Annotated in this window: 45 protein-coding genes and 1 tRNA gene; 14 read left to right on the forward strand and 32 right to left on the reverse strand. The window is 58.5% G+C overall.

Going from position 1 to position 57,671, the window contains the following annotated elements; genetic code table 11:
- The first annotated feature begins 172 nt into the window (after window positions 1-172).
- The gene (locus AAEZ03_RS10580) at window positions 173-1,951 is read left to right on the forward strand and encodes an acyl-CoA dehydrogenase C-terminal domain-containing protein (protein WP_350578351.1); all 1,779 of its coding nucleotides are present in this window, start codon (window positions 173-175) and stop codon (window positions 1,949-1,951) included.
- 347 nt (window positions 1,952-2,298) lie between these two features.
- Here AAEZ03_RS10580 and AAEZ03_RS10585 read toward each other — a convergent pair whose 3' ends face one another.
- The gene (locus tag AAEZ03_RS10585; RefSeq protein ID WP_262124206.1) at window positions 2,299-3,198 is read right to left on the reverse strand and encodes a LysR family transcriptional regulator; all 900 of its coding nucleotides are present in this window, start codon (window positions 3,196-3,198) and stop codon (window positions 2,299-2,301) included.
- A gap of 228 nt (window positions 3,199-3,426) precedes the next feature.
- On the opposite strand from AAEZ03_RS10585, the gene AAEZ03_RS10590 reads away from it, so the two are divergent.
- Both AAEZ03_RS10590 and AAEZ03_RS10595 read left to right on the forward strand, forming a co-directional pair.
- The gene (locus AAEZ03_RS10590) at window positions 3,427-4,710 is read left to right on the forward strand and encodes an aspartate aminotransferase family protein (protein ID WP_153336727.1); all 1,284 of its coding nucleotides are present in this window, start codon (window positions 3,427-3,429) and stop codon (window positions 4,708-4,710) included.
- 170 nt (window positions 4,711-4,880) lie between these two features.
- Complete coding sequence (locus tag AAEZ03_RS10595; protein ID WP_350578354.1) at window positions 4,881-5,042, forward strand: YqaE/Pmp3 family membrane protein; 162 nt, start codon at window positions 4,881-4,883, stop codon at window positions 5,040-5,042.
- A 123-nt stretch (window positions 5,043-5,165) separates the two neighbouring features.
- Here AAEZ03_RS10595 and AAEZ03_RS10600 read toward each other — a convergent pair whose 3' ends face one another.
- From AAEZ03_RS10600 to AAEZ03_RS10645, 10 genes are all read right to left on the reverse strand, one after another.
- Complete coding sequence (locus AAEZ03_RS10600) at window positions 5,166-6,992, reverse strand: S9 family peptidase (protein WP_350578357.1); 1,827 nt, start codon at window positions 6,990-6,992, stop codon at window positions 5,166-5,168.
- Window positions 6,958-8,130: a pyrroloquinoline quinone biosynthesis protein PqqE gene (gene pqqE, locus AAEZ03_RS10605; RefSeq protein ID WP_048372269.1), complete on the reverse strand. Its 1,173-nt coding sequence runs from the start codon at window positions 8,128-8,130 to the stop codon at window positions 6,958-6,960. Before pqqE ends, AAEZ03_RS10600 begins: the two co-directional genes overlap by 35 nt.
- Entirely contained in the window at window positions 8,102-8,377 is a 276-nt protein-coding gene (gene pqqD / locus AAEZ03_RS10610) for a pyrroloquinoline quinone biosynthesis peptide chaperone PqqD (RefSeq protein WP_048372268.1), read from the reverse strand. The genes pqqE and pqqD overlap by 29 nt, the downstream gene beginning before the upstream one ends.
- Complete coding sequence (pqqC, locus tag AAEZ03_RS10615; RefSeq protein ID WP_048372266.1) at window positions 8,374-9,126, reverse strand: pyrroloquinoline-quinone synthase PqqC; 753 nt, start codon at window positions 9,124-9,126, stop codon at window positions 8,374-8,376. Before pqqC ends, pqqD begins: the two co-directional genes overlap by 4 nt.
- A 129-nt stretch (window positions 9,127-9,255) precedes the next feature.
- Window positions 9,256-10,167 (reverse strand): pyrroloquinoline quinone biosynthesis protein PqqB, encoded by a 912-nt coding sequence (gene pqqB / locus AAEZ03_RS10620; RefSeq protein WP_048372265.1) that lies wholly within the window; start codon window positions 10,165-10,167, stop codon window positions 9,256-9,258.
- Between the two features lie 97 nt (window positions 10,168-10,264).
- Entirely contained in the window at window positions 10,265-10,339 is a 75-nt protein-coding gene (gene pqqA / locus AAEZ03_RS10625; protein WP_003422658.1) for a pyrroloquinoline quinone precursor peptide PqqA, read from the reverse strand.
- 150 nt (window positions 10,340-10,489) lie between these two features.
- Entirely contained in the window at window positions 10,490-12,928 is a 2,439-nt protein-coding gene (gene pqqF / locus AAEZ03_RS10630; RefSeq protein WP_350578361.1) for a pyrroloquinoline quinone biosynthesis protein PqqF, read from the reverse strand.
- A 48-nt stretch (window positions 12,929-12,976) separates the two neighbouring features.
- Window positions 12,977-13,771 carry a carbon-nitrogen hydrolase family protein gene (locus AAEZ03_RS10635; protein WP_350578364.1) on the reverse strand — a complete coding sequence of 265 codons (795 nt, stop codon included), beginning with the start codon at window positions 13,769-13,771 and terminating at the stop codon, window positions 12,977-12,979.
- Between the two features lie 130 nt (window positions 13,772-13,901).
- Window positions 13,902-15,584 (reverse strand): flavin monoamine oxidase family protein, encoded by a 1,683-nt coding sequence (locus AAEZ03_RS10640; RefSeq protein WP_153334265.1) that lies wholly within the window; start codon window positions 15,582-15,584, stop codon window positions 13,902-13,904.
- Between the two features lie 171 nt (window positions 15,585-15,755).
- Window positions 15,756-16,208: an Lrp/AsnC family transcriptional regulator gene (locus AAEZ03_RS10645; protein WP_281852772.1), complete on the reverse strand. Its 453-nt coding sequence runs from the start codon at window positions 16,206-16,208 to the stop codon at window positions 15,756-15,758.
- A 451-nt stretch (window positions 16,209-16,659) separates the two neighbouring features.
- Between AAEZ03_RS10645 and AAEZ03_RS10650 the strand changes: the two genes are divergently transcribed.
- From AAEZ03_RS10650 to AAEZ03_RS10660, 3 genes are all read left to right on the forward strand, one after another.
- Window positions 16,660-19,284: a plasma-membrane proton-efflux P-type ATPase gene (locus AAEZ03_RS10650; protein WP_350578369.1), complete on the forward strand. Its 2,625-nt coding sequence runs from the start codon at window positions 16,660-16,662 to the stop codon at window positions 19,282-19,284.
- Window positions 19,285-19,309: 25 nt separating this feature from the next.
- Window positions 19,310-20,137 (forward strand): polyphosphate kinase 2 family protein, encoded by an 828-nt coding sequence (locus tag AAEZ03_RS10655; protein ID WP_218576904.1) that lies wholly within the window; start codon window positions 19,310-19,312, stop codon window positions 20,135-20,137.
- A 208-nt stretch (window positions 20,138-20,345) separates the two neighbouring features.
- Window positions 20,346-21,530 carry an ArsB/NhaD family transporter gene (locus tag AAEZ03_RS10660; protein ID WP_278941595.1) on the forward strand — a complete coding sequence of 395 codons (1,185 nt, stop codon included), beginning with the start codon at window positions 20,346-20,348 and terminating at the stop codon, window positions 21,528-21,530.
- 173 nt (window positions 21,531-21,703) lie between these two features.
- Here AAEZ03_RS10660 and AAEZ03_RS10665 read toward each other — a convergent pair whose 3' ends face one another.
- From AAEZ03_RS10665 to rpsU, 8 genes are all read right to left on the reverse strand, one after another.
- A complete protein-coding gene (locus tag AAEZ03_RS10665) occupies window positions 21,704-22,675 on the reverse strand; it encodes an IS110 family RNA-guided transposase (RefSeq protein WP_350578372.1) in 972 nt (323 codons plus the stop codon).
- Between the two features lie 731 nt (window positions 22,676-23,406).
- Window positions 23,407-25,185, reverse strand: coding sequence for a hypothetical protein (locus AAEZ03_RS10670; protein WP_350578375.1), 1,779 nt, complete (start codon window positions 25,183-25,185; stop codon window positions 23,407-23,409).
- Window positions 25,182-26,096 (reverse strand): hypothetical protein, encoded by a 915-nt coding sequence (locus AAEZ03_RS10675; RefSeq protein ID WP_350578378.1) that lies wholly within the window; start codon window positions 26,094-26,096, stop codon window positions 25,182-25,184. The genes AAEZ03_RS10670 and AAEZ03_RS10675 overlap by 4 nt, the downstream gene beginning before the upstream one ends.
- A gap of 1 nt (window position 26,097) precedes the next feature.
- Window positions 26,098-28,719, reverse strand: coding sequence for an antiviral RADAR system adenosine triphosphatase RdrA (gene rdrA, locus AAEZ03_RS10680; RefSeq protein ID WP_350578381.1), 2,622 nt, complete (start codon window positions 28,717-28,719; stop codon window positions 26,098-26,100).
- A gap of 482 nt (window positions 28,720-29,201) precedes the next feature.
- Window positions 29,202-29,278, reverse strand: a tRNA-Ile gene (locus AAEZ03_RS10685).
- A gap of 164 nt (window positions 29,279-29,442) precedes the next feature.
- On the reverse strand, window positions 29,443-31,290 hold the full coding sequence (gene rpoD / locus AAEZ03_RS10690; protein WP_350578384.1) for an RNA polymerase sigma factor RpoD: 1,848 nt from the start codon (window positions 31,288-31,290) through the stop codon (window positions 29,443-29,445).
- A 67-nt stretch (window positions 31,291-31,357) separates the two neighbouring features.
- Window positions 31,358-33,313 carry a DNA primase gene (gene dnaG / locus AAEZ03_RS10695; protein WP_350578387.1) on the reverse strand — a complete coding sequence of 652 codons (1,956 nt, stop codon included), beginning with the start codon at window positions 33,311-33,313 and terminating at the stop codon, window positions 31,358-31,360.
- Between the two features lie 473 nt (window positions 33,314-33,786).
- Entirely contained in the window at window positions 33,787-34,002 is a 216-nt protein-coding gene (gene rpsU / locus AAEZ03_RS10700; protein WP_002551877.1) for a 30S ribosomal protein S21, read from the reverse strand.
- Window positions 34,003-34,200: 198 nt separating this feature from the next.
- On the opposite strand from rpsU, the gene tsaD reads away from it, so the two are divergent.
- The gene (tsaD, locus tag AAEZ03_RS10705) at window positions 34,201-35,226 is read left to right on the forward strand and encodes a tRNA (adenosine(37)-N6)-threonylcarbamoyltransferase complex transferase subunit TsaD (RefSeq protein WP_350578390.1); all 1,026 of its coding nucleotides are present in this window, start codon (window positions 34,201-34,203) and stop codon (window positions 35,224-35,226) included.
- A 4-nt stretch (window positions 35,227-35,230) separates the two neighbouring features.
- Here the strand turns inward: tsaD and plsY are convergent, their stop codons facing one another.
- Window positions 35,231-35,800 carry a glycerol-3-phosphate 1-O-acyltransferase PlsY gene (plsY, locus tag AAEZ03_RS10710; protein ID WP_048372243.1) on the reverse strand — a complete coding sequence of 190 codons (570 nt, stop codon included), beginning with the start codon at window positions 35,798-35,800 and terminating at the stop codon, window positions 35,231-35,233.
- Between the two features lie 74 nt (window positions 35,801-35,874).
- Between plsY and folB the strand changes: the two genes are divergently transcribed.
- Window positions 35,875-36,228: a dihydroneopterin aldolase gene (folB, locus tag AAEZ03_RS10715; RefSeq protein WP_048372241.1), complete on the forward strand. Its 354-nt coding sequence runs from the start codon at window positions 35,875-35,877 to the stop codon at window positions 36,226-36,228.
- Window positions 36,219-36,737: a 2-amino-4-hydroxy-6-hydroxymethyldihydropteridine diphosphokinase gene (gene folK, locus AAEZ03_RS10720; protein WP_123750901.1), complete on the forward strand. Its 519-nt coding sequence runs from the start codon at window positions 36,219-36,221 to the stop codon at window positions 36,735-36,737. Before folB ends, folK begins: the two co-directional genes overlap by 10 nt.
- A gap of 89 nt (window positions 36,738-36,826) precedes the next feature.
- Here folK and AAEZ03_RS10725 read toward each other — a convergent pair whose 3' ends face one another.
- From AAEZ03_RS10725 to AAEZ03_RS10775, 11 genes are all read right to left on the reverse strand, one after another.
- A complete protein-coding gene (locus AAEZ03_RS10725) occupies window positions 36,827-38,056 on the reverse strand; it encodes a multifunctional CCA addition/repair protein (protein WP_350578395.1) in 1,230 nt (409 codons plus the stop codon).
- A gap of 61 nt (window positions 38,057-38,117) precedes the next feature.
- Window positions 38,118-39,680, reverse strand: coding sequence for a SpoVR family protein (locus tag AAEZ03_RS10730; protein ID WP_048372235.1), 1,563 nt, complete (start codon window positions 39,678-39,680; stop codon window positions 38,118-38,120).
- Window positions 39,677-40,951, reverse strand: a complete 1,275-nt coding sequence (locus tag AAEZ03_RS10735; protein ID WP_123750903.1) for a YeaH/YhbH family protein — start codon at window positions 40,949-40,951, stop codon at window positions 39,677-39,679. The genes AAEZ03_RS10730 and AAEZ03_RS10735 overlap by 4 nt, the downstream gene beginning before the upstream one ends.
- 102 nt (window positions 40,952-41,053) lie before the next feature.
- Complete coding sequence (locus AAEZ03_RS10740; RefSeq protein ID WP_048372233.1) at window positions 41,054-42,976, reverse strand: PrkA family serine protein kinase; 1,923 nt, start codon at window positions 42,974-42,976, stop codon at window positions 41,054-41,056.
- Window positions 42,977-43,287: 311 nt separating this feature from the next.
- On the reverse strand, window positions 43,288-43,605 hold the full coding sequence (gene glpE, locus AAEZ03_RS10745; protein ID WP_278941919.1) for a thiosulfate sulfurtransferase GlpE: 318 nt from the start codon (window positions 43,603-43,605) through the stop codon (window positions 43,288-43,290).
- A 33-nt stretch (window positions 43,606-43,638) separates the two neighbouring features.
- On the reverse strand, window positions 43,639-44,520 hold the full coding sequence (locus AAEZ03_RS10750) for a symmetrical bis(5'-nucleosyl)-tetraphosphatase (RefSeq protein WP_350578400.1): 882 nt from the start codon (window positions 44,518-44,520) through the stop codon (window positions 43,639-43,641).
- A complete protein-coding gene (gene apaG / locus AAEZ03_RS10755) occupies window positions 44,520-44,900 on the reverse strand; it encodes a Co2+/Mg2+ efflux facilitator ApaG/CorD (RefSeq protein ID WP_048372227.1) in 381 nt (126 codons plus the stop codon). Before apaG ends, AAEZ03_RS10750 begins: the two co-directional genes overlap by 1 nt.
- A 123-nt stretch (window positions 44,901-45,023) precedes the next feature.
- Window positions 45,024-45,842, reverse strand: a complete 819-nt coding sequence (gene rsmA / locus AAEZ03_RS10760) for a 16S rRNA (adenine(1518)-N(6)/adenine(1519)-N(6))-dimethyltransferase RsmA (protein ID WP_048372225.1) — start codon at window positions 45,840-45,842, stop codon at window positions 45,024-45,026.
- Window positions 45,839-46,828, reverse strand: a complete 990-nt coding sequence (gene pdxA / locus AAEZ03_RS10765; protein WP_048372223.1) for a 4-hydroxythreonine-4-phosphate dehydrogenase PdxA — start codon at window positions 46,826-46,828, stop codon at window positions 45,839-45,841. The genes rsmA and pdxA overlap by 4 nt, the downstream gene beginning before the upstream one ends.
- A complete protein-coding gene (gene surA / locus AAEZ03_RS10770; RefSeq protein ID WP_278941932.1) occupies window positions 46,825-48,162 on the reverse strand; it encodes a peptidylprolyl isomerase SurA in 1,338 nt (445 codons plus the stop codon). Before surA ends, pdxA begins: the two co-directional genes overlap by 4 nt.
- Window positions 48,143-50,893: an LPS-assembly protein LptD gene (locus tag AAEZ03_RS10775; RefSeq protein ID WP_278941935.1), complete on the reverse strand. Its 2,751-nt coding sequence runs from the start codon at window positions 50,891-50,893 to the stop codon at window positions 48,143-48,145. Before AAEZ03_RS10775 ends, surA begins: the two co-directional genes overlap by 20 nt.
- 132 nt (window positions 50,894-51,025) lie before the next feature.
- Here AAEZ03_RS10775 and AAEZ03_RS10780 point away from each other — a divergent pair, with 132 nt between their 5' ends.
- Genes AAEZ03_RS10780 through AAEZ03_RS10790 form a run of 3 tightly spaced genes read left to right on the forward strand, consistent with a single transcriptional unit; the run spans window position 51,026 to window position 53,488 of the window.
- On the forward strand, window positions 51,026-52,051 hold the full coding sequence (locus AAEZ03_RS10780; RefSeq protein ID WP_350578406.1) for an aminoglycoside phosphotransferase family protein: 1,026 nt from the start codon (window positions 51,026-51,028) through the stop codon (window positions 52,049-52,051).
- Entirely contained in the window at window positions 52,048-52,719 is a 672-nt protein-coding gene (murU, locus tag AAEZ03_RS10785; RefSeq protein ID WP_350578409.1) for an N-acetylmuramate alpha-1-phosphate uridylyltransferase MurU, read from the forward strand. The genes AAEZ03_RS10780 and murU overlap by 4 nt, the downstream gene beginning before the upstream one ends.
- 1 nt (window position 52,720) lies before the next feature.
- The gene (locus AAEZ03_RS10790) at window positions 52,721-53,488 is read left to right on the forward strand and encodes a TerB family tellurite resistance protein (RefSeq protein ID WP_350578412.1); all 768 of its coding nucleotides are present in this window, start codon (window positions 52,721-52,723) and stop codon (window positions 53,486-53,488) included.
- On the opposite strand, the gene AAEZ03_RS10795 is transcribed toward AAEZ03_RS10790, so the two are convergent.
- The gene (locus tag AAEZ03_RS10795) at window positions 53,485-54,477 is read right to left on the reverse strand and encodes an alpha/beta hydrolase family protein (protein ID WP_048372214.1); all 993 of its coding nucleotides are present in this window, start codon (window positions 54,475-54,477) and stop codon (window positions 53,485-53,487) included. The two genes, AAEZ03_RS10790 and AAEZ03_RS10795, sit on opposite strands and share 4 nt — an antisense overlap.
- Before the next feature lie 54 nt (window positions 54,478-54,531).
- On the opposite strand from AAEZ03_RS10795, the gene AAEZ03_RS10800 reads away from it, so the two are divergent.
- A complete protein-coding gene (locus AAEZ03_RS10800) occupies window positions 54,532-56,943 on the forward strand; it encodes a PAS domain-containing sensor histidine kinase (RefSeq protein WP_350578415.1) in 2,412 nt (803 codons plus the stop codon).
- Between the two features lie 10 nt (window positions 56,944-56,953).
- Window positions 56,954-57,583: a response regulator gene (locus AAEZ03_RS10805; protein WP_350578418.1), complete on the forward strand. Its 630-nt coding sequence runs from the start codon at window positions 56,954-56,956 to the stop codon at window positions 57,581-57,583.
- Window positions 57,584-57,671: the final 88 nt, after the last annotated feature.

Below are 57,671 nucleotides of genomic sequence, written 5' to 3' on the forward strand. Positions count from 1 at the left end.
AGCGAGCTTGCTCGCGATCTTTTAAAAGATCAAAAGATCGCGAGCAAGCTCGCTCCTACAGAATGTGACCATATGTTTATTATTGGTCACTGCTTGACCCTATGTATCGCTCGCGTCGTTAAGCTAGACTGCGTCCCACATTAATCGTCGTTTACAGATTACGAGGTTTGCCATGGCTGATTACAAAGCGCCGCTGCGTGATATGCGCTTCGTCCTCAATGAAGTGTTCGAAGTTGCGACTCTCTGGGCGCAACTGCCTGCATTGGCCGAGTCCGTTGATGCTGAAACGGTCGAAGCCATTCTCGAAGAAGCCGGCAAGGTGACCGCCAAGAGCGTCGCCCCGTTGAGCCGCGAGGCTGACGAGGAAGGCTGCCACTGGAGTGACTCCGTGGTGACCACGCCGGCCGGTTTTGTCGATGCCTATAAAACCTACGCTGAAGGCGGTTGGGTAGGCGTGGGTGGCAATCCCGATTTCGGCGGCATGGGCATGCCCAAGGCGGTATCGGCCCAGGTCGAAGAAATGATCAACTCCTCCAGCCTGGCCTTTGGCCTGTACCCGATGCTCACCTCTGGCGCCTGCGTGTCGATCAACGCTCACGCCAGCGAAGAACTCAAAGCCACTTACCTGCCCAATATGTACTCGGGCGAGTGGGCCGGTTCCATGTGCTTGACCGAGCCCCACGCCGGGACCGACCTGGGGATGATCCGCACCAAGGCCGAGCCGCAAGCTGACGGTTCGTTCAAGGTCAGCGGGACCAAGATTTTTATCACCGGTGGTGAACACGACCTCACCGAAAACATCATTCATTTAGTACTGGCCAAGCTACCGGACGCACCGGCGGGGCCTAAAGGCATTTCGCTGTTCCTGGTGCCCAAGGTGCTGGTCAACGCCGATGGCAGCCTGGGTGAGCGCAACCCGGTGTTCTGCGGCTCGATCGAACACAAGATGGGCATCAAGGCGTCGTCGACCTGCGTGATGAACTTCGATGAGGCCGTGGGTTATCTGGTGGGTGAGCCTAACCGTGGTCTGGCGGCGATGTTCACCATGATGAACTACGAGCGTCTGGGCGTGGGTATCCAGGGCCTGGCCTCGGGTGAGCGCTCGTATCAGAACGCCGTGGAATATGCCCGTGACCGCCTGCAAGGGCGCGCGGCAACCGGCGCACAGGCCAAAGACAAAGCGGCAGACCCGATCATCGTGCACGCCGACGTTCGCCGCATGCTGCTGACCATGAAGGCGTCCAACGAAGGGGGCCGTGCGTTCTCGACTTACGTGGCCAATCAGTTGGACATCGCCAAGTTCAGCGAAGATCCGACCGCCCGCGCTCGCGCTGATGGTTTGGTGGCGTTGCTGACGCCAGTCGCCAAGGCCTTCCTGACTGACTTGGGGCTGGAGACCACGGTGCACGGCCAGCAAGTGTTTGGCGGCCATGGCTACATTCGCGAGTGGGGCCAGGAGCAGTTGGTGCGTGATGTGCGCATTACGCAGATCTACGAAGGCACCAACGGCATTCAGGCGCTGGACCTGATGGGGCGCAAAATCGTCGGCAATCGCGGGGCTGACTACCGTGTATTTGCTGACGAGATCCGCCAGTTCATCGCGCAGGCCCCGGCTGACCTCAACGAGTTCACCCAGCCGTTGGCTGCTGCGCTGGACACCCTTGACCAGTTGACCGCCTGGGTACTCGACCGCGCACAACACAACCCGAATGAAATCGGCGCGGCGTCGGTTGAGTACCTGCACGTGTTCGGCTACACCGCGTATGCCTACATGTGGGCGTTGATGGCCCGTGCGGCGCAGGGTAAAGAGGCGGATGACGCGTTCTATGCCAGCAAGCTGGGCACTGCGCGCTTTTATTTCGCGCGTTTATTGCCGCGTATCCATTCGTTGAGTGCTTCGGTCAAGGCGGGCAGTGAGTCGCTGTATTTGCTGGATGAGGCCCAGTTTTAAGGTGTTTAGTCCTGTGTAAGCTTTTGCTTACATTACGTGCTGCCAATCGCCCATATCGCCAAATTGGATCCATGGGTAATCTTGGTTTCAAGGACGTAGAGCAGGAAGCTCAAAGTAACAACACGGACACGTAGGATTCCGCCAGGATGGTGGAGCGAAAAGGATGTCAGGGAAACAGTCTGCAAAACCCCGCTTAGGCGGGGTTTTCTTTTTTGTGCGCCTGAAATTTCTGTAGCCGCTGCCGAAGGCTGCGATAAGGGCCGAAGGACCTTCGCTCTTGGTTCAATGCAGGGCCGCTACGCAGCCCATCGCAGCCTGCGGCAGCGGCTACAGGGAATCGTGCAGCCTTACAGCGGCGCCTCCTGGTGTTGAATCACGTCTTCAAGCAGGCTGCGCAGTAGCCCCAGGGTGGCTTGCTGGCGCTGGACGTCGCGGCACACCAGGCCGACCTTCAGCGGTACACGGGGTTCGCTCAGGGGTTTCCAGAGCAGCGCCTGATGGTCGTTTTCATGGCGCGAGCGCCCCGGCAGCACGGTCGCCAACTTGGTGTGCAGCAAGCTGTCGAGTATCCCGGCCATGGTGTTCAACTCGGCCTGCACCTGCGGGCGACGGCCCAGGCTGGCCAGTTGGTTTTGCCAGATCTGGCGTACCTGAAACTCTTCCCCGAGCAACAACATCGGCAACTCGGCGGCCTGTGTCAGTGACACCTTCTTGAATTCACGCAACGGATGATCCGCCGGGATGACCAGTTGCAGTTCATCTTCGTACAACGGCGTGCCATGCAACCCCGGCTGGCGCGGCGGCAAATAGCTGATGCCGATGTCCAGTGAGCCATTGAGCAGGCGCCGCTCGATTTCCATGCCGGTCAATTCGTAAATCTGTACCACCAAATGCGGCTGCGCCTGGCGCACGCGCTCGAGCATTTGCGGCACCAGGCTGGTGTGCACGGTTTGCAGCACGCCAATGGCAATGGTGCGCAGCGCATGGCCCTGAAAGTTACTCAACGCTTCACGCGCACGCTGCAAGCCGTCGAGCAGCGGCAAGGCGTGGTTGTACAGCGTGTGGGCGGCCAGGGTGGGCAGCAGGCGTTTACTGCTGCGCTCGAAGAGGGTCACGTCGAGGTTGTGTTCGAGCTGGCGGATCTGCTGTGACAGCGCCGGTTGGGAGATCGACAGACGCTCGGCAGCGCGGCCCACATGGCCTTCTTCGTACACCGCGACGAAATAACGCAGTTGCTTGAAATCCATAAGTAATACTTATCGAAAATGCTTAAAAAACGAAATAGCTCAAAGGCTTGTGGGCGCCTAGTCTACGCCCGTTCCACTGGGGCTATCGAGCAAAAACGCGCGATAAACCGTACCGGTGGCGCGCTTATTTACATAGGCAAGGCTAAAAACCCGTCAGAGGTTTTAGCGCCCGGGCCGTGCCGGGGCGGTTGCAAATCGAATCTGCTTATGAACACAAGGCCTGCGTGCATGAACCTGTTTAACTTGCGTCGCCCCCAAGCCCATCTTGCTCAACCCGTGGCGGAGCCTGCCCCCGCGCACGAGAGCACCCCCGAAGCCCGCTTTTGCCTGATGCCCAGCGTAGAACGCCCGGCGCAGGTGTTTGTGCGTGGCCAGGGTTCCTGGATGTGGGACAGCGAGAGCCGTGCGTACCTCGACTTCACCCAGGGGGGGGCCGTGAACAGCCTGGGCCACAGCCCGGCGGTGCTGGTCAAGGCCATGACGGAACAAGCCCAGTCATTGATGAACCCTGGCGCAGGTTTTTATAACCGCGCCATGCTGACCCTGGCCGAGCGCTTGTGCCACAGCACGGGCAGCGATCAGGTGCACTTTTTAAACACCGGGGCCGAGGCCAACGAAGGCGCGATCAAGCTGGCGCGCAAGTGGGGCCAACTGCACCGTAACGGCGCCCACCGGATCATCACTGCAACGCGCAGCTGCCACGGTCGCAGCTTCGGCGCGATGTCGGCTTCGGGCAGCGGCACCTTCGACAACCGCTTTGAGCCGCAACTGCCAGGCTTTATCAACGTACCGTTTAACGACTTGCCTGCGCTGCACGCGGCGGTGGATGCGCAGACCGTGGCCATCATGCTGGAGCCGGTGCAGAGCGATGCGGGGGTGATTCCGGCGACCGAGCATTACCTCAAGGGCGTCGAGCGCCTGTGCCGCGAGCTGGGTATTTTGCTGATTCTGGATGAAGTCCAGACCGGCATGGGCCGCTGCGGGTCGTTGCTGGCAGAGCAGAACTACGGCGTGCGCGCCGACATCGTAACCCTGGGCAAAGGCCTGGGCGGCGGCGTGCCGTTGGCCGCATTGCTGGCCCGTGGCAAGGCATGCTGCCTGGAGCCCGGCGAGTTGGGCGGCACCCACCACGGCAACGCGTTGATGACGGCGGCCGGTGTGGCGGTGCTCGACACGATTCTGGAAAAAGATTTTCTGGCGCAAGTGCGCGACGCGGGTCAGTACCTGCGCGAAGGGCTGGGGCGACTGGCCAATAGTTATGCACAGGGTGAATTGCGCGGTCAGGGTTTGTTTTGGGGCCTGACCTTGTCGGATGACTCGGCTGAGGACGTGGTTAAAGCTGCGCTGTACGAAGGGCTGTTGATCACCGCCCCGCAGCCCAACTGCCTGCGCTTTACCCCGGCGTTGTGCGTCAGCAAAGGCAACATCGACGAGATGTTGCTGCGTCTGGCCCGGGCCTTTGCCCGCGTGCGTACGGCGCAGTTGCACTGCCGTCGTGCGGTTGCGACGTAACGCCTTCTAAAGAACCGTCTCGCGGTATAACGCGTCGCCCTGTGCCTGTTTCGTTCGGCGCGGGGCGTTTTTTTGTCTGTGGATAAGTCTGCGCTGAACCTTTTGTCGGGCCGATGAGTCGATTAAGGGTAAGGGCCGTGTGAGCCCGTTAAGGACTGGGAGCCTAGCGTATGGAATTTCTGAAGATCATCATTGCCATTTTGCTGCCGCCATTGGGCGTGTTCATGCAGGTGGGGTTTGGCGGGGCATTCTGGTTGAACATCTTGCTGACCCTGTGCGGCTACATCCCGGGGATCGTGCACGCGGTGTACATCATCGCCAAGCGTTCATAGTCCCCAACCTGTAGCCGCTGCCGCAGGCTGCGATAAGGGCCGCAGGACCTTCGCTTTCTATTCAAATGCAGGGCCGCTACGCAGCCCATCGCAGCCTGCGGCAGCGGCTACAGGGTTGCACGGTTATTGGTTTAGCAGTTCGTTGTAGAACAGCCATTCGTGCTCGAGCGCGTGGGCCTGGTTGCTGGCTTTGCGAAAGCCGTGGCGTTCTTGCGGGTAGTAATACGCTTTGGCCGGGATGCCGTTGTCTTCCAGGGCCTTGAGCATGTCGCGGGTTTGCTGTGGCACAACCACGGCGTCCAGTTCACCTTGAAAGAAGATCACCGGCACGCGGATTTGCCCGGCGTGCAGTAACGGTGTGCGCGCTGCGTAACGCTCGGCATCGCGCACAGGGTCGCCGATCAGCCAGTCGAGGTAGTCGCCTTCAAACTTGTGGGTGCTGCGCGTCAGTGCAATCGGGTCGCTGACGCCATACAGGCTGGCACCGCCACGGAATACGTCTTTGAACGCCAGCGCACACAGGGTGGTGTAGCCCCCCGCGCTGCCGCCGCGAATAAAGGCTTTTTCGCCATCAATCAGCCCTTGCCCGGCCAGGTAGCTGACCACCGCGCAGGCATCTTCAACGTCCACTTCGCCCCATTTCAGGTGCAAGGCTTGCCGATAGTCGCGGCCATAGCCGGTGCTGCCCCGGTAGTTGAGGTCGGCCACGGCAAAGCCGCGCTGGGTCCAGTACTGAATGCGCGGGTCGAGCATTGGGTAGCAGGCGGATGTCGGGCCGCCGTGCACGAAAACCACCAAGGGCGGTTTAACCTCGCCGTGCATCGCCGGGTAGAAGAAGCCGTGGGCTTCGCCGTTGCCGGACGGGTAACGCAAGGTCTGCGGGCGGCTGATCTGTGCGGCGGGCAACGGTGCCACGCCACCGGCCAGCACGCGGACCTGTTTGTCGCTGCGGCGAATGCGCAGGATCGCCGACGGGCTGACGGGGGAGGCGGCGATGCAATAGAGATAGGCATTATCCAGCGCCAGGCAGCGAAACCGGCTGTAGTCGCCGGTGAAGTCTTCGACGCTGCCGTCAGCCGCGTGAATGCCCAAGCGTCCGAAACCGGCCTCGGTCCAGGTCGCCAAGTAGCTCTGTTCGCCCAGCGGCAGCCAGGTCCGGCCGCCCAGTTGCCAAGGTGCAGGGGCGTGGTCGGCCGCTGCGCTTTGCGCGGGCACCAGGCCTTCGCCCGACTCGGACCACGGCTGCCAGAAGCCGCCGCGATCGGTCAGGCAGTACAGGCGGTTGTGTTCGTCAAAGCGCGGCTGTTGCAGAGACTCTTCGCTCAGGTCCCCGGCAATGCAGTGCGCGGGGTTCCACTGGCCTTGGTGATGGCCTTCGGCGAGCATCAGGCGGGTTGAGGTCCAGGGTTGATGCGGGCGGCTCCACTCAATCCAGGCCAGGCGCTGGCCGTCCGGGCTGAGGGTGGGGGCGGCGTAAAAGTCGGCGCCTTCGGCCAGCACCTGGCGCTGGCGGGTGGCCAGGTCGATGCTGACCAGCCGGTGCTGCGCGGCGTCTTCTTCTACCGCCCAAATGCGGCCGTGGGCAAACTGCACGTCGCCGTAGCGGCAAGTGCCGTGGGTCAGCGCGTGCGGTGCGCTGCCGTCCAGGGCCTGTTGGTACAGTTGCTGATCGGTTTCGTTGACGAACACCACGCCGTCATCGCTAAGGCAAAAAGCCCCCCCGCCGTATTCATACACCCGGCTGCTTACGCTGAAGGTGGCGGGAGTCAGGCAATGCGCCTGCTCATCGCGCCAGTGCCAAATGCGGCAGGTGCCTTCTTGTGGGCGGTATTCGTTCCAGAACAGGCCGTGGGGGCCGACCCGCAGTTCGGCGAAATCGACACCGGCGGCAACGGCGAGGGCGGCGCTGAAAGGTTCAGCCTTTTGCGATGAGGCGTGAGTTTCGTTCATTTCTGAAGGCCAATTGTTCGATGGTCTGGGTGGCGTGCTCGGCTTCTTCGCGCGCCTTGAGAATCAGGTCGTGTTGCGGCGATTTACTGCACACCGGGTCCGCGTTGCTGGCGTCTCCGGTGAGCATAAAGGCTTGGCAACGGCAGCCGCCGAAGTCCTTTTCTTTCTCGTCGCACGAGCGGCAAGGCTCGGGCATCCAGTCATAGCCTCGAAAACGATTGAAGCCGAACGAGTCGTACCAGATGTGTTGCATGCTGTGGTCACGCACGTTAGGGAACTCGACCGGCATTTGTCTAGCTCCGTGGCACGGCAAGGCGGTGCCGTCCGGGGTCACGGTGAGGAAGATGCTGCCCCAGCCGTTCATGCAGGCTTTTGGCCGCTCTTCGTAGTAGTCCGGGGTGACGAAGATCAGCTTGCACGGGTGGCCTTGTGCTTCGAGTTTGGCGCGGTATTCGTTGGTGATGCGCTCGGCGCGTACCAATTGCTCTTTGGTCGGCAGCAGGCCGACCCTGTTGAGCTGCGCCCAGCCGTAGAACTGGCAGGTCGCCAGCTCGACAAAGTCGGCTTCGAGGGCGATGCACAGCTCGATGATGCGGTCGATTTTGTCGATGTTGTGCCGATGGGTGACGAAGTTCAGCACCATCGGGTAGCCGTGGGCTTTGACCGCGCGGGCCATTTCGAGCTTTTGCGCGAAGGCCTTTTTCGAGCCCGCGAGCAGGTTGTTCACTTGCTCGTCGCTGGCCTGGAAGCTGATCTGGATATGGTCCAGCCCGGCCTTTTTGAAGTCGCTGATTTTTTGCTCAGTGAGACCGATGCCGGAGGTGATCAGGTTGGTGTAAAAACCCAGTTTGCGGGCCTCGCCGATCAGCTCGGCCAAGTCCTGACGCACCAGCGGCTCGCCGCCTGAAAACCCCAATTGCGCCGCACCCATTTCCCGCGCTTCACGAAACACTTTGACCCATTGCTCGGTGCTCAGCTCTTTGCCTTGCTGGGCGAAGTCCAGCGGGTTGGAGCAATACGGGCATTGCAGCGGGCAGCGATACGTCAGCTCGGCGAGCAGCCACAGCGGCAGGCCGACCTCGGGTTTGGGCGGCAGCGCCAGCGGTCTGTCAGACAAGTTCGATCCAGTGCTGTGCACGTGCGACCTCCATAAATTGCTCGATGTCATCACCCAGCTCCGGCACGCCGGGGAACTGCGCGTCCAGTGCGGCGATGATCGCCGCCACGTCGCGCTCGCCGTCGATCAGGCCACCGATCAGGGCCGCACTCTCGTTGAGTTTGATCATGCCTTCGGGGTAGAGCAGCACATGGCCTTTTTGCGCGGGTTCGTACTGAAAACGATAGCCCTGGCGCCAGGTCGGGGTTTTGCTGCGATCGAAACTCATAGGGCGATTCCTTTGTGCCAGACACGTTGGTCGGTCACGCTGTGATAGGGCGGGCGGTCCAGCTCGTAGGCCATGGTCATGGCGTCGAGCATGCTCCACAAAATGTCCAGTTTGAACTGGAGAATCTCAAGCATGCGTTGCTGACCCGCGTAGGTGGTGTAGTGCTGCAAGGTGATCGCCAGGCCATGCTCAACGTCGCGGCGGGCCTGGCCCAGGCGGGTGCGGAAGTATTCATAACCGGCCGGGTCGATCCACGGGTAATGCTGCGGCCAGCTGTCGAGGCGTGACTGGTGGATCTGTGGGGCAAACATTTCGGTCAGCGAGCTGCTGGCGGCTTCTTCCCACGTGGCGCGACGTGCGAAGTTGACGTAGGCGTCGACCGCAAAGCGCACGCCGGGCAGCACCAGTTCCTGGGAACGCAGTTGGTCCGGGTCCAGACCCACGGCCTGGCCCAGGCGCAGCCAGGCTTCGATGCCACCGTCTTCGCCGGGGGCGCCGTCGTGGTCGAGCAGGCGCTGGATCCACTCGCGGCGGACTTCGCGGTCCGGGCAGTTGGCCAGGATGGCGGCGTCTTTGAGCGGGATGTTGACCTGGTAATAGAAGCGGTTGGCGACCCAGCCCTGGATCTGTTCGCGGGTCGCGCGCCCTTCATACATCGCCACCTGATACGGGTGATAGATGTGGTAATACGCGCCTTTGGCCCGCAGCGCGGCTTCGAACTCGGCAGTGGAGAGTGGGGCTTGGGTCATGGTGCCTCCAGATAAATTGTTTTTGTAGCCGCTGCCGCAGGCTGCGATAAGGGCCGAAGGCCCTTCATAAAAGCGGGGCCGCTGCGCAGCCCATCGCAGCCTGCGGCAGCGGCTACAGAGTTTTGCCTTTTACAACTCGATGCTCATGCCGTCAAAGGCCACTTCAACGCCCCGGCGGGCCAGTTCGGCGCGCTCGGCGGAGTCTTCGTCGAGGATCGGGTTGGTGTTGTTGATGTGGATCAGCACCTTGCGCTGCTCGGGCAATTGCTCCAGCACTTCGAGCATGCCGCCGGGGCCGTTTTGTGCCAGATGGCCCATTTCACGGCCGGTGCGGGTGCCCACGCCACGGCGTTGCATTTCGTCGTCGTCCCACATCGTGCCGTCCACCAGCAGGCAATCGCTGCCCGCCATGATGTCCAGCAACGGCGCGTCGACCTTGCCCAGCCCCGGCGCGTAGAACAGCTTGCCGCCGGTGCGCAGGTCTTCAACGATCAGGCCGATGTTGTCACCCGGATGTGGGTCGAAGCGGTGCGGCGAGTAAGGCGGCGCAGCACTGCGCAACGGCAGCGGGCTGAAACGCAGGTTCGGGCAGGCCGGGATGGTGAACGAGCCGTGCAACTCGATGCGGTTCCAGTTCAGGCCGCCGTTCCAGTGCTTGAGCATGTTGAACAGCGGGAAGCCGGTGCTCAGGTCTTCGTGGACCATGTCGGTGCACCACACCTCGTGCGGGCAGCCTTCGCGCAGGCTGAGCAGGCCGGTGGTGTGGTCGATCTGGCTGTCCATCAAAATAATGGCGCTGATGCCGGTGTCACGCAGGGCGCGGCCCGGTTGCATCGGGGCGAAGCTCTGGAGTTGCGCGCGGATGTCGGGCGAGGTGTTGCACAGCACCCAGTTGACGCCATCGTCAGAGATCGCAATCGAGGATTGGGTGCGTGCTTTGGCGTTCAGGCTGCCATCGCGAAAACCCGCGCAGTTCACGCAGTTACAGTTCCACTGTGGAAAACCACCGCCGGCGGCGGAACCTAAAATCTGGACAAACATGGCGTGTTCTCTTGCAAATCTGAAAATAAAAACGCCCCGGCGAGCCGAGGCGTTGGGTTGCTCTGCTCAACTCTTGATAACCAAGAGCCGGGACAGATCAACGGCTTGCGAAGTACATGGTCACTTCAAAGCCAATACGCAGGTCGGTGTAAGCAGGTTTAGTCCACGACATAGGGTGTCTCCTTCAGCGGTTGGTGGGGTGTCTCTGGGTTAGTCCCTCTCCCGAAGGAGTGGTTCTGACAACTTGGACGGCTATGTTACTAAAATTGTCTGTTGCTGAGCGCTCTATGTCGGAGAAAGCTCATTACGCGGTTGGTAAAAATCAGCTTTGTCCGAGAAAAAACGTTTCAGTTGCGGGCTGGGTAGCCAGACACAGCCAAGCGCACTCAGGCTGATTAATCTGCTGAGCTGCCTGCAGTGTAGTCCGTGGATCCAGCCTTATAAGCGCGGTATAGAGCGCTTTCAAGTCGTCCGACGGGTGGCCCCCCATTTTTGCTTGCCACAGCAGTTCACTCGCTTGAGCCCCGCTCAATGACTCGGGCAAAAACTGCTGCGCCAAGGCATCTCTCGCCTGGATGAAGGTTGTTTCATCCAGTGTCGTGATGAGCGTCGGCAATTGAGCCAGGAATGCGCGGATGTGCTCGAAGATGTCTGCCACGGGGGCGTGAGGCGATTGCACGCCGAACAGCAGGCCGGTTTGCCCATTGAGCTGGCGCAGCCCGCTGAACACCGCGTAGCCCAATTGCTGCTCAACCCGCAGTTGTTGATAGAACGGCGTGCTTGCCAACTGGGCGAGCAAACGCCACGCGGCCTCGGCCGCCAGATCACTAGCGGGTGCCGGGCAGAACAGCAGCACGGCGTGTTCACTGGAATCGCAGGGTTCTGTGACCCAGCGCCGTTGGGTCGAGTGCGCGGCCGTTGGCAAGTGCGCGTCCGGCGTGCCGGGGGCTTTGTTCAAGGCGGCGCTGATCAAGGGCTGCGTGGCCGCAGGCAGGCCGAGCGCGAGGCCGTCCCAGCGTGAAGCCGCCCAGCCTTGGCTGGCATCGCTCAAGGTGGCGTCGGTGGCAGGCTGACTGCATTGCGGCAGGCGTTTAAGTAACTGGCGAATCGGCATCAACGGCGCCGCTGGCGAGGTGCCCGGCGGCGCGTCCGGTGTTTCAAGGGCGCGCCAAGCGTGCTCCAGAATGGCGGGCATCGGCGTGTGAAAGCCCTGCATTTTCAGCTGCCAGTCATGGCCTGAAGCACTGCATGACAGTTCGACCCCGGCCTCGCGGGCATCCTGTTGCAGCGGGCGCAGGCGGTTCTCCAGTGCGAGCAGCAAGCTGTCGGCCGGGCTGGCCGGCAAGCGCCAACGCAGGTAAACCGCAGCCTCTTGGCCGGTGGCGGGCAGGTCTGCGCTGAAGCTCATGGCCGAATGGTCGCGACGGCTGCGCAAGCGGTCTTGGGCAAAGGTGCGCAAGCCCCGGTGAGCGCTGGTCTGGCCACGGATCAATCCCGCATTGGCTGGCTTTTCGGGGGCGCTCAAAAACGGGTTGGGCGGTGGCAACTGCCAGGCGTGGCCAGCGGCCGGTTGCGCCGGGGGTAGCATCTGTTGCAGCACGCCGGCGAGCGCTGCTATGGCTTGATCTGACAACCTAGGTACACGTTGCTCACAATCAGCGCGGGCCAGTTCCAGCGCGCTGCTGACCTCCAACTGACGCTGGCGCAGCCACTGGAATTCGTTGCGCAGGGCGGGATGGTGTTGTTGCGTGCTGAAATAGGCCAGCCAGTCGTAAAACGCGTCGCGCACGGTCGTGGCGTTTTGCGTCATGTTGCCCGCCGCGCTGAAGGTGATGTGCAGCAGCGCCTGGCCCTCGAACTGGTACAGCGTCTCGGCTTTCAGGCCGGTGCACAGTTGCTGCTCGCGCAGGCAGGCGATAAGGCCTCCCGGCTTGTCGGCATTGATCCAGCGGCACAAAAAGTCCAGCGCCGTGCTGGAGGCCTCGGGCAGTTGTTCGAAGGCGAACAGCAGGTTCAGGTGTTGGTCGTCGAGTTGCTGGTACACGGTTTCGCCGTTTGGCAGCAAGGCTGGTGGGCGGGTTTGCGCCTGTGATGGGCCTGCTGCGAAGGGTTCGGTATAGCGCTCGGCCAGGGTTAGCAGTTCGTCTTCGGGCACCGGGCCGACCAGGCTCAGGCTGATGTTGCCGGCGTGATAAAACGTTCGGTAAAAATCGTGCAGGGCTTGCTGAAATGCAGGGCGCTGGATCGGCAGGCTGTAGCGATTACCGGCGTGAAAAGCCCGCAGCGGGTGAGCCGGGTTCAGCGGCTGGAGCAATTCGAACTGGCGCCGGGCCGATGGCTCACGGGCCCAGGCGATAAATTCTGCGTGCAGCACTTCACGTTCGCGCAGTTGCTCCGCCGGGTTCATGCGTGGCTGAGCGAGCATGTCGCACAAACGCGCCAGGCCGCCTTCGAAGGCGGCCACCGGCAGTTCAAAAAAGAAGTCGGTATGGCGCTCGCTGGTGCGGGCGTTGACCTGGCCGCCGTGGCGTTGCACGTAGGCCATCAGGTTATCGGCGGCGGGGTAGCGCTCGGTGCCGAGGAACAACAGGTGTTCGAGAAAGTGCGCCAGCCCGGGCCAGGCGGCTGGCACGTCGTGGCTGCCTGCGTGAACCCGTAAAAACGCCGCACAGCGCTTGAGGCGCGGCGCGTGGCGCATTGAAAGAGTCAGGCCGTCAGTGAGGGTCAAACGGCGGGCTTGGGAGGGGTTCAGCGCAGACATGGGCATTTCCGGAACAGAGATGCCCACATGCTAGCGGATTACGGGCGATCAGCGCTTGCTCAGCGGGGTGTAAAGTTCGGGGCGGCGATCAGCCAGGTAGAAGTTGCCGGTGCGGGCATCCTCCAATTGTTGGCTGTCGAGGGTGGCGGTAATCAGGGTTTCGTCCTGCTCGGCCACGGCGATTTGCTGGCCGTTGGGGGCGCTAATGCTGCTTTGCCCGCAGTAATGGACGTTGCCTTCGTGCCCGCAATAGTTGGCGTAGGCCACATAGCACTGGTTTTCGAAGGCCCGGCTACGCACGGTAACCTCGGCGATAAAGTCGTACGGCGCCATATTGGCGGTGGGGACGACGATCAGCTCGGCCCCGGCGAGGGCCAGACGGCGGGTGTTTTCGGGGAATTCGAGGTCGTAGCAAATCAGCAGGCCGAGTTGCCAGCCATTCAGTTCGAACACCGGAAAGGCGTCCGGGCCGGGGCTGAACATGTCGCGGTCGAGTTGGCCGAACAGATGGGTTTTGCGGTAGTTGCACAGGCTTTTGCCGTGGCTGTCGATCACCTGCACGCTGTTGTAGATGTGCCCGTCAAGGTCGCGCTCGGGGTAGCCGTAGGCAATCGCGATGCCGGTGTTTTGCGCCAGTTCGGCAATCTGCAGCGCGGCGTCGCCGTCAGAGGGCTGGGCCAGATCGGCCACCGCTTTGGCGCCAATGTTGTAGCCCGTGAGGAACATTTCGGGGAGGACCAGCAAGTCAATGTCCTGGGCCTGTGAAGCAACGGAAGCCAGGCGCTGGAGGTTGCCTGCCACGTCGAGTGGCAAGGGCTGGCATTGGTAAAGGGCGATGCGCATGGTGGCTCTCCTTATTCACTATCCCTGTGGGAGCGGGCTTGCTCGCGATGCAGGCGACGCGGACTAGCTCAGTGACCGCGTTGATGCCATCGCGAGCAAGCCCGCTCCCACAGTCGGATTTATGTAACGGTCAGTCCGGCAAGGCAATCGGGCCGATGTCGTGGAAGACATCGCCGGGGCCCGGGTTGTCGGCGTGGGTGCTGCCGCCGAAGTGGGTCATGATGCCCCAGACCGCGTTCAACGACGTTTGCACCGCGCCTTCAACCCAGGCCGGTGTCCATGAGACATCATCGCCGGCAATAAAAATCCCGCGCTGTTCGCCGGGCAGGTCTTGCTGCATGAAATGCGCGTACATACGCTGGTTGTATCGGTAGTGACCCGGCAGCGCACCTTTGAAGGCGCCAAGGAAATGCGGGTCGGCTTCCCACGACACGGTGATCGGGTCGCCGATGATGCGGCTGGCGATGTCGACCTTCGGGTAGATCTTTTTCAGCGAGTCGAGGGCCAGCTTGACGCGTTTTTCCACCGGGTGCGGGAGCATTTTCAGTGCATCGCTCATCCATGAGTACGACAGGCAAATCACCCCCGGCTTGTCGTCGCCGTTGTCGAACAGGTAGGTACCACGGGTCAGGCGGTCGGTGAGGGTCATGCTCATCAGGTCGCGGCCGGTGTCCGGGTCTTTGTCTTTCCAGAACGGGCGGTCGACCATGACGAAGGTTTTTGACGACTGCATGTAACGGGTACGGTCCAGCGCCATCCACACCTTTTGTGAGAACAGCGATTCTTCGCAGTCGATTTGCGTGGTCAGCAACCAGCTTTGGCACGTCACCAACACGGCTTCGTGGGTGCGGGTGACGCCGAGGTTGTCGGTGACCGAGAACTGCCCGTCGGCGGCACGGGAAATGGCTTTGACCCCGGTGCGCGGCGCGCCGCGATGCAGCGAGCGCAGGCTGGTGCCTTCAGGCCAATGGGCGCAACGCTCTGGCACATGGCTCCAGATGCCCAGCGGCACTTGCTCGACGCCGCCCACTACGAGGTGCTGGTGGTCGTCGCAGTTGGTCATCACCACGCGGAAAATTTCCAGCATCGAGTTGGGGAAGTCCGAGTCCCAGCCGCCGGTGCCAAACCCGACCTGACCAAACACTTCGCGGTGCTGGAAAGACAACTTGGCGAAGGCTTTGGAGGTGGCGACAAAGTCATAGAAGGTGCGGTCGTCCCACAACGGAACCAAGGTATTCCACAGCTCTTTCAGGCGCGGCACGTCGCGGTCGCGGATGGCTTGTTGAATATCGCCAAAGCGCGAGCCTTCCTCCAGCGCGTCTGCCCAGGCGTCAGCCACTTCCTGGAACAGGGCGGGTAGATCCGCCAGCTTTTGTGCGTAAAAGGTCTGGCCTTCGAGGTCGATGACGGTGCTGCCGGACGCGGGTGTCAGCGGGTTGGGGAACGGTTTGGTTTCCAGCCCCAGCTTGTCGACGTAATGGTAAAACGCGGTGGAAGACACCGGAAAACGCATGCCGCCCAGCTCGGCAATCACCCCTTCGCTGCCCTCGAAGGCTTGTGAACGCAGGCGCCCGCCCATCTTCGACGCTTCATAGACCACGGGCTTGAGGCCCAGCTTCATCAGCTCGTAAGCGGCCACCATGCCCGCCATCCCGGCGCCGACAATCGCCACCTCAGCGCCCAGCTTATTGGCCGGAATACTGCCCAGCCCGGCCGGGTGTTCGATCCAGTCATCAAAGGCAAAGGGGAAGTCGGGGCCGAAAATTGTGATCGGTTTTTTGCCGTCGGCAGGGTGGCGATTGTTCTTGTTCATGGCTGACCTTACTGGGCGACTCGCGTTACACGTGAGTATAGGAAAAGACAGCCGCCAGTTTAGGGAGCGCGGAACACGGTAATAAGACGCAAAGTGTCGTCGTTATGACATTTGTTTAGTCAATATGACGAATCTTGCTGACAGAGTGATGTGTGGCGCAGGCATAACGCCTTAGCCGCGGTCGACCTTGCTGCTGAGAATGATCGAGGTGGTGGTTTTTTCGACCCCGTCGACGCTGCCGATCTGATCGAGCAACTGGTCCAGTTGCTCGGGGGATTCGCTGCGCAGCCAGGCCACGTAATCGAACTCGCCACTCACGGCGCACAACTGTTGCACCTGGGCCATGCTGCTCAGACGCCGCACCACCTCTTTGCCGGAGCGCGGCTGTACGGTAATCCCGACATAGGCTTGCAGCCCGCCATCCACCAGGCGCTGGCTCAAACGCACACCATACCCGGTGATGACCTTGGTTTTCTCCAGCCGCGCCAGACGCGACGTCACCGTGGTGCGCGCAATCCCCAACTGCCGCGCCAGCATCGCCACACTCTCACGCGCATTAAGCTGCAAGGCCGCGATTAATTGGCGATCGATATCATCCAGTGCGGGCGGGTGGGTATCAGGCACAGGAAGGCTCCGGTGTGGGCAGGGTGGGGCAGGTAGGGTAAGGGACAGGCCGGGTCTTCTCAACCGCCAAAAATCTGGCCCGGCAGTGTTGAAATTGATGAACGTTGATCTACGCTTGCCCGAAGATGCGGGGCGTTACATGAAGTGTGACAATCTGACTATTATCATAAAAAATAATAGGTTTATCTAAAACACGCAAAAAACCAATCCATTTTGATACTCAGTCAAGATTGGATAAAACTTAGTTGCGCCGGTTATACGTTAATAAAGTGGTTTGATGGTCGTTATTTAAGCAGGTCAGTCGTTAATAGCAATTCTGCAGTCATGGATTATGCAGAGCGGCTTTATTACGGACCTTAGGATAGATATATGAGTGCGCAACTTTATCGGGTTGCGACACTGAAAGTTTGAGAGTGCTGAATAAGCGAGAGCCGTCTAAGAGGGTAAGGGAATGTCCGACATAACATTGGCAGGCGATGGGTCTACAAGCAGTGACCCGGTAAAAAAAGCTAGCTCGCCCAGTTCGTCCAGCTCTTCTAACGCCAAGCCGGCGCGACTGGATGCTGAGGGTATCAAGAAAGAAATAAGCCAACTCAACAGTTCGCCAGAAGGCCTTAGTTCGGCAACGGCCAAGAGCCTTCTTGAAAAGTATGGGCCGAACGCTATTGTCGCCAAAGAAGACAGTCGCTGGAAAAAACTGCTCGGTTATTTCTGGGGGCCTATTCCGTGGATGATTGAAATAGCGGCACTTATTTCGTTGGCGCGTCAGGACTGGCCAGACTTCATCGTGATTACCGGCCTGCTGCTTTACAACGCGGCTGTCGGTTTTTGGCAGGACAACAAAGCCGCCAGTGCACTGGCGGCGCTGAAGAAAGGTTTGGCACTTAAAGCCCATGCCAAGCGTGATGGGAAGTTGCAAACCATCGATGCGGCCGAACTGGTGCCGGGGGATGTGGTGACGGTGTCCGGTGGGGAGATTTTGCCCGCCGATTTGCTGTTGATCGACGGCGCTTATTTGTCGGTGGATCAGGCGGCGTTGACGGGTGAGTCTTTACCTGTATCGAAGATGGTCGGTGACAGCGGTTACTCCGGCTCTATCGCGCGGCAAGGTTCGATGACCGGTATTGTCACGTCAACCGGTAACAATACGTTCTTTGGACGCACGGCCAAGTTGGTGGCCAGTGCGGGTGCCAAGTCCCACGCCGAACAAGCGGTACTGCGTATCGGGGATTTCCTTATTATCCTCGCGGCCATTCTGGCGCTGATTCTGGTCGGCACGCAGTTATACAAAGACATTGTTGTGCAAGGGCATTGGGCGTGGTCTGAGGCCGGTGATATTGCGCAGTTTGTGTTGGTGTTGCTGATCGCTTCGGTACCGGTGGCCATGCCAGCGGTGATGTCCGTCACCATGGCGCTGGGGGCGTTGGCGTTATCCAAACAAAAGGCCATTGTTTCGCGGTTGTCGGCCATTGAGGAGCTGGCCGGGGTTGATGTGTTGTGCTCCGATAAAACCGGGACGCTGACGCAAAACCACCTGACCGTTGATAGCGCGATCCCTTTTGACCCTAAAACAACCCCCGACGAAGTGATTCTGGGCGCGGCGTTGGCGTGCCAGCCGGAAAGTACGGATGCCATTGACCAGGCTGTATTGAGTGCGCTGAAAGATAAAAAATCGCTGGATGGCTTTAAACAAGTCAGCTTCACGCCTTTTGACCCGGTCAATAAAAAGACCTTGGCGGTGGTGCAAGACGCTTCGCAAAAGCAGACGTCCTATGCCAAAGGGGCGCCGCAAGTGATCGCTACGTTGTGCGGTATCAGTGAGACCTCCAGCGATGATCCGCGCTCCAAGGCTTACTTTGGCAAAGTCAGCGAACTGGCCAGCCATGGCACGCGCGCACTCGGTGTTGCACGCTCGGATGATGGCGGCAAAACCTGGGACCTCCTGGGCTTGCTGGCGTTGCTCGATCCGCCACGCCCTGACGCTAAAGAAACCATTGCCCAGGCACGTGCGCTGGGCCTGTCGGTGAAGATGGTGACGGGCGATGACGTGGCGATTGGTTCCGAAATCTCCCGGCAACTGGGGCTTGGGACGCATCTTTTGGTTGCTGATCAGGTGTTCCCTAAAGATACGGACAACAACCATATTCCGATTGATGCGGCCCGTGCAGTTGAGGCCGCCGACGGGTTTGGGCGCGTGTTCCCGGAGAACAAATACCAGATCGTTAAAGCGCTGCAAGAGCGTAATCACATTGTTGCAATGACAGGGGATGGTGTTAACGACGCCCCGGCCTTGAAACAGGCTGAATGCGGTATTGCGGTGTCGGGTGCAACGGACGCGGCAAGATCGGCCGCCGCGCTGATTTTGACCGCCCCGGGGTTATCCACGATTGTGAATGCCATTGAAGAAGCGCGGGCTATCTTCGAGCGTATTACCTCGTATGTGTACTACCGGATTGCGATGACGATTTGCATCATGTTTGTGGTGGTGCTGTCTTATTTGGTGTTCGGCGTGCGTCCGTTGACCGCCATCATGATTGTGGTACTGGCGTTGCTGGATGATATTCCGATCATGACCATCGCCTATGACAACGTCAGAATAGCCAAGAAACCGGTGCGGTGGGATATGCACCGAATCATCATATTCTCTTCACTGATGGGGTTGATGGCACTGGCGCAGAGCTTTGGTCTTGTTCTGATCTCGATGTACTGGATGAACAACGCAGAACTGATGCATGTGTTTGCACTCGACCTGAGTCATCTACAGACCATGTTGTTCTTGCAGTTGGCAGCGGGCGGCCACTTGTTGCTGTTTGTGGTGCGTAACCGTAACAGCGTGTTCAAACCACCGTTCCCGTCGTTGCCGCTGTTGTTGGCGGTTATCGGTACGCAGATTGTCGCGGTATTTATTTGTGCCTTCGGTATTTTCGTCCCGGCTATTTCGTGGGAACTGATCGGCGTTGTCTGGGTGTACGTCCTTGTCTGGATGGTGATCATCGATATCGTGAAGTTGATCTACTTCTCCGTCGTCGACAAGCGTGAAAAACAAAGCGAAAACCTGACTAAAGCCATCGCATGATTAGGGAAGCCAGACTATGAGCCTTATGAGTAAGTTGATTGTTAAGCCAGGGTCAAAAATTCGCCTCGCTGACGTAGACCCTGATTTTCATGGTCCTTATAAATCGGAAAAGGATGCGCAAAAGCATCTTGATCAACAGTCCGCCAGCATCTCTGACCTGCAGAAGAAGCTCTATGCCGAGCGCAAACATTCCTTGCTGATTGTTTTGCAGGGCATTGATGCGGCCGGTAAAGATGGCACTTGCTGGCATGTGTTGCGATCGATGAACCCGCAAGGCACCAATGTGCATGGTTTCAAGCAGCCGACACCCGAAGAAAGCAGCCATGATTTTCTTTGGCGGGTGCATCCCCATGTACCCGCCGACGGCAACGTGGCTATCTTTAACCGTTCGCACTATGAAGACGTGCTTGTGCAGCGCGTGCACAAAATGGCGCCCGGCAAGGTTATTGAAAAGCGCTACGACCTGATCAATGCGTTTGAAAGCACCGTGCATTCGAATAACACGACGATCTTGAAGTTCTTCTTGTACATCTCGCCTGAAGAGCAACTCAGACGCTTTGAAGAGCGTCTGGATGATCCAATGCGACAGTGGAAAATCAGCGAGGGTGACTATTCAGAGCGCGCCCTGTGGGACGACTACATCAAGGCGTATGAGGCGATGTTGAACAAATGTTCGACTGATCATGCGCCCTGGTATGTCATCCCGGCCAACCACAAGTGGTTCCGCAACCTGGCTGTCGGGAGCATTGTTGAGAAGACGCTCAAAGACATGAAGATGCAGTTGCCCAAACCTACGGTTGATCTCAAAGAAATCAGAAGGAAGTACCACCAGGCCAAGAAAGAAAAGCTCTAAATCATTAGAGCGCCGCCCTGAAGGTTTTGAACGTTCAGGGCGGCGATGGCCAGGTCTGACATCTCATGGCGTTTCCTGTTGGTTGATCAGAGCAGGAAGCGCTATTGGCATTTAGCGGTTCACCTTATATCGGCCTGTGACGGGCTTCATTGCATTAGGCGTCGTTATGTACACAACCCTGCTCATTTTCTTCATGGTTTATTTGGTAATGGGTGTCGGTAAGCTGCCGGCATTTAACGTGGACAGAACGGGCGCTGCAGTCGTTGGCGCCCTGGCCATGATCGTAGCAGGAAGCCTTAGCCCGCAAGCCGCGTGGGATGCCATCGACTACCGCACCCTTGGGCTGTTGTTTGGCTTGATGGTGGTGTCGGGGGCGTTCACGGTCTCGGGGTTTTATGCCTGGGCTGCGGAGAAAGTCGCAACGCTGAAAATTACTCCGGTCGCGCTGTTAGCAGTGTTTATTGCCGTCAGTGCCGGACTTTCCTCATTGCTGACCAATGACGTGGTGGTGTTGTCGATGACGCCGCTGCTGGTCAGCGTGGCGCTGGCGCGGGGGCTTAACCCGGTGCCGTTTCTGCTGGCATTTTGTTTTGCAGCCAACGCCGGTGCCGCGGGCACCCTGATCGGCAGCCCGCAAAACATGATTGCGGCGCAAGCGCTTGATCTCTCGTTTAACGAGTTCATGATTGCCGCAGGGGTGCCGGCGCTTTTATCGCTGCCCATCATCTGGTGCATCATCGCGTGGCAATACCGTGGCAAATGGACGCTTGAGCGTAAGACCGATAAAGCGGTCGTTCACCCTCCCGTACAGCTCGATAAAGTCGAAACGACCAAGGCCATCATCGTCGCCAGCGCCGTGATCATCGCTTTGGTGGCCGACATATGGCCGCGAGAACTGGTGGCCTTGGCCGGCGCGGGCATCCTGCTGGTCAACCGCAGCCTGGCTTCCAAAGACGTGCTCAAGCAAGTTGACGGCAACCTGCTGCTGCTGATTATCGGCTTGTTCATTTGCAACCAGGCACTTGCCAACACCGGCTTGCCGCAATCGCTGTTTGACTGGTTACGCCATGTGGGCATCGACGTTAACGACCCTATTTCGCTGTTTGTGGCCGGTTCATTGCTCAGTGATGTGGTCGGCAACAACCCGGCGGTCATGCTGTTGTCCCCTTATTTGCACCCTGACGGCAATGCACAGTCGTTAGGTGCTGCGATAGCGTTGGGTACCGGGTTTTCGAGCAACCTTATTATTTTCGGCAGCCTGGCCGGGATCATCGTCGTGGAACAGGCTGCGGGGTGCGGTATCAAGATCTCGTTCGGGTCATTCGCAAAGTCCGGGGTGCCGGTGACCTTGGTGACCCTGCTGATGGCGGGGTTGTGGATTGCGTTTTTGTGAGGGGAGGGCTCGGCAGCGGCTACAGGGGTTTAGTGTTCGCTGGCTGTAGGAGCGAGCTTGTCTCGCGATCTTTTCAGCATGGTTTACGGCTGCTACGCACCCGGACGTAGCCTCGCAAGGCTCGTCAACTGCTACGGGGGAGCGTGAGCTCTGTGTAGATACCGTCTTAAATCTCACCGCGCAAGTGCAAGTTTCGGGTCATATGCTTGACCCGATTTGAGCACCCCGTAAATGAAATGCAGCAGCTTACGCATCGCTGCGCAGATGATCTGCATGGGGGCTTTGCCGTTGGCCTCCAGGCGGTCTTTCATCGCTTTTATCGCTTCATTGTGTTTCAGCGCCACCATGCCGGGCATATACAGGCCCGCCCGCAGGCGTGCCGAACCAATTTTCGAGATTAGCGTATGGCCCTTGAACTTCCCTGACTCCTGCAGCTTTGGGTTTAATCCGGCAGCAGCGACCAATTGGCGAGGATCAGTGTATTTGCGCAGATCACCCAGCTCAGCCAGCAGCCGCTCAAGTGTTTTCTGCCCGATACCGTCGATGGTCACGATCAGGTCCCGCATCTGGCGCATGTCCGGGTCGTCATCGATGTGTTTTTTGATAGCTTTATGCGTTTCAGCGATCTCTTTTTCGATATGGCTTAGAACAGAGTTGATCGAGTCTTTGACCTTTTCGTCAGATACGTCCAGGCGGTTGCGCTCCATTTGCTCCATTTCCTGAAGGTCATCCAGGCGGCTCACCATTGCTTTCAACTGGCGATATTTCAAAGGCTCAGGTGCCCATGAGTGAAGCTTTTCATTCTTTTCGCGAGCAAAATCGGCGAGCAGTTTGGCATCGCTTTTATCAGTCTTGATCCGGCGCAGTTCACTGCCAGCGAACGCACTGGTCGTAGCCGGATTCGCTACACATACCCTGTAACCTTTGTTGTAGACGAATTCAGCGAGCGCCAGGTGATAGACGCTTGTGGCCTCCATCACGATCAGGGCTGAAGGTTCGACGTGCTTGTCCAGCCAGGCTTCAAACTCTTTGAAACCCTTTGGATCATTGGCTAGCTTGGCCTTGGTTTTGTGCTTGCCATTGGGCAAGTGTGTAGCGATATCAAACGTGTTCTTTGCGATGTCGACGCCTACGAAACTGGACATAATCGTCTCTCCACTGGATCTCGTTTTCGATCATCACTGCACTCTGTCCAACCTTGCGAATGCGGGCTCTAGCCAGAGGCGGGCCCAAGATACCGTTCGAACTATACGAGTGAGTATGGAGGGTTGGAGCCCATCTACGTTGCAGGCAAGAAGCCTAAGGAGCTGTACGGCTTCCAGATCCCTCCCTCGATGATCAGTCGAGAACTATCGCTCCTGACGGAGCGATAGTCGAGATACAAGGAGCTGCCGAAGGCTGCGATCTTTTGACGGTATTTTGGTGGGCACAAAAAAGCCGCGCATTGAGCGGCTTTTAATGTGGTGGGCCCAGCAGGACTCGAACCTGCGACCAAGGGATTATGAGTTGCTGGGCGAACGAGTATGCCTAGAGAAAGCGTTCGTAGGTGAACGTAGGTTGGCATAGCTGGAGGTCCCGTAGTTACAGGTGCTTAGCGTAATTTTGAGAAGGTTGCTCAAGCTGGGGACTGTACCGTGGTGGTACTGATTTTGCACCGAGGTTCTGCCCCGTACGGTGATCGCCCTGATGCGGGCGTTTGGCCGGCAGGTGATCCCGAGAGTGTGGAGACGATCGAGCACGGGGAATTGCTGATGGGACTTGGCTGCGAGGTGGCGCAGGGCTACGGTATTGTCCGGCCGATAGTCGGGTTGGTCTAGATGTATCTATACCCGCATCAACGGGTAGTGCAGCGCTAGACGTACCCGTATCGGCCCGGCTAGCGGTCCCGGAATACTGGTTGGTGTGTGCGGTGGAACTGATCGTTTGCATGCACTCGTAGCCGCTCCAGCCACTCCTCGGCACACGTGCGCGAGACACCCAGCGCACGGGCGGCCTCCAGCAACAGGGCGTACTCAGTGCGCAAGGTGGTCGGAATTACGCCAGGATCGTCGGTGTTCACAGTTACCCGTATCGGTCCCCGACGCAGCCCGAACCGATTGTGCCGTGCGCCCTTTTCAAGCACGCTTTCGTCAGGCGGGTTCCAGCGGAAAATCGGATGGTCCTCGTAGCGGCGTATCCGCGCGATATACACGTTGGAGCTGGGGTTGGTCTCGAATATCACACCGCGCTGGTCGTACTCGTCGATCAGCCAGTCCTGAAGGGCCTCCATCAGTTCAAGGTCGTCTTCGGTTTCGTAGTCCAGCAGTAGCTGTAGATGGGCGTCATGGCGCGGTAGCAGATAATCGGTCGTCGCATGGGGGCGCACACTGACCCGCACGGTCAGTGGCTTGTCATTGCCTTGCTTGATGTGTGTCGAACGGCGCCAGTAGAGCCGCTCGGGGGTGGGATCGGCATGGCTACCATTGAGCTTGTCGAAATCAATGGCTGATAGCCGCGTCAGATCCGGAACTGCGGCAAGCACCTTGGCATCTTTCATACAGTTGCTGCGGTAGCCTTCCAGCATGTGGAAGCAGTTGCGCCTCAGGCTCCAGGCGTCGTGCAAGGTATGCGGACTGATAAAACGGGCCGTTGCGGTGGTGACGGGAGTTTTCTTGTCCGTGTCGGGATAGAACGCATTCAGGTAGTTTGTGCCAACCCACGGAACATGGGCTGCGAACTGTGCAATGCGACGCTCCAGGCGTGGCAAGACCTTGTTGGCCAGTGGCAGGCGCGGCGCCAGTAATGTCGCGTTGTGCCAGAGCCATACCAGGTTGTCCAGGTGCTCATCGACCGGCAACAACATGTCGCCCTGGTTTTCACACCAGATATGCGGGGATACACCCAGTGCCAAGGCGTGACCGATGCGATCACCGTGGCGCATTTCGCAGAAGCGAACGGTTTCATCGATATGGCGCATGCCCGACAGTGGGTGGGCATAGTCTTCACCGGCATGGATGCTCAAATGAAAGCCATTGTGTGCGCCAGCTTTGCGCGCGTTGGGTTGCAAGCCCGAACGAAGCCAGCGCAGCATGGGGGCGTAGATTTCATTGCGGGTCTTGTTTTCATCACCCGCAACATCGAAGCCACGAACCCAGGCATCAGGTTCGAAGTGAAAATGCGGGCTTAGATACCCATCTAGAAACGTGGGATCAGACCAGCCGGTTTGTTGGCTGAGTTTCTGAAAAAGGTTTTCACCCTCGAGCCAGAGTTGACTGCGATTCTTCAGGTGTTCGGTGCGGCGCAGGAAATGCACACAGAAATGCCAGCACTCCATCTGTGCCTTGAAGCGGGCGGCTTGTTTTGCATTGACCTGCTTCAGAAACGGCACACTGCCTTGGCCGTGATGGCGATTGATCGCCAGCGCCCAGCCACGAATACTATCGGGGCTGAACACTTTCTCGCTGATCTTGATTTCTGCGACGTCGGCGGCACCTTGAAACAGTTTTCGCACGCTGCCTTGTGCAAAGGCGCTACGTTGTTTCGGGGTGTGTGATTTCGAGCCGGAGGCCGAGGCAAATTTCCCGTATATGCCGGAGAACCGCGAGAGGCCCTGGCCGTCCATGATCAGTTGGCGACGCTTGCTCATCAACGCCGATATCAGAAAGAAGATGCTCATCCGCAGCATGGGGGGGCGGCGTCAGACTGGTACTGAGTCCAGAGCCATACCAGCAGCCAGAGCCATGCCTTGTCCAGGTCGCCGAGGGTGACCGCAAGGGCAATCTGGCGCTTGAGCCAGTTCGGTTTGCGGATGTCGTCTTCGCAACCCTGCAGATGGGCTAGGCTAGACCAATCGAGGATTGTCACTGGGTCCGTCATATGCCGGTCGCCCAAGGCGCGACTACAGAGGTCCAGTATATGAATCTGCCGGGGTTTGCCGACTGCTTCTCGGGACGGCCATTCACGCAGCAAGGCATGGGTGAGCCGATGTAGTGGGGCAAAGTCCTCCATACCTGGTTCGTTGGCCAGCTGGTTCATCAGGATTATGCCGTCGAAATGAATGCCGCCCAGATGGACATGGCCTTCGGCAAACGGCTTGTTGCTGATCGGAGGAGGGCTGAACAACGGTTGCTGGGCTTGCACGATACGGCAGATATCGTCAGAGTGAAGCCCAGCAGATTTTTTGAACTGCTTTGCCAGGTGCCAGGCCACTACTACGCTGGGGTCCAGTTTGGCACACATGCTGGCATAGTCCCGTAGCCGCTCCGGGCGGTAGTGGATGTAGTCGCCATTGCACAGAAACAAGTCGTCGAACAGGGCATCCAGCGGCTTGATGTCCGGTGTGCGGAGCAGCGTTGCGGGCCACGCGTGCGCCGCCGCGCTGTTCAGGTCGTTCAGGCGGTAGCGGCCATGGTGACGCTGGTCAATTTCGTGCGCCAGACGTTGCAGGTAAACCTTGTGGCGCTTATCGAATTCACCGAGTCGCTCGGCAGCTTGCGGCGACAGCAGGTCGGCCCGCAGCTGGTCGACCAGACTCTGGCTTGACAGCAGGCTTGTAACTGTCAGCTCTAGCAGGGATTGCTCGAGCATGTCAGTTGTCCTCTTTACTCACGTGAGTGTTGAGGTAGTCGAAATGCGGGTTGCTGAGGAATGTTTCTTCCCCGATATGGTATCCCTTGGCCATTTCGACGATGTTGTTGATATCGAGTTTTCGAATCTCGAGGTTCTGAAGCGCGTCTTTGATCGGGCCTTTGATCTTGAAGTACTTCTTTATAATAGTGGTCAGCTGGCGGCTTTTATTTTCATCGACATTGATCAGTTCAATGAACTCATCGTCGAGCTCAAGGGTCGTTCCCGCACTCTGATAGGTGGCCTCAACCAACATGTGTAGCGGATGTGTGGCCAGCGCGTGAGTGTAAGACCGTATTTCCCTTCCGAATGAACGATTACCGGAGCGGTGCATGAAAGGCGATATATTTTGCAGATAGAGACCGCTATTCTCGAAGTTTTCCCCTTCGCCCACATTCACGTCTGCAATGATGTAGGGCATTCCGAACACCTCACCTTTTTCCAGGCTCGCAAATGCGCTCCAGAGGCTGCGATAGGCCCGTCTGGCAACGTCTGCCAAATGATGGAGACTTTCCTTGGCTGGGTTCTGGTTGATTTTCAGCGGTTGATTGAACAGCCATGCCTGACTGAAGTATCGGTTCAATACATTGAACACCAGCCAGCCTGAAAGCAGTTGCTGGTCGATGCGTTCGGTCTTGCGCCACTCATTGATCTGTTGAGTAAGGTCGGCGATTGCAGAGTCGTAGACGGTATCCACTGCCCCTTCATCCGGGGGTGTCTCCAGCTCGCTGCTGACCATTCCGGTGATGGCAGGGAGGGAGTAGAACGGCGCACGCGCGATGATGGTGGTGATGTCCCGAGGTTCCAGGTCACGCACCAGACTCGCGATAACCAATTCGAAAAGCCGGCCGCAGTAGATCAGGTTGGCTTTCTTGCTCTCGTTATAGAAGCTGCGGTGAAGCATTAGGTCGATAAGGAGTTGGGTCTGTTCGTTGAGGGCAATTGAATTCTTCGTTTTGGTAGCATAACCGGCCTCAGGGTACGTATACGGGAAATCGCCATTGAAGGGCAGCGAATGAACCCAGGTGGAAGGCGCTCGATGGTACAACTCATCGCCGATGAATTGGCGGTGCATTTTTGGGAATGATTTAATTGTTTCAAACGATAAATGTTGAGGTTTGAACAGCGGCGTCTCGAATAGATCTGACAGTTTCGCTGTCGGCGTTTTCATCAGGTTAGCAAAGTGCTGGTCTGCCATCAGTGATAGGTACATTGCATTTTCGCTGAGCTCATGGCGCAGGTGGCGGAGCAGTACCGACTTGGACTCAAGTATCAGGTTCTGCCACTGCTGGAGATCCGCTCCGTCAACGTCCTGAAGCTGGTTGAAGAAATCTGCATAGGCTCGATTTCGCGCCGTTTCCCGCTGGCTTTTCCCCGTCAGGTTCTGAGCTTTCTGATAGTCCTCGGAGAACTGTGCCATACGCTGCGCGGCACTGGCAGGCATGAACATCAGGCGGTGTAATGCATAGTCATCCAATGCGTTGGTCCGAAGCCCCATCAGGACCGCATGCAGCTTGGGGATCTCGTGTCTCATGGCGAAGATCAACTGAGCGAGCTCGCGTACCGTCTCTACCGATATCGTGAGGCGCCGCCCTTCGCTGGTGTTTATCCTTTCATTGAGAAGGGCATCTACCCAGCGCCAGAATGTGTGAAGTGAAAAGTAATCGTTGGCACCGTTACACAGCACAATGTCTTTGCGCTCGAGATAGCTGCCGGCAGAGGGCATTTCCCGACGAAGTTGCAGGGGCATGACCTTGCGTTGGTATTCTGTTGCAAGATCCTTGGCCTTTTGAATGACGTCTTCGGCCCTGATATCACTGTCGTCGGTGATTCGCGCATGAAAACCCCTCCACGTGACTTCGTGGTACAGAGACAGGTCGCCGCTGATGATAGGTTGCGCATAGGGGGAGGTGAGGTAACGCCTAACCACTTCCAGGTTTTCGAAAGCGCGGTTCATCGAAGTGTCGACATCGTCGATCGGCAATACCAGCAACTTCTTGCCGATCAGGTCCAGCGCTTTCTTGAACAGAATATGAACCTGCTGCATCAGGTCATGGCTGCCCATGAATGCCCGCAGTTTATCCAGGCCGTACTTTTCCCGCTGTGACTGCAGATTTTCCAGTGTGTTGCCCAATACTTGAAGCTGATGATGGAACGCTTCTGCCTTGTGGTCGGCGCAGCTGAGCGCACGTGCAATAGTTTTGTCGCGAATTATGGCTGCGACAATCACGTTCAAAAACAGGTCATCAGTGTCTTCGAGCAGGGTTGGGTCGACCGGTTTGAGGATATGGACCTGATTTTCCAGTTCCGGGTGCTCACATTCGAGATACAGCTTCAGGTTGACCAAGACCGAACTCTTGCCGGCGCCGCGCTTGCCATCAATCAGGATTGCGCTGTGAGAACGATACAGGTCGACATCGTCATCGTTATCCGGCTGGTTGTTCAGGCTGTCGGCCAGCAGGGTGGCCAGATCCTGGTAAATCTCGCGCGCCAGCAGTGTGCTCGCATCCTTTTGAACGGCCTGTTCCTTCTGTTCGATGGGGAGACGTATGATCGATCTATCTGCGCTTCGTGCTTTGAACACCGGTACATTCCTGGTAAGGCGCCGAATGCCTGGATCAAGTGATCAGGGCGCGTGTCGTCCGCAGGGAACGGGCGGCGCGTGTATTCAGGCATGCTACTGGTGCCCTAAGCTGCCCGCAACAGATCAATAGGGTCAGTAGTAACTACTTTTGCGCGCTAAAGGGCTCGTTTTGTCTGGCACAATCTGCCACCTCTGCACGTACGAATGTCATCCGGCTAAATGCTCTGAATGTGATTCGTTCCTTGACCAGGACCAGAGCAAATATGGTTCGTTATGCAACGGATGCGAGGAAGCGGTTCACCAGATGCGAGAGTACGAGCTTGCGGTAAGGGCGAGCGGCAATACCGATGGAGATGAGGTCTAGCGGGTAAAAAGGCCAGGTGACGTTATGCAGGGTTTTGCAAGTGGCACGCAAAACGGCACGCAATGCGTGCCGTTTTTTGTGTATCAACAGCCAGTGAGGCTGATGTACCTGGTTTATATGGTGGGCCCAGCAGGACTCGAACCTGCGACCAAGGGATTATGAGTCCCCTGCTCTAACCAACTGAGCTATAGGCCCTTAGTAAGCCGGGGATTATAACGATGGTTTCTTACGAGTGCTATCCGAAAAGTCTTAATTAGAGGTACGAAGAATTCTGCGTGCGAATTCTGTCGCATTTAAAGGCGTGCAGGCGCTGTATTGCCCACAAAGCAAAACCCCCGGCAGGGCCGGGGGTTTTGGGATCACTCGTCGAGGAAGGAGCGTAAGTGCTCGCTTCTCGTCGGGTGGCGCAGCTTACGCAGCGCTTTGGCTTCGATTTGACGAATCCGCTCACGGGTAACGTCGAACTGCTTACCAACCTCCTCAAGGGTGTGGTCGGTATTCATGTCGATACCGAAACGCATGCGCAGTACTTTGGCTTCACGTGCCGTCAGGCCGCCGAGTACGTCGCGTGTCGCTTCTTTAAGGCTCTCAACGGTGGCTACATCGATTGGCGACTGCATGGTCGAGTCTTCGATGAAGTCGCCCAGATGGGAGTCTTCGTCATCACCGATCGGGGTTTCCATGGAGATCGGTTCTTTAGCGATCTTCAATACCTTGCGGATTTTGTCCTCAGGCATTTCCATGCGTTCGCCCAGCTCTTCCGGGGTCGGTTCACGACCCATTTCCTGCAGCATCTGGCGGGAAATACGGTTGAGCTTGTTGATCGTCTCGATCATGTGCACCGGAATACGGATGGTGCGGGCCTGGTCGGCGATCGAGCGAGTGATCGCCTGACGGATCCACCAGGTGGCATAAGTCGAGAATTTGTAGCCACGGCGGTATTCAAACTTGTCTACCGCTTTCATCAAGCCGATGTTGCCTTCCTGGATCAGGTCGAGGAACTGCAAACCACGGTTGGTGTACTTCTTGGCGATGGAGATCACCAGACGCAAGTTCGCTTCAACCATCTCTTTCTTCGCGCGGCGGGCCTTGGCCTCACCGATCGACATGCGACGGTTGATGTCTTTGATCTCAGCAACCGTCAAGCCGGTTTCTGCTTCCAGTGCCGACAGCTTTTGCTGGCAACGAATGATATCCGGTTGCAGGCGGCCAATGGCTTCAGCGTATTTGCTTTTGCCTTTGGCCAGCGAATCGCTCCAGCTTTCGTCAACTTCGTTGCCTGGGAACAGGCGCAGGAAGTCGGCGCGTGGCATACGTGCATCACGTACACACAGCTGCATGATGGCGCGTTCTTGTGCACGCAGACGCTCCAGGGCACTGCGAACACGCTCAACCAAACCTTCGAATTGCTTCGGAACCAGTTTGATCGGCATGAACAGCTCAGCCAGGGCAATCAGTTCGATGATGGCTTGCTTGCTAGCGCGGCCGTGCTTTTTCAGCGCCTTGCGAGTGATTTCCATCTGATCAGAGACGGCACCAAAACGCTGGGCGGCAATGATCGGATCTGGACCGCTTTCAGCTTCTTCTTCATCGTCTGAAGATTCGGCGTCGTCATCCTCGCTGTCGTCGTCAGCTTTAGCAGCTTTGGCGTCGACAGGTGGCGGAACTTCGGCGGCAGGTGGCGTAATACCGTCGTCCGGGTCGATATAACCGCTCAGAACGTCGGACAGGCGGCCACCTTCGGTGGTGACGCGAGTGTACTCGGAGAGAATGTGGTCAACCGTGCCAGGGAAGTGCGCGATTGCGCTCATCACTTCACGGATGCCTTCTTCGATACGCTTGGCGATTTCAATTTCGCCTTCACGTGTCAGCAACTCTACCGTACCCATTTCACGCATATACATACGTACAGGGTCAGTCGTACGACCAATATCGGTCTCTACTGCCGCCAACGCTGCGGCTGCTTCTTCAGCAGCGGCTTCGTCGGTGTCAGCATCGGCCAACATAAGGGCGTCCGCATCCGGAGCACTCTCGTGTACGGGGATCCCCATGTCATTAATCATGCGGATGATGTCTTCCACTTGCTCCGGATCTGAAATATCTTCGGGCAGGTGGTCGTTGACCTCTGCGTAAGTCAGATACTTCTGCTCACGGCCGAGGGTGATCAACTCTTTGATACGAGACTGCTGTTGCGCTTTTCCGGACATAACACCCTATCCACTGAAGGTCTTGGCGGGCAAAAAACAAGCCGAGGATTATACCTTAGCTGTGACCTCACGCGCCAGTTGAGGTCGGGTTTGATGCAGGATTATTGCGACTCAAGAGGTCGCGTAACTGGTTTTTTTCCTCGGTACTAAGCTCGCCTTGACGTGCTTTTCGAAGAAGTTGCTCTAGATTTCGCTCACGTTGGCGTGCTGACAAGCTAGTTATGGTGTCGAAAAACTGTTGTTCAAGGTTATCGGCGTCAATTAGCCATTCCTTTTCCAGCAGTCGTTGTAACAATCGACCCTGCTCGGTGCCGTGCCAGCGCGACAGCAACTGAATAGAGCTTAGCTTAGGATTTTTCTGTACGGCTTCTACCAGAGCAATCAGTAGCTGATTATTGGTCTGGTCTTCGGCCGCAAAGTGCCCGGCGTCCTCAACTTTTTTTGCCAGTTGGGGATGGTGCAGCAGGGTGCGCAAGGCCGTTAGCGTAGGCGGTTCGACGCCGACCGGCACCCAGGCCTGCTCGCGCTCACCGCCTCGTTTGCCTTTTTTGTCCCAAGGTTTGTTTTCCCACTTTTTACCGCCAGCGCCAGGCTTTTTCGGGGTCCATTCCTGTTGGGGGATGTACACGTCCGGTTGCTGGAAGTCGCTGTAGTCGGGCATTGCGTCGTAATCAATGCCGGGGTCGTAAGCGGGTTGGGCCTGGGGTTTTACGGGTGCGCTTTGTGCCAGTTGGCTGACCATGTCGTGGGTCAGGCCGGTGATTTCGGTCAGGCGCTGACGCATCAGCGTGCGCAGGTTGGCGCCTGGCACTTTGTCGATCAACGGTGCTGCCAGCGTGACCATGTGGGCTTTGCCCTCAAGCGACCGCGGGTCGGCTTCTTCGGTCAGTTGCTGGAAAAAGTAATCGGCCAGCGGTTGCGCGTGCTGGTTGATGCGCGCCTTGAAGGCATCGGTGCCTTCGGAGCGCACCAATGTGTCCGGGTCTTCGCCCTCGGGCAAAAACAGAAAGCGCGCACGGCGACCGTCCTGCAAGCACGAAAGTGTGGCTTCAAGGGCGCGCCAGGCAGCGTTGCGGCCAGCCTGGTCGCCGTCAAAGCAGAATAGAACGCTGGGCACCACGCGAAACAAGCGTTTCATGTGCTCTTCGCTGGTGGCGGTACCCAAGGTGGCAACGGCATTGCGCAGGCCTTGCTGGGCCAGTGCGATCACGTCCATGTAGCCTTCGACCACGATGATTTCATCGAGGCTGCGGTTGAATTTGCGTGCCTCGAACAGCCCGTAGAGTTCCTGGCCCTTGTGGAACACAGGGGTTTCCGGGGAGTTCAGGTATTTGGGTTTGTCGTCGCCGAGCACGCGGCCGCCGAACGCAATGATGCGGCCACGGCTGTCGCGGATCGGGAACATCACGCGGTCGCGAAAGCGGTCGTAGCGTTTGCCGGTCTCGGCGTTCTCCACCAGCAGCCCGGCGTCAATCATCGCCTTTTGCTGCAGCGTGTCGTTGCTCAAGTGCTTGAACAGGTTGTCCCAGCCGGGCGGGGCGAAACCGAGGCCAAAGTCGCGAGCGATTTCGCCGGTCAGGCCGCGGCCTTTGAGGTATTCGACGGCGACTTTGCGCGCAGGATGGCTCTTGAGCGCTTGCCGGTAAAAGTCGGCGGCGGCGGTCAGAAGCGGGTAAAGCGGTGAGTCGGTAGGTTGCCGTGGCTTGTGTGAGCGGCCGCCTTCTTCTCGGGGGATCTCCATGCCGGCAGCTTTTGCCAGCTCTTCGACGGCCTGGGGGAAGTCCAGGTTGTCGTGGTCCATGATGAAGCCGAGGGCATTGCCGCCTGCGCCGCAACCAAAGCAGTAATAAAACTGTTTGTCGGGGCTGACGCTGAACGAGGGCGTTTTTTCTTTATGAAACGGGCAGCAAGCCGTGTAGTTCTTGCCTGCTTTCTTCATTTGCACGCGCGAGCTGACGACATCGACGATATCGGTGCGGTTCAGAAGGTCGTCAATAAAGCTCTGGGGGATTAACCCGGCCATGGCGTTCTCGTCATCACGGAGCAGAAATTAACCCAGATGAATGGCTTGGCATGATGGCGTGCACGCAGGTGCATGGCTCGATCGTGTGGCGTCTGCTCAGTCATTGTGGGGAAGTGTATCTGTCGAATCTCATCTGACTAGGGTTTTAATCAGTGCGAATATGTTCGATAGGTGTTGCGCTCTGAGTCCGAATTGACCTGTGGTGGGTCTCGGGTGGCTCATAAGCAGGCACAGGAGAAGTACCTTGGGCTGATTGTCTTGGGAGAATCAGGAAAAGTGTGCTCGTCGGTAGCCTTGTAAGGCTCGTCAGTAAAGACGTGCACCGCTGGTTGTTAAAACCAGGTCTGACGTGGTGTTACGCTTTGTCGCGGTCGCATCTGCGGCCTTGACGGTAGAGCATGTAACTTGCTGCAACTGCCTACGGCCCGGCTTTAGGCCGGGCTTGGCAGAAGCTTGCAACGAACGTCTGTGTATTAGTACAGACGAACGGCGCGGCGCTGCTCGCGCTGAACTTTCTTCGCGTGACGCTTAACAGCTGCTGCTGCTTTGCGCTTACGCTCAGAAGTCGGCTTCTCGTAAAATTCGCGGCTGCGAACTTCAGCCAGTACACCGGCTTTTTCGCAGGAGCGCTTGAAACGACGCAGAGCTACGTCGAAGGGTTCGTTCTCTTTTACTTTGACGGCTGGCATCCAGAGCTACCTTCATTCATTACCGGGGTCAACGTCCCAAGGCTAAATTGCGTTGTAAGACGTCGGTTTTTAAGGGTTGCGGATGTTAACCCCTCAACGCCCGGAATGCAAAGCCTCTGATCGAAAACCGCTGGTCGGGGGCGGGAGTGGCGACTATTATGCGCGCCTTCGAATTGAGCCTCAACAAGGCGTAAACCCATGCTAGTACTGGGATTAGAAACTTCCTGCGACGAAACCGGCGTCGCGCTATACGACAGTGAACGCGGGCTTTTGGCCGATGCGCTGTTCAGTCAGATCGACCTGCACCGCGCTTATGGCGGTGTGGTGCCGGAGCTTGCCTCGCGTGATCACGTCAAGCGCATGCTGCCCTTGATTCGTCAGGTGTTGGCTGAGGCCGATTGCGTGCCTACAGAGATTGACGCCATTGCCTATACGGCAGGGCCGGGACTGGTCGGGGCCTTGCTGGTCGGGGCTTCGTGTGCCCAAGCGCTGGCCTTTGCCTGGGGTATTCCTGCCCTTGGCGTGCATCACATGGAAGGCCATTTATTGGCCCCCATGCTGGAAGAACAGCCACCTGAGTTCCCGTTCGTCGCTTTGTTGGTGTCGGGCGGCCATACGCAGCTGGTGCGTGTCGATGGCATCGGTCAATACGAGCTCTTGGGCGAGAGCCTGGATGATGCGGCGGGCGAAGCCTTCGATAAAACCGCCAAGATGATGGGGTTGCGTTATCCGGGCGGCCCTGAGATCGCGCGCCTGGCTGCACAAGGGGTTGCCGGGCGTTTTGTGTTCCCGCGGCCGATGACCGATCGTCCGGGGCTGCAATTCAGTTTTAGCGGCCTTAAAACCTTCGCGCTGAATACCTGGCAGCGTTGTGTGGACGCGGGCGAAGATACGGAGCAGGCGCGTTGCGATATTTCGCTGGCGTTTCAGCAGGCCGTTGTCGAGACCCTGACCATCAAGTGCAAGCGTGCGCTGAAGGCTGCCGGGATGAAGCGCCTGGTCATTGCGGGGGGTGTGAGTGCGAACAAGGCGCTGCGTGAATCGCTCGAGAAAATGCTCGGTGAGATGAACGGTCAGGTGTACTACGCTCGCCCGGAGTTCTGCACGGATAATGGCGCGATGATTGCCTATGCCGGGTGTCAGCGTTTACTGGTGGGCCAACACGAAAGCCTGGCGATCAGCGTGCAGGCGCGCTGGCCGATGGAGCAGTTGCCACCGCTGTAAGGGTTCAGAAATGCCGTTCGCGCCCAGCCATCAGGTCGCGTAGATTGCTGCGGTGCCGCCACACTATGAGCGTCGTCAGGGCGCTCATGGGCAGCAGCGCTGCAGGTTCTTGCCAGGCCAGCAAGGGCAGGGTGAGGGGAGCGGCAATCAGTGAGGCCAGCGAGCTCGTGCGGCTGAGCTGGAAGGTCAGCAGCCATGCGACAGCAGCCAGCAGCGCGGCGGGCGGATAAAGGCCCAGCAGCATGCCGGCAGCGGTGGCAACGCCCTTGCCGCCGCGAAAGCGAAAGTACAGTGGGTACATGTGCCCTACAACGGCGCAGGCGCCGATCCAGGCTTGTTGCTGGAGCGTGCAGCCCAGTTGATAGGCCAGCAATACCGGTAAAAGCCCTTTGCACAGATCGCCAAGCAAGGTCAGGATGGCGAGCTTTTTACCGGCCAGGCGCAACATGTTGGTTGCGCCAGCATTGCCTGAGCCACTCATTCGCGGGTCGGGATTTCCCGTCAGGCGGCTGAGCAAAATAGCGAAGGACATAGAACCAAGCAGGTAGGCGAGCATCGCCAGTAACCAAAACATGCTAACTATTCCGGGCAAGGACGCCCTGATTCTAACGGCGCATTGCGCCCTTGTCGTGCTGCGGAGAAGAGTGCTTGGACAGAGTGTTTATCGAAGGCCTGGAAGTTGACACCGTTATCGGTGCTTATGACTGGGAGCGCGGCATCCGTCAGTGCCTGCGGCTTGATCTGAGTTTTGCGTGGGATAACCGCCCGGCAGCGGCCGGAGACGACCTGACCCTGGCATTGGATTACGCCAGTGTGTCAGCGCGCATCCAGGCGTTTGCCGAGCAGGCTCAGTTCCAGCTGGTAGAAACGTTTGCCGAACGTTTGGCGCAAGTGCTGATGAGTGAATTCAATATTCCCTGGTTGCACCTCAAGCTGACCAAGCCCGGCGCCGTTGCGGCGGCCACAGGGGTGGGTGTGGAGATTGAGCGCGGATGCCGCTAACAGAGGTTTATCTCGGGCTCGGTAGCAATACCGAGCGTGAACGGCATTTGTGTGCCGGGCTGGACGCGCTTGCGGGCTTTTTAGTGGGCATGACGTGTTCGGCGGTGTTTGAAAGTCAGCCGGTGGGCATCAAAAGCGGGCCATTTTTCAATCTGGTGGTCGCGGCCAAAACCGATTTGCCACTAATGGAATTAAGCCGACGTTTGAAGTTGATTGAAGCGGATAACGGGCGTTATGCCCCGGATCGCAAAGGGCTGCCGCTGGATATTGACGTGTTGTTTTACGGCGATCTGGTGGGCGACTTTGAGTTCCTGACCTTGCCGCGAGCAGAAATTCTCAAGAATGCGTTTGTGCTTTGGCCGTTGTCGTTGATGGCGCCAGATAAGGTGCATCCGGGCGTAGGTAAAACCCTTGCCCAGATGTGGGCCGAAACGCACATCGACCAGGTATTGGCGCCTGTGGCGTTTGAGTGGCGGGGCGAGCAACTGACGCCGGCAGAGATGCTTTGATTTTGTAGGAGCAGCCGCTCGACGCTCGATTGCCTCGCGATCTTTTGATTGTTTAAAAGATCGCGAGGCAAGCTCGCTCCTACAGACGGTCAGTGTTTGGCGACGTCTTTGTAGGCTTGCAGGGCCTTGAGCCGTTCGTGCTTGAGGGCTTCACCCAGTTCGGGGCCTTTGAAACCTTGCTCGATCAGGGGTTGTACGGTCACGCCTTGTGCTGCCAGGGCCGCGCCACGCAGATAATCCGCCTGTGGATAAGGGCGGTTCTCCAGGCCTAAACGCCCTCTGGCGTCCATTTCGCAGGCCACCACAAATTCCTCAAAACGCTGAGGGCGGCGATATACATCAAACCGCTGCAGCAACTCCAGCAATGTCGATGCCTTGAGCTCCAGGGCGCGATGACCATGGGTGTGGTACTCGCCCACCAACAGCGCCAGTTCCTGGCAATCTCTCGGTACTTTGTAGCGTTCGTTGACGGCTTTTATCAGACGCAGCCCTTTGTGCTCGTGGGCAATGTGTCGTGGCCACTGGCTCTCGGGTGTCAGCCCTTTGCCCAAGTCGTGCAGCAGGCAAGCCCAGCGCACGGTCAGCGGCTGGTGGTGCAAGGCGGCTTGTTCGAGCACGCTCAGCGTGTGCAGGCCGCTGTCGACTTCGGGGTGATGAGCGGGAGGTTGTGGCACGCCAAACAAGGCGTTGACCTCTGGCAGCAGCACTTCAAGCGCGTCGCAACTGCGCAGCACTTCGATGAATACCTGTGGGTGATCTTCCATGAGTGCGCGAGAGATTTCTTTCCAGCAACGCTCGGGCGTCAGGGCCTGCAGTTCGCCAGAGGCGGACAGTTGGCGCATGAGTTCCAAGGTCTCGGGGGCGATGCTGAAACCAAGCCCGGCATAACGGGCGGCAAAGCGGGCAACACGCAGGACGCGCAAGGGATCTTCGGCAAACGCGGGGGAAACGTGGCGCAGAATGCGTGCTTCCAGGTCTTGTTGCCCGTGGTACGGGTCGGTGATGTTGCCATCAGCGTCTTCGGCCATCGCATTGATTGTCAGGTCGCGGCGTATCAGGTCGTCTTCGAGGGTGACGTCGGGGCTGGCATGGAAGACAAAGCCACCATAGCCATGGCCGCTTTTGCGTTCGGTTCGGGCAAGTGCATATTCTTCACCGGTTTTTGGGTGAAGAAACACCGGGAAGTCTGACCCCACCGGGCGAAACCCTTCGGCGAGCATTTGCTCGGCAGTCGCGCCCACCACCACCCAGTCGATGTCGGTGACGGGTTTGCCCAGCAAGCGGTCGCGCACTGCGCCGCCCACTTTATAGATCTTCATAAAAAACCTCCGTTAGCGCGACAGGATAACCCGTGTGCCGCGTTAGCGGAGGCCGATGTGGTTACAGGTGGACGGCGGACAAGTCCAGACGGCCGTAGTCGTTTTCACCATGCTCGCCTTTGGGCGGTACGTGCTGGACCTTCATGATCTGGTCGCCTTGCAGGGTCTCCAGATGGATATCGAAGCCCCACAAACGGTGCAGGTGCTTGAGTACCTCGTCGGTGGAGTCACCGAGCGGTTTGCGGTCATGTTGTTGATGGCGCAAGGTCAGGGAGCGGTCGCCGCGTCGATCAATGCTCCAGATCTGCACGTTGGGTTCACGATTGCCCAGGTTGTATTGCGCCGCCAGCGTTTCGCGGATGGTGCGGTAACCGTTCTCGTCGTGAATCGCAGGCACCAGCAGGTCGTCTTTTTGATCGTCGTCCATGATGCTGAAGAGCTTGAGGTCGCGAATGACCTTGGGCGACAGGTATTGCAGGATGAAGCTCTCGTCCTTGAAGCTGCTCATGGCAAATTTGATGCTGGTCAGCCAGTCGCTGCCTGCAAGGTCCGGGAACCAGCGCCGGTCTTCTTCGGTGGGGTGCTCGCACATGCGGCGGATGTCCTGGTACATCGCAAACCCCAGTGCATAGGGGTTGATCCCGCTGTAGTACGGGCTGTCAAAGCCTGGCTGGAAGACCACGCTGGTGTGCGAGGTCAGGAACTCCATCATGAAGCCATCGGTGACCAGCCCTTCGTCATACAGGTCGTTCATCAGTGTGTAGTGCCAGAACGTGGCCCAGCCCTCGTTCATCACCTGGGTTTGGCGCTGCGGATAAAAATACTGGGCGATTTTGCGCACAATGCGCACGACTTCGCGCTGCCAGGGCTCCAGCAGTGGCGCGTGTTTTTCAATGAAGTACAGGATGTTTTCCTGCGGCTCATCCGGGAAGCGGGCGTTGTCCTTTTCGCTGGATTTGCCCACTCCCTTGGGGATGGTGCGCCACAGGTCGTTGATTTGCTTTTGCAGATGCTCTTCGCGGTCTTTCTGGCGACGGCGTTCTTCTTCGGCCGAAATCGGGTAGGGCCGTTTGTAGCGGTCCACCCCGTAGTTCATCAAGGCATGGCAGGAGTCGAGCAGGTCTTCGACGGCATCGATGCCGTGGCGTTCTTCGCACTGCATGATGTACTGCTTGGCGAACACCAGGTAGTCGATGATCGAGCTGGCGTCGGTCCAGGTCCGGAACAGGTAGTTGCCCTTGAAGAAGCTGTTATGCCCGTAGCATGCGTGGGCCACGACCAGGGCTTGCATGCAGATGGTGTTTTCTTCCATCAGGTAGGCGATGCACGGGTCGGAGTTGATCACGATTTCGTAGGCCAGCCCCATCTGCCCACGGCTGTAGGACTTCTCGGTACTCAAGAAGTGTTTGCCGTAGGACCAATGGTGGTAACCCAGCGGCATGCCGACGGACGCGTAGGCGTCCATCATTTGCTCAGCGGTAATTACCTCAATCTGGTTGGGGTAGGTGTCCAGCGCATAACGTTCCGCGAGGCGGCTGATTTCGCGGTCGTAAGCCTGGATCAGCTCAAAGGTCCACTCGGACCCTGTGGAAATGGGTTGGCGTTTATGCTCTTTGGCGGTCATGTGGCTAACCTGCGCTGGAAGAGTTCACGGAAGACCGGGTAGATATCGCCGGCCGAGACCAGTTGCTGTTGAGCGAACGTGTCGGGAAACGAGTCTCTGATGCGCTCGTATTCGAACCAGAGCGCCTGATGTTCGCGCGGGGTGATCTCAACGTAAGTGTAGTACTGCACGAACGGCATGATCTGGTTGACCAGGATGTCGCGGCAAATAGGCGAGTCATCGTTCCAGTTGTCCCCATCCGAGGCTTGGGCCGCGTAGATGTTCCATTCATTGGCCGGATACCGCTCGGCCATGATCTCTTGCATCAGTTTGAGTGCGCTGGACACGATGGTGCCGCCGGTTTCCCGGGAATAGAAGAACTCCTCTTCATCGACCTCGCGGGCGCTGGTGTGATGGCGAATGAACACCACGTCAATCTTGTCGTAGTTCCGTTTCAGGAACAGGTACAAGAGGATGAAGAAGCGCTTGGCGATGTCTTTGGTGGCCTGGGTCATGGACCCGGAAACGTCCATCAGGCAGAACATCACCGCCTTTGAGCTGGGGTTGGGTTGTTTGACCAACAGGTTGTATTTGAGGTCGAAGGTATCGAGGAACGGCACACGGTGTATCCGTGCGCTGAGTTTCTCTATTTCGGCCTCGATGTCTCTGATATCGCCGAAGTTGTCTGGTTCTTCACGTTTTAGCCGCTCAAGTTCAGCTTTGGCTTCTTTGAGTTTTGCCCGGCTGCTGCCGGACAGGGCGATACGCCGTGCGTGGGCCGAACGCAGGGTGCGGATGATGTTGATGCGCGACGGGTTGCCTTCGTTGCTGATGCCCGCGCGCACGGTTTTGAAGGTGTCGGTGCCGGTCAGGTGGCGTTTGATCAGGTTCGGCAGTTCGAGGTCTTCGAACATGAATTCGAGGAACTCTTCCTGGGTGATCTGAAAGACGAATTCGTCCATGCCCTCGCCGGAATTACCCGCTTTGCCAGGGCCGCCGCCTCCACCGCCACCGCCTTGTGGGCGCTGGATATGTTCGCCGCTGGTGAATTCCTTGTTGCCGGGGTGAACCGTGGTTTGCTTGCCACCACGGCCGTGGTGAAGCACGGGCTCATCAATGTCGCGGCCCGGGATGCTGATTTGCTCGCCATGCTCCATGTCGGTGATGGAACGATGGCCTACGGCCTCTTCGACCGCCTTTTTGATGTGGTCGCGGTAACGACGCAGGAAACGCTGACGGTTTACCGTGCTTTTGTTCTTGCCATTAAGGCGTCGGTCGATCACATAGCTCATAAGGCCCTCCGGGCAGCTTCAAGTTGTGAGCTGCAAGCTGCAAGTCGAAGCACAGCGCGTATGTTTCTTCTTGCAGCTTGAGGCTTGAGGCTTATAACGGCCTCACTGCGATTTTCTGACTCGCAGATACCACTCGGAGAGCAGTCGTACTTGTTTGTCGGTGTAGCCGCGTTCGACCATGCGGGTGACGAAGTCGTTGTGTTTTTGCTGGTCCTCTTTGCTCGCTTTGGCGTTGAAGCTGATAACCGGTAGCAAGTCCTCGGTGTTGGAGAACATTTTCTTCTCGATGACCACGCGCAGCTTCTCGTAGCTGAGCCAGGTCGGATTTTTGCCATTGTTGTTGGCGCGGGCACGCAGCACGAAGTTGACGATTTCGTTGCGGAAATCTTTCGGGTTGCTGATGCCGGCCGGTTTTTCGATTTTTTCCAGCTCTTCGTTGAGCGCTACGCGGTTGAGGATTTCGCCGGTTTCCGGGTCGCGGTACTCCTGGTCCTGAATCCAGAAATCGGCGTAAAGCACGTAGCGGTCGAAGATGTTTTGCCCGTACTCGCTGTAGGACTCCAGGTAAGCGGTCTGGATCTCCTTTCCGATGAACTCGATGTAGCGCGGTGCCAGGTATTCCTTGAGAAAGCGCAAATAACGCTCGCGGGTTTCTGCCGGGAACTGTTCTTGCTCGATCTGTTGCTCCAGCACATAGAGCAGGTGCACCGGGTTGGCAGCAATTTCGTGCGGGTCAAAGTTGAACACTTTGGAAAGGATTTTGAACGCGAAGCGGGTCGACAGACCGGTCATGCCTTCATCCACGCCCGCGCTGTCGCGGTACTCCTGAATCGACTTGGCTTTCGGGTCGGTGTCTTTGAGGTTCTCGCCGTCATAGACCCGCATCTTGGAGTAGATGTTGGAGTTCTCTGGCTCTTTGAGGCGTGACAGTACAGTGAACTGCGCGAGCATTTTCAGGGTGTCCGGGGCGCAATGGGCCTTGGCCAGCGAACTGTTGAACAACAGCTTGTCGTAGATTTTGACTTCGTCGCTGACGCGCAGGCAGTACGGGACTTTGACGATGTAAATCCGGTCGATGAACGCTTCGTTGTTCTTGTTGTTGCGGAAGGTGTGCCACTCCGATTCGTTGGAGTGAGCCAGCAGGATGCCGTTGAACGGAATCGCGCCGAGCCCTTCGGTACTGTTGTAGTTGCCCTCTTGGGTGGCGGTGAGCAGAGGGTGGAGCACCTTGATCGGTGCCTTGAACATCTCCACGAATTCCATCAGGCCCTGGTTGGCCCGGCACAGTGCGCCCGAGTAGCTGTAGGCGTCGGCGTCGTTTTGCGGGAATTCTTCGAGTTTGCGGATATCGACCTTACCGACGAGGGCCGAGATGTCCTGGTTGTTCTCGTCACCGGGCTCGGTTTTGGCCACGCCGATCTGATTGAGGATCGAAGGGTAGAGTTTAACCACGCGGAACTGACTGATATCACCACCGAATTCGGCCAGGCGTTTAGTCGCCCAAGGCGACATGATGGTGTTCAGGTAGCGTTTTTGGATGCCGAAGTCTTCTTCAAGAATCGCGCCGTCTTCGGTCGCGTTGAACAGCCCCAGCGGTGATTCAAAGACGGGTGAGCCCTTGATCGCATAGAACGGGACCTTCTCGATCAGTTCTTTGAGCTTTTCAGCCAGCGAAGACTTGCCGCCGCCCACCGGGCCGAGCAGGTAGAGAATTTGTTTTTTCTCTTCCAGGCCCTGCGCGGCATGGCGGAAGTACGACACGATCTGGTCAATGCACTCTTCCATTCCGTGGAAGTCGGCAAAGGCCGGATAGCGGCGAATCACTTTGTTCGAAAAAATGCGCGACAGGCGGGAATTGGTTGAGGTGTCCAGTAGTTCCGGTTCACCGATGGCCATCAGCAGCCGTTCGGCAGCTGAGGCGTAAGCGCTTTTGTCTTGTTTGCACAGCTCAAGGTATTCCTGGAGCGTTAGCTCTTCTTGGCGTGTGGATTCAAAGCGTTGTTGGAAGTGGCTAAAAATACTCATGACGTCACCTCGCTCGATACGTGGAGCCGGCGATTGATCGGTCAGTTCGAGTGCTGGCATGCAGCAACGTTGCAGTTGCCGTGTACCCCCCAGGACACCATCAAGGCGCTTAACCCCTTGAAGTTACTACTGATGATCCATACACCGGTGTACCGGCTCTCCCCAGATTCGGATGGCCTGCGCTTAAGGATAGTTGGTAATCGGGGAGGTCAAGAAGAGATGCGCGAATAGTTGGCGCGACCGTTGGTCTGCAAGAGCGCCAGCCCGCTCAGGACGCGGGCTTGGGCGGATGAAAATATTTTTCGGGCTACTTATTGGGACGTTTCTGCGGGGTAGGTGGTGCGCCACAGTTCGAAGCCGCCATCGAGGCTGTAAACGTCAGAAAACCCTTGGCTGATCAGGTAAGCCGCTGCGCTTTGGCTGGAGTTGCCGTGGTAGCAGGTGACGATCAGCGGGGCGTCGAGGTCGGCTGCGCGGATGAAGTCAGCGATCGACTGGTTGTCCAGATGCAGTGAGCCGGTGATATGCAGGGCGGCATAGGTGGGCTGGTCGCGGATGTCGACGACTACAGCGCCTTTTTCGCGCAGTGCTTGGGCTTGTTCAGGGGGAATGCGTTTGAATTCAGTCATGGGAGTTTCCTTAAGCCAGGCAGCGCGTGCGGATCAGGGCGCGAGCGGCGGTTGCGAAGAAGGGGGTGGAGGGCAAAGCGGTTGAGGGACAGGGTGCCCCTGTTCATCACAGTCGCAGCTCAGACGCTGGCCGGTATCGATATTGAGCAAGGTCATCGCCCCGCCCCAGACGCAGCCGGTATCGAGTGCGAACACGCCAGGCTCAGAGCATTGGCCTTCAAGTGCCGCCCAGTGGCCAAAGATGATCTTGGTGTCCCGGGTTTTGCGTTCTTTGTAGCTGAACCATGGCGCAAAGCCCGGCGGCGCGGTGCCCAGACCTTCTTTGCTCTTGAGGTCGAGTTTGCCGTCGCGGGTGCAAAAGCGCATGCGGGTGAAGTAGTTGGTGATGACCCGCAGGCGGGTGATACCGGTGAGGTCGCTGTCCCACTTGGCCGGATCGTTTCCGTACATGCCGTCCAGGAACGGCTTGATGAGGCTGTCATCGCGCAAGGCGTGTTCAACTTCACCGGCGTATTTGAGGGCTTTTTTCAGTGACCACTGCGGCGGTATCCCGGCGTGCACCAGCGCCGTATTGCGCTCGGCGTCGTAGTGCAGCAGCGGTTGCTGTCGCAGCCAGGTGAGCAGGTCATTGCAATCGGGCGCTTGCAGGATGTCGCGCAGCGTATCGCCCTTTTTCAGGCGTTCGATGTTGTAGGCAACCGCCAGCAGGTGCAGGTCGTGATTGCCCAGCACGCACACCACAGATTCGCGCATGCGGTAGAGAAAGCGCAGGGTTTCGAGTGATTCCGGACCGCGATTGATCAGGTCACCTACCAGCCACAGTTTATCGTTGGCCGGGTCGAAGGCCACTTGCTCCAGCAAGCACTTGAGCGGCTGCAAGCAACCTTGCAGGTCGCCAACGGCATAGACCGCCATCAGTGAAGGGCTCCAGGAACGGCCAGACGGAAGGGCTTGATGATGGCTTTGAACTGATGGCCGTCATTTGCCTGCATCAGGTAGCTGCCCTGCATGGTGCCCACTGTGGTGGTGAGCACCGAGCCGCTGCTGTACGTGTGCTGCTCGCCGGGCTCGATCAACGGCTGTTGCCCGACCACTCCGGCTCCGCGCACTTCTTCGACATGCCCGTCGCCATCGGTAATCACCCAGTGCCGGGACAGCAGTTTGGCCGCCACGGTGCCTGTGTTGCTTACTGTAATGGTGTAGGCAAAGGCATAGCGCTGATGCTCGGGTTGAGATTGTTCTGGCAGGTAACGCGTGACGACGCTGACGTCGATCACATAGCGGGGCTCATGCATGCGAGAGGCCTTACTGAAAAGCGCAGACAACGTTCGGAATAAAACAGCTGCCTGAGTCTAGGCTAGAGGGCGGGTGCCCAGCCAGAGGCTATATCTGGTACGGGCACCGTTTTTTCTCAGTAATCAGTCAGCGACGGGCGCGTTAGCCGCTTTTTCGCTGAGGGTGTCGGCCAGGCGCACGAAAGCGGCGAGGTCGAGTTGCTCCGGGCGCAAGCTGCCATCGACGCCGGCGGCTTCGATTTCGTCGTTGCTGAGCAAGGCTTTGAGGGTATTACGCAGCGTTTTGCGGCGCTGGTTGAAAGCCTCACGTACCACGCGCTCCAGCAGGCGATGATCCTTGGCCGGGTGGGGCAGTACGTCGTGGGGCACCAGGCGGACAATCGCCGAGTCGACTTTTGGTGGCGGGTTGAAGGCGCCAGGGCCGACGTTGAACAGGTGTTCGACGCGGCAGTGGTACTGAACCATGATCGACAGACGACCCCAGTCTCCGCCGCCAGGCCCTGCTGCCATGCGCTCAACCACTTCTTTTTGCAGCATGAAGTGCATGTCGCGGATCAGCTCGGCGTTTTTCAGCAGGTGAAAAATCAGCGGCGTGGAGATGTTGTACGGCAGGTTGCCGACGACACGCAGCGTGCGTGGCGCAGCATTGAGCGTGGCGAAGTCAAACTTCAGCGCGTCGCCCTGGTGCAGGTTGAAGTTGCTCATGCCGGCAAATTGCTGATTCAGGATCGGGATCAGGTCTTTGTCCAGCTCGACAACGTCCAGTTGCCCGCCGCTGCTCAGAATGCCTTGGGTCAGTGCGCCCTGGCCCGGACCAATCTCCAGCAGGCGGTCGCCCGACTTGGCATTGATCGCGCGCAGGATGCGGTCGATAACGCCCGCATCGTGCAAGAAGTTTTGGCCAAAGCGCTTACGCGCCTTGTGTTGGTATTGCTCAGTCATAGTTGTGTCTCGGCCATCTGATAGGCGGTTTCCAGGGCGACTTGCAGACTGCCAGTGTCGATCTTGCCGCTGCCTGCCAGATCCAGGGCGGTGCCATGGTCGACAGACGTGCGGATGATCGGCAAGCCCAGGGTGATGTTGACGGCGGCGCCAAACCCTTTGTACTTGAGCACGGGCAGGCCTTGGTCGTGGTACATCGCCAGCACTGCATCGCAGTGCTCCAGATATTTGGGGGTAAACAGAGTGTCGGCAGGCAATGGGCCGCGCAGGTCCATGCCTTCGCTTCGCAGACGCTCCAGGGTGGGTTCGATGATGTCGATTTCTTCAAAGCCCAAGTGGCCGCCTTCACCGGCGTGGGGGTTGAGCCCGCACACCAGGATACGCGGTTGGGCGATGCCGAACTTGTGTTGCAGGTCGGCATGCAGAATTCGGGTTACCCGGGTTATGCGCTCAGGTGTGATTGCATCGGCCACCTGACGCAGCGGCAGGTGAGTGGTCACCAGCGCGACGCGAAGCCCGCGCGTGGCAAGCATCATCACGACTTGCTCGGTGCCGGTCAGGTCTGCCAGAAATTCGGTGTGGCCAGAAAACGCGATGCCGCCTTCGTTGATCACGCCTTTGTGTACGGGCGCGGTGATCATGCCTGCAAAATCGCCTGCAACACAGCCAAGGGCTGCACGGGTCAGGGTTTGCAGTACGAACGGGGCGTTGGCTTTGTCCAATGTGCCTGCGGTGACAGGGGCATTGAGCGGCGTGTCCCAGACATAGAGGCTGCCTGCAGGTGCCGGTTGGTCGGGCCAGTTGTCCGGGCTGACGGGCAGCAAACTGACAGCCACGCCCAGTTGCGCGGCCCGCTCATGGAGCAGGTCGCGGCTGGTAATGGCAATCAGGGGATGTGGCTGGCGTTGCGAGGCGAGAAGCAGGCACAGGTCGGGACCTATGCCTGCCGGTTCGCCGGGTGTCAGTGCAAAACGCTGTGTTTTCACTGTGCTGGGTCTGCGCTCTCTGCCTGGTTGGTTGCGCCAGGGAGTTTGATTTCTACGTAGGCTTCGTCACGGATCTGACGCAGCCAGCTTTGCAGCTCTTCGTCGTACTTGCGGTTACGCAAGGCGTTCATGGCTTGCTGCTCGCGGGCCTGGGTGGTGCTGTCAGTGGAGCGACGGCCCAATACTTCCAGAACATGCCAACCGTATTGAGTACGGAATGGCTTGGACAGGACGCCTTGTGGGGTTTCGGCCATGACTTCACGGAACTCCGGCACCAGCGCGTTCGGGTCGATCCAGTTCAGGTCGCCGCCGTTAAGGGCTGAGCCTGGGTCTTCCGAATAGGTTTTGGCCAGGGTGGCAAAGTCTTCGCCCGACTGAATGCGGTCGTAGATTTTTTGTGCCAGTTCCTTGGTTTGCGCTTCAGTGCGGATTTCACTTGGCTTGATCAGGATGTGACGAACATGAACTTCGTCGACCATCACAGTCTGGCCACCGCGCTTGTCGAGCAGCTTGAGAATGATAAAGCCGCCAGGCGTGCGGACCGGAGGTGTAATGTCGCCTGTCGGCATGCTGCTCAGCATACGATCGAACGGAGGTGGCAACTGGCCCGCTTTACGCCAGCCCATGTCGCCGCCATCCAGAGCGGTGTCGCTGCCGGAGCGGGCGATTGCCAGCTGGGCAAAGTCAGCACCTTGCTTGAGTTGCTTGTAGAGGTCTTCAGCCTTCTGGGCCGCCGTCTGGACTTCACTTGAACTCGCGCTGTCAGACGTCGGGATCAGGATGTTGGCCAGGTGGTACTCCTCGGACAGTTGCGCCTTGCCCAGGTCAGAGGCGAGGAAGTTTTTCACTTCCTGATCGGTTACCTGAATACGCTCGGCCACACGGCGTTGACGTACTCGGCTGATGATCATTTCGCGGCGAACCTGCTCGCGCGCATCGTCATAGGACAGGCCGTCGTGGGCCAATGCCTGACGGAACTGATCAAGGGTCATGTTATTGCGCTGGGCAATGGTGCCGATGGCCTGGTTCAGTTCTTCGTCAGAGATACGAATGCCCGAACGCTCGCCGATCTGCAGTTGCAGGTTTTCGACAATCAGACGCTCAAGCACTTGTTGGTCCAGAACGCTGGCAGGGGGGACACCCTGCCCGCGCTTGGCGATGGTTTGCTGAACTTCGTGGACACGCTGGTCCAACTGGCTCTGCATAATCACGTCGTTATCGACGATGGCCACCACCTTATCAAGGGGCTGAACTGCAGCGTGTGCCGCCGCAGTACCCAGGAACAATGCGCCCAATACTAGGGGGCGCAGACACTCAGAAAGCTTGATCTTCACGTTCACGATAACCTTGGATGCCTTTGTCGAGGAAGCTCTCTACTTTGGCGCCTGTAACGCCGCCGAGACCTTTCAGCACAATTTGAAGGAAGATCCCATGGTCGCCCTTTTCGTTTTGCGGGGCTTCTTGGGTGTATTCGTCGTTGGAAACCCAGTAGCGGCTGATTACACGCATTTTCCAGCAGCAGTTGTCGTACTCAAAGCCACCGAAGGCTTCCAGGGTACGGTTGCGGTTGTAATCGTACTGCCAGCGGCTGATGACGCTCCATTGCGGCACGAGCGGCCAGATCACCGAGAAGTCGTGCTGCTGGATTTTGTAGTAATCCTTGATGAAGCCAGGATCGCTCGGGGTCAGGTAATCACCGCCGAACTGCCACTTGCCGGTGTACTGGTTGTACACCACCTGGTCGTTGCGATAGCGATAACCCAGGTTGACGACCTTGTTCGGGTTGTCTTCTGGCTGGTAGTGCATCATCGCGCTGCCAGAACGTGGGCTACGGGTTTCCGGGTCCCAGTTGTAGTCAGCGGTGGCACGCCAGTCGCGGTTGAAGCGGTAAGCGTATTCCAGTGCATAAGGGGACACACGTGACGTCGAGTCATCGCGATCGTCGCTCACGCCTGGCAACTGAACCTTGCGGTCTTTGAAGTAGTACGCCTGGCCAATGCTCACGCGTTGACGTTCAAAGCCGTTTTCTTCGATCCAGCGGCTGGTCAGGCCCAGCGACAGTTTGTTTTCGTCGCCGATGCGGTCAGAGCCGGTGAAGCGGTTGTCACGCCACAGCGAGGAATAACTGAAGGTACTTTCGCTGGTGTCGAAAACAGGGATGTTTTCCTGGTTGCGCTCAGGCACATACAGGTAGAACGCCCGCGGTTCCAAAGTCTGGCGGTAGTTGGTGCCGAACCAGTTGGTGTTGCGGTCGAAGTACAGGCCGCTGTCGACGCTGGCGATCGGTACGCTGCGGCTGACAGAGCTGTCGAACTTGTCGCCATCCGTGACCATTTGCGTTTTGCCGGTGCCATCAAGATCCAGGTCGTACTGGGTGTACGCGTACTTGAGGGTCGGGGTTACGTAGCCGTAGCTCGAGGTCATCGGCAGCGACATGGCTGGTGCGAGGTTCAGACGTGTGCCGTTGGCGCGTGCCAGGCCTGTTACGTTCCTGTCCAGACGCGGCGTGGTGACGCCGTATTCGTCAGTGTAGGTACCGTTTTCCAGGTCACGCTCAAACCGCACCAGTTCGGTGTTGTAGGAGAAGTTCACGCCGCCCGGGTGATACGGCAGGCCACCATTGAAGGTGAGCTGTGGCATCTGGTTGTACGGCGTGACCTGGGTCACGGTCGCCAACTGGTAAGCGTGCACGTTCAGCTTGGCGGTGAAGTCATCGCCACGGTAGCTGACAGCTGCTTGTTGGTTCAGGTAGTCACGGCTTTCGACGCCGACCTGATCACTTTGCAGATCCTGGAAGTAGTACGGATCGCTGATCTTGGTGTAGTCAACTTCGGTCAGCACGCGCGAATCAAGCCCGCCCTTGTGCTGCCAGTTGTACATGTAGCGGGTTTTTTCGTAGTCGGTCTGCAGCTTGCGATCGTCGTTGTCGTCGTTGAGGTACGCGGCACCGAACTGTCCTTCGCTGGACTCGGTCAGGTAGCGGAACTCACCTTCCATCAACAGACCGCGCTTGGTCATGTAGCGCGGGTACAACGTGGCATCGTAGTTGGGTGCCAGGTTGAAGTAGTACGGGGTCACGAGCGTAAAGCCGGTGTCGGAGCTGCTGCTGAAGGACGGCGGCAGGAAACCGGACTGACGGCGATCGTCGATCGGGAAGTAAATGTACGGGGTGTAAAGGACTGGAATGTCTTTAACCCGCAGTGTCACGTTGGTTGCGGTACCGAAACCGGTGGCCGGGTTCAGCGTGATGTTGTTGCCTTTAAGCTGCCAGGCGTTGCTGTTCGGCTCGCACGTGGTGTACGTACCGTCCTTGAGGCGGATGATCGCGTCTTCGGCACGTTTGGCGTACAGCGCGCTGCCGCGAATGCGCGACTTGTGCAACACGTACTCGGCGTTGTCGACCTTGGCGGCACCGGTGTCCAGCTGCACATCGGCGTGGTCGCCCACCAGCAGTGCACCGTTGTCACGCAGACGCACATTGCCGCTCAACTCGCCACGGCTCTCGGCCTGGTACAAGTTGGCTTCGTCAGCCTCGACCTGCATGCTGCCCTGGCGCATGACCACATCACCGGCCAGGGTCGCGATTTGCTCTTCCTGCTGGTAGCGGGAAGCTTTGGCGCCAATGAAGGTCGGCGAATCGCTTTTGCTGGTGGTGTCGCGCATGCCGGGACGCGTAGGCTCGATATAGGCGCCAGAGCAATACGGGCCGGTTTCAGCCAGTTGCGCCGGCGTGAGCTTGTCACGCGGGACCCAGTCCAGGTGGCTGTAGTCAGCACTGCGCGCCTTGAGGCCACGACCTTTGGCGGATGTCACCAGCGGGGTTTGCTCACCTTGCTCGCCCGACTCACCATTGGCTTGCGCCACGGTGCCAGTGTGCGATGGGCGTGGTGGCAATTGCGCAGTATTTGCTTTCGGCGCGCAATCCCAGCCACCCGAAGCCGATGCGGAACAGTCATACTGCTCCTCGGCAAATACGAATGGCACGGCTAGAGGTTGCATGGCCAGCAGACTGCCAGTTACCAGCAACGGAAATTTTTTACGAAACGCGGGGGATTTCAATGCCATCTTATTAGTCCGGGCTTCCTGCGTGCCATCAGCCCGCGGTGGGGGGACCGCACGCCTATCGATGGTCTGGAAAAGATTCTGGATAATAAAGCATGACCCGCTTGACGGCTAGCGCCGTCGGAGACCCTTGTAATGCCTGACCAAGATGTACGCTTGCAACACCTGAATGTTTGGCTTGATGAACGGTTGGACACCTTGTTCGAGAACGAGGGGTGGGGTCCCGTGCCCCCGGCCACATTGACTGCGGCCAGCAGTGACGCGAGTTTCCGACGCTACTTCCGATGGGAGGGCGAGGGCCGCAGTTTTATCGTGATGGACGCTCCGCCGCCCCAGGAAAACTGCCAACCTTTCGTCGAAATCGCAGATTTATTGCGTACCAGCTGGATAAATGTTCCAAAAATTTACGCTCAAGACCTGGAGCGCGGGTTCCTTTTGCTCAACGATCTGGGCAATAAAACCTTTTTGGACGTGATCAACAGCAGCAACGCCGATGAATTGTTCAAGGACGCCATCGAAGCCTTGCTGGCCTTCCAGCAATTGCCGATGACGGCCCCTTTGCCCAGCTATGACGTGGCTTTGCTGCGCCGCGAACTTGAGCTGTTCCCTGAGTGGTACGTGCGCCGGCATTTGGGCGTCGAGTTCACGGAGCAACAATTGGCGGCCTGGCAGCGTGTCAGCACGCTGTTGATCGACAGCGCACTGGCGCAGCCCCAAGTGTTGGTGCACCGCGACTTTATGCCGCGCAACCTGATGCTCAGTATTCCTAACCCCGGCGTGCTGGATTTTCAGGATGCCGTGTATGGCCCGGTGACCTATGACATCACCTGCCTGTTCAAGGACGCGTTCCTCAGTTGGCCCGAAGAGCGCGTGCGCGCCTGGCTGGAAGACTACTGGAAGCTGGCCTTGCCGCTGGGTATTCCGGTGGGTGCCAATTTTGAAGAGTTCTTGCGGGCCAGTGATTTGATGGGCGTGCAGCGCCACTTGAAAGTGATCGGCATCTTTGCCCGTATTTGCCACCGTGATGGCAAACCCCGCTACCTGGCCGATGTGCCGCGCTTCTTCTCTTATATAGAAGCGGTTCTGGCGCGCCGCCCTGAACTGGCTGAGCTGGGTGAATTGTTCGCCAGCCTGCGCCTTTCGGCCGAGGCCCCTGCATGAAAGCGATGATTTTGGCTGCGGGCAAAGGCGAACGCCTGCGCCCGTTAACCCTGCACACGCCCAAACCGTTGATTCGCGCAGGCGGCGTGCCATTAATCGAGTACCACCTGCGCGCACTGGCTGCGGCAGGTTTTACCGAGATCGTGATCAATCACGCCTGGCTCGGTCAGCAAATCGAAGACCACCTGGGCGATGGCGCACGTTTTGGGGTGAGCATTCAGTACTCCGCCGAAGGCGAACCGCTGGAAACCGGTGGAGGTATTTTTAAAGCCTTGCCGCTGTTGGGCGATAAACCTTTTGTCGTGGTTAACGGCGACATCTGGACCGATTACGACTTCACCGGGTTGCGCCAACCGCTGGCCGGGCAGGCGCATTTAGTGCTGGTGGACAACCCGGCGCATCATCCCGGCGGTGATTTTTCGCTGAGCGATGGTCACGTGCAGGACGCGCTGCCCGGCGCCGACACGCTGACGTACAGCGGGATTGCTGTTTTGAGCCCGACGCTGTTCGACGGCTCGACAGCGGGGGCATTCAAGCTGGCGCCTTTGCTGCGCACCGCCATGGCTGCAGGTGCAGTCACAGGCGAGCGCTTACAGGGGCAGTGGGTGGATGTCGGTACACATGAACGGTTGGCAGAGGTTGAGTTGTTGATTAAGGGCAAACACTAAGATGCTGTGGCCAGGGACTCTGATCGGAGCCGGGGCTGGCTTTTTTATCGCCAGCATTCCGGGGGCCATGCTTGGCGCTTTGTTGGGGCAAGCCCTGGACCGGCGCTTGCAACTTCACAGTTGGGCGCAATTGCGTGAGCGTCTGGGCGGCCGCCCGGCCTTGCGCAATGATGAGCTGCTGTTTGTGTTACTCGGTCGGCTGGCCAAAAGCGGAGGGCGGGTTGTGGATAAACATATCGAACAGGCGCGCCAGGAAATGCGCCAGCTCGACATGAACCCGGCCGCGCAGCAGCGTGCGATTGCCGCATTTAACCGGGGCAAGTCCGGGCATGACTCGTTACGCGGTTATCTGCTGCGCCTGCGGGCGCAACCTGCGGCGGCCGAAGGCGTGCTGCGGGCCTGTTGGCGAATGATTGTGGCGGACGGACGGGTAGACCCCAAAGAGCGAAAACTGATTTTCCAGTGGGGCCGCTGGTTGGGCTGGACCCCGCAGCAAGTGCAACTGCTGGGGGCCGATCACGAGCCGCAGAAAAAAACGCCCGCAACCCGGGGCGGCACGTACCAGCAGGCGCTGGCCTTGCTCGGCGTGACCGCCAGCACCGATCCCGAGCACATCAAACGGGCTTACCGGCGTTTGCTCAGCCGTCACCACCCGGACAAAGTGGCGGGCGCCGGTGCAACCCCGGCGCAGGTGCGTGAGGCCACCGATAAAACCCGCGAGCTGCATCACGCGTATGCGTCGATCCGTGAGTACCGCGGTTTTCGTTAGTCCGGCTTGTCCACTGCCTTCGGGCTGAGCCAGCCGCGAACCCTGCGCAACAGTTGTTCCTGTTCAGCCTCGCGATTGCCGGCAATGGTGTCCAGGCCCACCTGGTTGAAATTTGAGCGATCCATGCGTTTGCTGGCGTGTAGCCGTTGCAAAGCGGCTTTGCGCATAAGCGGTTTGTCTTTGTAGAACACATCCAGAAGCTCAACCGAGAGCGCCGGGGCCAATACATTGATATCGGGCTCGACCTGAGCCGGTGATTGCGCTGCTACCAGAATGAGCTTTTGCACCTGCTTGGGCTGTTTTTCGTTCAGGTAGCGCGTCGCCCAATAGGCCCCGGTGCCGTGCCCGAGCAGCACAATACTGCGCATGTGTTGCTGTTGAGCGAAGGCAATGGCAGCGTCGATGCGGGCGAAAATTCGCTCGGCGTCAGCGTTGGTCAGCGCTTCCAGGGTTTGCTCGGGTTGCAGCTCGGTGTCCGGGTTCTCGGTACCGACACTGGCGGCCTGCTCGATGGGTTTGGCTGTGGTGCTGGCCTCTTTACTGCTACTGTTCGGCGCGGGCTCTGTAGGAATTTTCTCTGGTTCGGCCGCGCGCGGTTGGCTGGCTTCGCTGCGCAGGTCAGGCAAGCTCAGGCTGAGGCTGGCCCAGTTGGCGTCTGGCAGTTTGTTGCGCAATGGGCCTACGACCCGTGGCCAGTCCGCGTTTTCACCGGCACCGGGGACGATCACCACGACGCCGCTGGGGTCACTGCTGTTGGCCGGTTTCCAGAGCGCCAGAAAAGTGTCCTGCGCGGCTTGCAGGTGTTGCTGCTCAGCGGCCGGCACTTGTCGTTCAAGTGCAGTAGCATCTTCCTGGCTGCGTTCAGGCAAGGGTTGACGCACCACGGGTGCGGGTTGCGCGGGTGTGGTGTCGGGAGCTGGCTCGGCCGCCAGGACCGGTAAGGCAGATGACAGGTACAACGCCGCCAACGCCAGGCGCAAAGAAGACATAAGTAATTCCAGGCCAGAAGTTATCCCGGCAGCGTAATGGGTGTGAGTGTTGCGATGAAGCGTTTTTGCTATCTGTTGGTTATCGGCTGGTTGTGGCTGCCCTTGATGGGGCACGCGGCGTCCATCCCGGCTGCGCAATTAAGTCCCGAGCAACAGCAATGGCTGGCGCAGCATAAAGCGCTGCGGGTCGGCCTGGTATTGCAGGCGCCTTATGCCACGTTTGACCAACGCTTGCAGCAGTTGTCCGGGGCCAATGTTGAGCTGATGAAATGGCTGGCGCAGAGCCTGGACATTGACCTGACCTGGCGCACCTACCCGGACCTTGAACAGTTGGAGAAGGCCGCGCGTGAGGGGCAAATCGACATCGCGCCGGGGCTCAAGCAAACTCCGGCCGGGCTGCGCGTGTGGATTTTTTCTGACCCTTATATGCGGGTCCCGCAATTGTTGGTCGGTGAACGCAATGGCTCAGGTTCGGTAGACCTTGATCGCATCGACAGCAAAACCCGTGTCGCAGTGCGGATGCCCGGTGCGACGGCAGATTTTTTGCGCTCCAGTTATCCGGGGCTCAACCTGCAAGGCGTGCCACTGGAGCGTCAGGCCCTGCAACTCCTGCTGAGTCAGCAAGCCACCTATGCGGTGATTGATGAAGCGCAACTGGCGCGGCTTTCTGCCGAGCCTGAGTTCACAGCTTTGGCCGTGGTTGGCGACATTGGTTTGCCGCAGCTTTTGCGGGTGGGTACGCGCCGGGACTTACCCGAGCTGGCTGGCATCGTGGAGCGCGGGCTCCATGCGATACCAGCACGGGACATGGAGCAACTGCACACGCGCTGGTTGCAGCCCAAGTTCGCGCGCTCAACCCATTCCCCCGGCTTCTGGCAAAACCTCGTGTTGCTGTTCGGGGCGCTGATGCTGGCCAGCATGGCCATTGTGGTGTGGCAGCGCCGCCAGCAGAGTGTTCTGGAGCAGGCGCTGTTGAAGGCCCGCGAAGACCTCGCCGAGGGGGCCGCCAGCGCCGAGGCCCTGCGCCTGACGCAGTTTTCTATCGACAAAAGTCCGGTGGGCATTTTATGGGTTAACTGGGACAGCCATATTCGGTACGCCAATCTGGCGGCCGAAAACATGCTGGGGTATTCGCCTGGCGCGGTGCTCGACCGACCATTGAGTGATTTCGAGCCGGGCCTGGATATGGACCGCTGGTTGGGCTTGTGGCGCCGCGCGCGGGGTAACGAGGACACGGCGCAGCGCATGGAAGCGATTTGCGTGCGGGCGGATGGCAGCGAGTTTCCGGCTGACGTGACCTTGAGCTTCCTGCGCTTTAAACAGGCCGAATATCTGGTGGTTTACCTGCATGACATCACCGAGCGCCGCCGTGTGCAGGCTGCCCTGCAAGAAAGCGATGCGCGCCTGCAAGGTATTGCAGCCAACGTGCCGGGGCTGGTTTTTCGACTGGAGCGCTCGTTGCTGACGGGCGAGTTGGATTTCCCTTACATCAGTGAAGGCAGCGAGAGCCTGGTGGGGTTTTCTCCGGCAACCTTACGCCGACATGACGTTGGCCTGCGCAGCCTCGTGCACCCGGATGACAGAGCTGATTACCATCGAGTGCAGGACGTGGCCATAGACAGTGACAGCGACTGGTCGTGGCAAGGGCGGATTCTGACCCGCGAAGGGCTGCAACGCTGGGCCGAGATCAAAGCCATTACCCGCCGTCTTGAAGACGGTACGGTGGTCTGGGACGGAATTGTCTGGGATATCAGCGAAAGCAAGCGCATCGAACTGGAGCTGGACAGCTCGCGCGGTCAGTTACGTGAGCTGTCGGCGCATCTGGAGAGCGTGCGCGAGGAAGAAAAGGCGCGAATAGCCCGCGAGGTTCATGATGAGCTGGGGCAAATGCTCACGGTGCTTAAACTCGAAACCTCGATGTGTGAGCTGGCCTATGCGGAGCTTGATCCGGGGTTGCGTGAGCGGCTCAATAGCATGAAAAAACTCATCGCCCAGTTATTCCAGCTCGTGCGTGATGTGGCCACGGCCTTGCGCCCGCCGATTCTGGATGCCGGGATCAGCTCGGCGATTGAGTGGCAGGCCCGTCGTTTTGAGGCGCGCTCGAATATCCCGTGTCTGGTACAAGTCCCTGAACAACTGCCGCCGTTGAGTGCGGCCAAGGAAGTGGGCCTGTTCCGGATTTTGCAGGAAGCCCTGACCAACGTGCTGCGCCACGCCGATGCGCAAACGGTTGAGTTGAACTTGAGTGTCGAAGGTCGGGAGTTGTGCCTGACCATCAGTGATGATGGCCGCGGCTTTGAGCCGACGGCCGGGCGTTCGACCTCCTTCGGCCTGGTGGGCATGCGCGAACGCGTCCTGATGCTTGGCGGCACCCTGGACCTGCACAGCGAACCGGGCGAGGGCACAACCTTGGCGGTGCGTGTGCCATTGATTCAACGCCAGCCAGACCCAAGTGACTCTGAATAAGGAAGGACCTGTGATTCGTGTACTGGTAGCAGAAGATCACACCATCGTGCGTGAAGGCATCAAGCAATTGATTGGCCTGGCGAAAGACTTATTGGTAGTGGGCGAGGCGAGCAATGGCGAGCAATTGCTTGAAACCTTGCGCCATGTGCCGTGTGAAGTGGTGCTGCTGGATATCTCCATGCCGGGGGTGAATGGGCTGGAGGCCATCCCGCGGATTCGTGCGTTGAACAACCCGCCGGTTATTTTGGTGTTGTCGATGCACGACGAAGCGCAAATGGCGGCCCGTGCCTTGAAGTTTGGCGCGGCGGGTTATGCCACCAAAGACAGCGCCCCGGCACTGCTGTTGACCGCGATTCGCAAGGTGGCCGCGGGTGGGCGCTATATCGACCCGGAGCTGGCAGATCGCATGGTGTTTGAGGTGGGACTGACGGATGAGCGGCCGCTGCACGCGTTGTTGTCCGAGCGCGAGTTTTCGGTGTTTGAGCGCCTGGCTCAAGGCGCGAACGTCAACGACATTGCCCAGCAACTGGCGCTGAGCAGCAAGACCATCAGCACCCATAAAGCGCGGTTGATGCAGAAGCTCAATGTCACTTCGCTGGCGGAGTTGGTGAAGTATGCGATGGAGCATAAGTTGATTTGAACCGTAGGAGCGAGCTTGCCTCGCGATTTTTAGAAGGCAAAAAAGATCGCGAGGCAAGCTCGCTCCTACAGGTTTCTTTGAGGGTGCA

The organism is Pseudomonas sp. HY2-MNA-CIBAN-0224 (genome assembly GCF_040310285.1).
Lineage (GTDB): Bacteria > Pseudomonadota > Gammaproteobacteria > Pseudomonadales > Pseudomonadaceae > Aquipseudomonas > Aquipseudomonas helleri.

Bases quoted from the DNA above. Each gene is read 5' to 3' on its own strand.
- AAEZ03_RS10580 (WP_350578351.1), top strand. From the start codon at position 173: ATGGCTGATTACAAAGCGCCGCTGCGTGATATGCGCTTCGTCCTCAAT.
- AAEZ03_RS10585 (WP_262124206.1), bottom strand. From the start codon at position 3,198: ATGGATTTCAAGCAACTGCGTTATTTCGTCGCGGTGTACGAAGAAGGC.
- AAEZ03_RS10590 (WP_153336727.1), top strand. From the start codon at position 3,427: ATGAACCTGTTTAACTTGCGTCGCCCCCAAGCCCATCTTGCTCAACCC.
- AAEZ03_RS10595 (WP_350578354.1), top strand. From the start codon at position 4,881: ATGGAATTTCTGAAGATCATCATTGCCATTTTGCTGCCGCCATTGGGC.
- AAEZ03_RS10600 (WP_350578357.1), bottom strand. From the start codon at position 6,992: ATGAACGAAACTCACGCCTCATCGCAAAAGGCTGAACCTTTCAGCGCC.
- pqqD (WP_048372268.1), bottom strand. From the start codon at position 8,377: ATGAGTTTCGATCGCAGCAAAACCCCGACCTGGCGCCAGGGCTATCGT.
- pqqC (WP_048372266.1), bottom strand. From the start codon at position 9,126: ATGACCCAAGCCCCACTCTCCACTGCCGAGTTCGAAGCCGCGCTGCGG.
- pqqB (WP_048372265.1), bottom strand. From the start codon at position 10,167: ATGTTTGTCCAGATTTTAGGTTCCGCCGCCGGCGGTGGTTTTCCACAG.
- pqqF (WP_350578361.1), bottom strand. From the start codon at position 12,928: ATGTCTGCGCTGAACCCCTCCCAAGCCCGCCGTTTGACCCTCACTGAC.
- AAEZ03_RS10635 (WP_350578364.1), bottom strand. From the start codon at position 13,771: ATGCGCATCGCCCTTTACCAATGCCAGCCCTTGCCACTCGACGTGGCA.
- AAEZ03_RS10640 (WP_153334265.1), bottom strand. From the start codon at position 15,584: ATGAACAAGAACAATCGCCACCCTGCCGACGGCAAAAAACCGATCACA.
- AAEZ03_RS10650 (WP_350578369.1), top strand. From the start codon at position 16,660: ATGTCCGACATAACATTGGCAGGCGATGGGTCTACAAGCAGTGACCCG.
- AAEZ03_RS10655 (WP_218576904.1), top strand. From the start codon at position 19,310: ATGAGTAAGTTGATTGTTAAGCCAGGGTCAAAAATTCGCCTCGCTGAC.
- AAEZ03_RS10660 (WP_278941595.1), top strand. From the start codon at position 20,346: ATGGGTGTCGGTAAGCTGCCGGCATTTAACGTGGACAGAACGGGCGCT.
- AAEZ03_RS10665 (WP_350578372.1), bottom strand. From the start codon at position 22,675: ATGTCCAGTTTCGTAGGCGTCGACATCGCAAAGAACACGTTTGATATC.
- AAEZ03_RS10670 (WP_350578375.1), bottom strand. From the start codon at position 25,185: ATGAGCATCTTCTTTCTGATATCGGCGTTGATGAGCAAGCGTCGCCAA.
- AAEZ03_RS10675 (WP_350578378.1), bottom strand. From the start codon at position 26,096: ATGCTCGAGCAATCCCTGCTAGAGCTGACAGTTACAAGCCTGCTGTCA.
- rpoD (WP_350578384.1), bottom strand. From the start codon at position 31,290: ATGTCCGGAAAAGCGCAACAGCAGTCTCGTATCAAAGAGTTGATCACC.
- dnaG (WP_350578387.1), bottom strand. From the start codon at position 33,313: ATGGCCGGGTTAATCCCCCAGAGCTTTATTGACGACCTTCTGAACCGC.
- rpsU (WP_002551877.1), bottom strand. From the start codon at position 34,002: ATGCCAGCCGTCAAAGTAAAAGAGAACGAACCCTTCGACGTAGCTCTG.
- tsaD (WP_350578390.1), top strand. From the start codon at position 34,201: ATGCTAGTACTGGGATTAGAAACTTCCTGCGACGAAACCGGCGTCGCG.
- plsY (WP_048372243.1), bottom strand. From the start codon at position 35,800: ATGTTTTGGTTACTGGCGATGCTCGCCTACCTGCTTGGTTCTATGTCC.
- folK (WP_123750901.1), top strand. From the start codon at position 36,219: ATGCCGCTAACAGAGGTTTATCTCGGGCTCGGTAGCAATACCGAGCGT.
- AAEZ03_RS10725 (WP_350578395.1), bottom strand. From the start codon at position 38,056: ATGAAGATCTATAAAGTGGGCGGCGCAGTGCGCGACCGCTTGCTGGGC.
- AAEZ03_RS10730 (WP_048372235.1), bottom strand. From the start codon at position 39,680: ATGACCGCCAAAGAGCATAAACGCCAACCCATTTCCACAGGGTCCGAG.
- AAEZ03_RS10735 (WP_123750903.1), bottom strand. From the start codon at position 40,951: ATGAGCTATGTGATCGACCGACGCCTTAATGGCAAGAACAAAAGCACG.
- AAEZ03_RS10740 (WP_048372233.1), bottom strand. From the start codon at position 42,976: ATGAGTATTTTTAGCCACTTCCAACAACGCTTTGAATCCACACGCCAA.
- glpE (WP_278941919.1), bottom strand. From the start codon at position 43,605: ATGACTGAATTCAAACGCATTCCCCCTGAACAAGCCCAAGCACTGCGC.
- AAEZ03_RS10750 (WP_350578400.1), bottom strand. From the start codon at position 44,520: ATGGCGGTCTATGCCGTTGGCGACCTGCAAGGTTGCTTGCAGCCGCTC.
- apaG (WP_048372227.1), bottom strand. From the start codon at position 44,900: ATGCATGAGCCCCGCTATGTGATCGACGTCAGCGTCGTCACGCGTTAC.
- rsmA (WP_048372225.1), bottom strand. From the start codon at position 45,842: ATGACTGAGCAATACCAACACAAGGCGCGTAAGCGCTTTGGCCAAAAC.
- AAEZ03_RS10775 (WP_278941935.1), bottom strand. From the start codon at position 50,893: ATGGCATTGAAATCCCCCGCGTTTCGTAAAAAATTTCCGTTGCTGGTA.
- AAEZ03_RS10780 (WP_350578406.1), top strand. From the start codon at position 51,026: ATGCCTGACCAAGATGTACGCTTGCAACACCTGAATGTTTGGCTTGAT.
- murU (WP_350578409.1), top strand. From the start codon at position 52,048: ATGAAAGCGATGATTTTGGCTGCGGGCAAAGGCGAACGCCTGCGCCCG.
- AAEZ03_RS10790 (WP_350578412.1), top strand. From the start codon at position 52,721: ATGCTGTGGCCAGGGACTCTGATCGGAGCCGGGGCTGGCTTTTTTATC.
- AAEZ03_RS10795 (WP_048372214.1), bottom strand. From the start codon at position 54,477: ATGTCTTCTTTGCGCCTGGCGTTGGCGGCGTTGTACCTGTCATCTGCC.
- AAEZ03_RS10800 (WP_350578415.1), top strand. From the start codon at position 54,532: ATGAAGCGTTTTTGCTATCTGTTGGTTATCGGCTGGTTGTGGCTGCCC.